Below are 53,898 nucleotides of genomic sequence, written 5' to 3' on the forward strand. Positions count from 1 at the left end.
AAAAAGCCCCCTCATGTGAGGGGGCTTTTTTTATGTGTGGGGTGTAAAAGAAAAAGAGTTAGCCATAGCAATGCTGGCAATAGCTGATCTATTTAAGCTACTTAAGAGTTTAATATTTTTTAACTAGCTGACTATCCTAAAAAATAAATTGTATGTTTTATAATAAAAGTATGCTATAAAAATTAAAAGAGGCATAAAAATTGCATTAATTTTATATGATAAAGTAAGGGTGGGATATTATGAAGTTGTCGGTTGGGCTTAAAGTTGCAAATAGTTTATCCCTTACCCCCCAATTACAACAAGCCATCCGTTTACTTCAGTTATCTAATTTGGAACTCGAACAAGAAATCCAGCTTCAGTTAGAAAGTAATCCTTTACTTGAACAAATAGATGATGAAAATTCAATTTCTACCCTATCAAATTCTAATAATACAGATATTCATGAGCTTGATCAGAGTCTAAATGCAGACCATTTACCTGAAGAGCTACCAGTAGATACTCATTGGGATGAAGTTTATATTCATCAGTCTACCGCACTTGAGACTCCTGAGTTTCAGGAACAAGAAGACAATAATCATAAATCTTTAAATTTAAAACAGCATTTACTTGAGCAAATTAACCTTTTACATTTTTCCCAGATTGATCAGTTAATTGCCTATTATTTAGTTGATTCTTTAGACCAACGGGGCTTTCTTGAAGCTGAAATTGAAGAAATTACTGCTTCTGTTCAAAACTTACTTGCAGAAATGGGTCATGAAGAAGAAGTAGAGGATGATGAGGTTTATGTGGTACTCAAGCATATTCAGCAGCTTGATCCTTTAGGTGCAGGTTCACGTAATCTGGCAGAATGTCTTAGGATTCAGCTTGAAGCTTTACCTTCTGTGCCAGTTATTCAGGATGCTTTGATATTGCTGGAGCATTATCATTTACTGATTGCTAATGATCTTGGCAAGCTATTAAAACAGACAGGGTTGAATACTGAACATTTAAAGTCAGCAATTAATATGCTTAAAACTTTAAAAGCTTATCCCGGTATAGAATTTGAGGATGAATCATCTAATTATCAAATTCCTGATGTAATTGTATCTAAGAAGGACCAGATTTGGCATGTTCAGCTAAATACCGATATTTTACCTAAACTGCGTATTAATTCTTTTTATGCTGGTATGATTCGGCGCGCTGATCAAAGTACCGATAATAATTATTTAAAAGATCAGTTATATGAGGCAAAAAATTTTATTAAAAGTATTGATGAGCGGCATAAAACTTTATTAAAAGTAGCCAGCTGTATTGTTGAACATCAGCGGACTTTTTTTGAAATTGGGGCAGAGGGTATGAAACCCCTCATTTTGAGAGAGGTCGCTGAAGAAGTACAGCTGCATGAGTCAACTGTATCCCGGGTCACAAGTAACAAATATATGCTGACTCCACGTGGCCTGTTTGAGCTTAAGTATTTCTTTTCAAGTCACGTAGGCACTACCTCAGGGGGCGAGGCTTCTTCAACTGCAATTCGTGCCATGATTAAAAAACTAGTCTCAAGTGAGAATCCCCGTAAACCCTTGTCTGATAATTCCATTACGAATTTACTTAAAGAAGAAGGGATTGATGTAGCACGCAGGACAGTAGCAAAATATCGTGAATCTTTAAATATTCCGTCGTCTTCTGACCGAAAGGTCTTGATCTAGTTTTTAGTCGAGCTATTCTAATAGTTCATTATGACAGCATAGTGAAACTTTCATTTTGATTTAGAGGAGCGGCAGGAATGGTTTGATATAATTTAACAGAATTCTATTTTCTGTCATTAGACTATCCCTGTTCTGACTTTAAAGCCTGAAACGAGGTGAGGAATAGAATTATGCAAATTACCATTCGTGGCCACCATTTAACGATTACCCCTGCAATAGAGCAGGATATCCGTTTCAAGTTTAATCAGCTGACTCAGCATCTTGACCAGGTAAATAGTATGCAGGTCAAGCTTAGTAAAGATCATGAAGTTACCAAGCGTTCAAAAAAAGGTAGTGCTAACCATAAGGCTGAAGCGATTATCCGTTTACCTGGAATTGAGCTATTTGCACAGGCTTGTGCAGATGATATGTATACTTCTATTAAAAAATTATCAGAAAAAATAAAAAGACAGCTTTATAAACATAGAAAGTTGCAGTGTAGTCATCAACCTTTAGGAATTTAACGAAACAGTTTAAAAAAGAGGTTTAATACCTCTTTTTTTTCATGTGTAAATTTTATAGGCCAACTGCATTATTCCTTTAGAGTTATAGTAATATATCTGGTTTTTACACCGTCAGTCTTACAAGAGGTTTTTACAATGAATAGTGAACAGCTCACTGAGATTCTACAAGCTGCTTTTCCAGAGGCAGAAGTTGCTGTGAGCGGACAGGCGGGAAAATTTGATCTTCGTATTGTTGATGATCAGTTTGAAGGTAAACGTACAATTGCTCGTCAGCAGGCAGTATATGCTCCTCTAAATTCCTATATCGCGAGCGGAGAAGTGCACGCGGTCACTATTCGCGCAATGACCAAAGAAGAGTGGCGCAAAGCAAGCCTGTTTGGAGCTTAAGACTTAAATGGATAAATTTGTAATTAATGGCGGTATCAAGCTCCAGGGTGAAGTACGTATTTCGGGTGCAAAGAATGCAGCTTTACCTTTACTTGCCGCCACTATTCTTGCCGAAACACCTATTACACTGACCAATGTTCCTAACTTAAAAGATGTAAATACGCTGGTAGAACTGATTGCCGGTCTAGGAATTAGCATCAGCTACAGTGGTGATACAGTCAAGGCAGATACCTCTACCTTAAATAATCAGTTTGCACCTTATGAGCTGGTTAAAACGATGCGTGCCTCTATTTTAGTGCTTGGGCCATTGGTAGCCCGTTATGGCAGTGCTCAGGTTTCCCTGCCAGGTGGCTGTGCAATCGGATCGCGTCCGGTTGACCAGCATCTCAAGGCACTCGAAGCCTTGGGCGCACATATTGAAGTTGAAAATGGCTATGTTAATGCCAAAGTAGATGGCCGTTTAAAAGGTGCAGATATTACCTTTGATATGGTCACAGTAGGCGGTACAGAAAATATTTTAATGGCAGCAGTACTGGCAGAAGGCGTGACTACACTGCGTAATGCTGCTTGTGAGCCAGAAATTACAGATTTGGCTAATATGCTCATTAAAATGGGAGCCAAGATTGAAGGTGTAGATACAGATACACTGGTGATTACAGGCGTAGAATCTTTGCTAGGCTGTGAATATGCTGTAGTAGCTGACCGTATTGAAACTGGTTCATATCTGGCTGCTGCCGCGATTACTGGTGGTAAGGTTAAGACGACCCATACAGACCCGACATTACTTGAGGCAGTGCTAGATAAGTTCGAGGAAATGGGTGCAGAAGTCACACGCGGAGATGACTGGATCGAACTGGATATGCAGGATAAACGTCCTAAAGCAGTAAGTTTCCGTACCTTACCTCATCCCGACTTCCCGACAGATATGCAAGCACAGCTTATGGCTGTTAATGCGATTGGACATGGTTTTGCAACTATTAGTGAAACAATTTTTGAAAATCGTTTTATGCATGTGCCTGAGCTTTCACGCATGGGAGCCAATATACAGGTGGAAGGTAACGATGCCGTCGTGACAGGAGTTGAAAAATTATCAGCAGCTCCGGTCATGGCTACAGATCTGAGGGCTTCATTCTCTCTGGTACTGGCAGCGCTGGCAGCTGAAGGGGAGTCCATCGTTGACCGTATTTATCATATTGACCGGGGCTATGAGAATATTGAGGCTAAACTTCAGAGTTTAGGTGCCCAGATTAAGCGAGTAAGTGCATGAGTGATGTAAGAAACGATGATCCAAATTTTGATGTAATGGGTAATTTTGATCATGGTTTAACCTTGGCTTTGAGTAAGGGACGTATTTTAAAAGAAACATTACCTTTACTTGAAACAGCAGGTATTAATCTGCTGGAAGATCCGGAAAAGTCTCGCAAGCTAATTTTTCCAACTACCCATAAGCAGGTACGTATTCTAATTTTACGTGCTTCAGATGTACCTACCTATGTTGAAAATGGTGCAGCAGATCTGGGCGTTGCTGGTAAAGATGTGTTGATGGAACATGGGGCTCAGCATGTTTATGAGCCACTTGATCTAAAAATTGCTAACTGCAAGTTAATGACAGCAGGCAAAATTGGTATGAAACGTCCACAAGGACGTTTAAAAATTGCCACTAAATATGTCAATCTGACTCGCCAGTACTATGCAAGTCTGGGGGAACAGGTAGATGTAATTAAACTTTATGGTTCAATGGAGCTTGCTCCCTTGGTCGGCTTGGGGGACTATATTGTTGATGTCGTAGATACCGGCAATACCTTGCGGGCTAATGGTTTGGAGCCACTCGAAGAAATCTGTAAAGTGTCTTCACGTCTCATTGTTAATAAAGCTAGCTTTAAACGTAAGCAGGCATTGCTCAATCCAATTATTGCGCAGCTGGAAAAAGCAGTAGAAGCACGCCAGCAAATGAGCCCATAAAGTATTTGTTATCTAAGACCGTCCGCAAGGACGGTTTTTTATACCTTAATTGGTTTTACCGCAGATTTGAAACTTCATCAATCTTAGCAAAAGTTATTTTCAATAAAAGTCCTTGAATACAAGAGCGATTCCTACCCACAAGTTCGTAGAAAACAGGTAAACTAAAGTTTTACATAGACCTTGTGGGTAAATTGATGCGACGTTTATCGACTCAAGATCAAAACTTCAAGCAAGCTTTTGCAGACTTGTTAGCTTTTGAGACAGTTAGTGACCCTGAACTTTTAAAAACTGTAGACCAGATCATTGCTGATGTGCGTCAACTTGGTGATGCTCACGTTCTTAAACTCACTCAACAGTTCGATCGACATCCAGCGCATCAGTTTTCTGAACTTGAACTGACTCAAGCACAGTTAAAAACAGCATTTGAAAATTTAGAGCCGCAGGTACGTGATGCTTTAGAGATGGCAGCGGATCGGATTCGTGCTTTTCATCAGGCACAGAAACAGGATGGCTGGTCTTATATAGATGAATTGGGCAATACCTTAGGCCAGAAAGTGACTCCATTAGATCGGGTCGGTATTTATGTTCCGGGTGGCTTGGCCTCTTATCCTTCCTCTGTTCTGATGAATGCGATTCCTGCACATGTAGCAGGAGTATCCGAAATAATTATGGTAGTACCGGCACCAGATGGTGAATTAAATCCTCTGGTACTTGCCGCTGCATTCCTTGCTGGGGTAAGCCGGGTATTTACTATTGGTGGAGCACAGGCAGTAGCTGCACTTGCTTATGGTACAGAAACTGTTCCGCGTGTTGACAAGATTACCGGACCGGGTAACCGTTTTGTTGCAGCAGCCAAGCGTGCCGTATTTGGGCAGGTGGGTATTGATATGATTGCAGGTCCTTCAGAGATTCTGGTTTATGCTGAGGGATTAAATAATGCTGACTGGCTAGCCATGGATGTGCTGTCTCAGGCAGAACATGATACTGTGGCTCAAGCTATTTTTATTACGCCAGATGAGCAGCTATTACAGGCTGTGGAAGAGGCGATTGAAAAACATTTAAGTCAGCTACCCAAAGCCGAGATTGCCCGTACTTCAATTGCCAATCGTGGTGCTTTAGTTCTGGTAAATAGCCGTAAAGAGGCAATAGAGCTGATTAATCAGGTTGCTCCAGAGCATTTAGAATTATGTCTTGATGAAGCTAAAGAGATGGCTACCTTGATTCGTCATGCAGGAGCTATTTTTATGGGCCGTTATACACCAGAGGCAATTGGTGATTATTGTGCAGGTCCGAACCATGTCTTGCCGACATCAGGCACAGCGCGTTTTTCTTCTCCGCTTGGTGTATATGATTTTCAGAAGCGGACCAGTCTCATCATGTGTTCTGAACAGGGCGTACAACCACTGGCACGCACTGCGGATATCCTGGCACAGCAAGAAAATCTGGATGCTCATGCTCGCTCAGCCCGCTATCGCTATTGAGAGGCTTTTATAAAGAATTCAGGGGCTGTCAGGAACAGCCCTTTTTGGAAAATGAATTTGAGAATCTTAAACATGGAACTAACTACCGAACAAATGCGTTTTTGGAGTCCTGAAGTACGTAAACTTGAACCGTATATTCCTGGTGAACAGCCTAAACTTCAAAATCTGTTAAAATTAAATACTAACGAAAATCCTTATCCGCCATCACCTTATGTTGTTGATGCAATACAGGCTGTGCTGGCTAATCAGGCTGATGTATTACGTCTTTATCCGGACCCCGATGCAACTGCATTAAAAGAAGCAATTGCCCAGCAGCAGGGTATTACAGCCAGTCAGGTATTTGTAGGCAACGGGTCTGATGAGGTACTTGCACATATTTTCAAAGCATTTTTTATTCAAGAGCATCCAATTTTATATCCAGATATAACCTACAGCTTTTATCCGGTATATAGCCAGTTTTTTGGAGTTAAAACTAAAATACTGCCACTAAACGCTGACTTCGAAATTGACATTGCTGATTATAGGCAACCCAATGGCGGTATTATTATTACTAATCCAAATGCGCCAACCAGCATTGCATTAGATCTGCTGTCAATTGAAGAAATTCTTCAGAATAATCCTGACTCTGTAGTGGTTATAGATGAAGCCTACGTAGATTTTGGTGCAGAATCTGCAGTAAGTTTGGTAAGTAAGTATGAGAATCTGGTGGTATGCCAGACGACCTCCAAATCACGTTCACTCGCAGGTTTACGCGTTGGTTTTGCAATTGCCCAGCCACATTTAATTGCTGCACTTGAGACTGTTAAAAACAGTTTTAATTCCTATCCAATGGACCGTTTAGCTATTGCTGCTGCGGTAGCTTCATTTCAGGATCAAGACTATTTTCAGGCTATGTGCCAGAAAGTAATTGATAGCCGTGAGCAGCTTGTAAATGGGCTAGAAGCTTTAGATTTCAAGGTATTACCTTCTAAAGCTAATTTTATTTTTGTTTCTTTAGCTCATAAAAATGCTGCTGACTTGGCTGCCGAGCTGCGTCAACATGGCATTATTGTACGTTATTTTAACAAACCCCGTATTAATCAGTATTTACGTATTACTGTCGGTACGGATGAACAAAATCAAAGACTTATTGATACATTGAGAAATCAGATTCTAGTCTGATTATGATTCACCTGTTCTCTGCCATGTATTGAGTAAGTCCAGCATGGCAGATATTTTATCGAAACATTCCTGATATTCTGCCTCCTGTTCTGAAGCAATAGTAATACCGCCGCCTGCCCAGATAGAAATATCATGATCATATTTTTGGATGGTCCGGATCAGGATATTCCAGCAGCCTGTTCCATCAAAATTAAAATAACCTAATGAACCGCAATAAGCACCCCGAGCAGCTTCTTCAAGTTCTGCAATAATTTCCATGGCACGTATTTTAGGCGCACCCGTAATTGAGCCGCCCGGCAAAGCAGATAACAAGACCTGAAACGGTGAAATATTTTTGTTTAATATAGCTTGTACTTCACTGACCATATGATGGACTTGATTAAAACTTTCAATTTCAAATAATTTTAGTGTTTTAACTGAACCCTTTTGGGCATAGAGACTGAAGTCATTACGCAGTAAATCAACGATCATAACATTCTCTGCCTGATCTTTTTTGGAGTTAATTAAAGTGTTTTTTGCTTTCTGGTCAAGTATCGGATCTGCATAACGCGGCATGGTCCCTTTAATCGGGCGTGTTATAATTTGCTGTTGTTCTTTAAAATCAATAAAAAGCTCAGGAGAGCAACTTAAGATTTCAAGATTATCTATTTTTAGGTAGCCCGCATAAGGCGCATTTGTCATAGCCCAAAATTTCGCTGCACAGTCTAGTAAATGACCATTACCTTGAGCTTTAAACTCTTGAGTTAAATTAATTTGGTAACAGTCACCTGCTGTAATATATTCCTGCACTTGCTTAAAGGCTGAAATATATTGCTGTTTAGTCCAGCGTGGCTGACAGGTCTGAACCAGCTGAAACACCTGAGTATCTGAATCATGATCTAAATGAAGAGCATCATAAATATTTTGATAAATGATTAATGCATCTTGACCTTCACTATAAAATATCCACTCTTCTGCTTCATACTTTAAATAATGATGATATTTGCCTAAATATAAACTTGGCTGTTTTTTATATTCTATATGAATTTTAAGATGTTGTTGGGCAGCAAAATCGTAGCTAATAAATCCAATATATCCACCGTTAAATCCTGCTTGAGAAGAACCCTTAAATTCAGGATCTAAACAAATAAAATCAAGTAAATCTATTTTATGATGAGTAATTGAATAAGAATAATCAGTATTTTTTTTATAAGCTGAAAATAAGCCGGACTGGTATTTAATATATTGATCTGGCAGAAATGCAATAATAGGCCGATGATTATCTTCTAAATAAACTAAACCAAAAAAATCCCTCAATTTATTTAAAATAGAAGCAGGATCATTATGATAAAAATCAAGCTTTTTTCTCAGCTTTGGCATAGTCTATAAGTGCATCTGATAAAACAGTGGCACATATTACTACATAATTAACTATGACCTAAATCCAGATACCGTTTATCGGTTTTGCTTTGATTATGATGGGCAGCAGTTGATCAATTAATCCTCTCAGGCTAACTTAAGCTTGCTAATCTAAAGTAGCTACTCAAGGACAGGATGTTTCTACTGCAGAAAATAAAAAAACAGTAGAAATTAAGAGTAGCTAGACAATCAAAAAAATAAAAACTCTTAGGAGAGTATGGAATGAAAATGTTTACTAAAATTGCTTTAGTTTCTTCTATGGCAATTAGTGCAAATGCAATGGCAATGCAAGCGATGGATGATGCTTCATTAAGTGCAACCACTGGCCAAGATGGTATTAATATCGGGATCGGTATTTCAAAGGTTGAAATTGAAAAATTATTTATTCATGATAATGATGGCCTAACAGGTGGAAGCACTGCTGGAAAGGCTGGTGCCATCGTAATTAAGGGTAACGGTAAAACAGGCGATATTAACGAAAAGCTGGGTGTAGTAGTCAAAGCCAATTATGATGATGCAGGCAAATATCTGCTAACAACTCGTAATCTTGCTGACCTGCGTATTGACTCTGATGCAGGCGACAAAGCAGCTGGTGGTGCATTTATTAATATTGCTGCTGATGTATCGGGTCTAGATATCAATATTGGCGAGATTGGGGTAACCGGTTCTAATGCTGTAGCAGATCCTGCAACTGCAACGAGTATTCGTCGTGGGGGGGATGATACAAACTATAATGCTATTCTCTCTGGCCTTTCATTAAAAACAGGTCCAATGTCAGCAAATATTCAATTAGGTGCAGCTCCACAGGGCGCCATGATTAAGCTAGATGCGAAAATGCTGGGCGGTCTTGAGATCAAGAACCTGGGTATTCTAGATAACTCAACTAAAACAGCTACACGTGCTGCTGGTGAAATTTTTGTCGATAGTATTAAAGTAGCTGATGCTAATGCTCGTGATCTATCAATTGATCAAAAAATTAGTGTGATCGGTAAAGAAGGTACTAATAATGGCTATATTCGTATGGTAAGTAACTCAGGTCCAATTGATAACTATGTTAAGGGTGTTCATTTAGGTAGCCGCGATGCTGCTTCAATTGGGGATGTAGAAATTCAGGGACTACAAACTTATTACAGTCCTGCAATGGGTCAATACAACCAAGGTTCTGTGATTACCATTTCTGGTCGATAATAAATTTCTATTTAAAAGCGCGTGACTTCACGCGCTTTTTTTTACAATAAAATATAATTTTTTTCAAAAATCCTAAAAAAAGCTGTTATTTTTAAAAAAAAAAGGTATCTTGAGTGGTACAAGGAAGTAGAGTTTATACTCTAGAAAAATAACGAATATCAGTATAATTACTGAAAACTAAAAAGTTAAAGATATGTTAGAGATCGCTTTAGGCTCGGCATTAATGTATTACTTTGCCACGGAAGCCTTTGAAATAAAAAAGAAACCGGAAGAAGCAGTTTATTATACAGAAACTTTAGATTCTCGAAATAACTCTTTTGTCCGAATGCATAGAGAACCTGTACTTATTAAACCCGCATTAGAAGACCAGTTCCGAGGTATTGTCCGTCAGGCTTACGATTATAGTTGTGGTTCAGCCGCACTTACTACACTTTTAAATGGGTATGTTGGCACTGATTTATCAGAACAGCAGACCATGAATGGACTTTTAAAGTTTGGTGAAACAGAACGTATTATTGAGCGACGCAGTTTTTCCCTGTTGGACATGAAGCGTTTTGTAGAAGCTTTAGGTTTAGAAAGTGGAGGGTATAAAGGAGAATTTTCAGATTTGGTCAAGCAGGGTCAGCCTGCAATTGTACCAATCAGTTACGCCGGTTTTAAGCATTTTGTGGTTTATAAAGCCTATAAGAATGGGCGCGTTTACGTCGCTGACCCGGCTTTGGGGAATATAAGTTTTGACGAGCAGCGTTTTAAGGAAATTTGGGAAAATAATACACTGTTCTTGATTAACGTAGCGCCTGAACAAAGAAAAAACCTGTTGGCTTTGCAAGATGCTGATATGCGTCATGTAGAAGATGCCACAGTAAACCGTTATGCCTTTGTGGATATTCAATATCCGCAATTTTATATGGAAAAAATTGCCGATAAAGCCTCAACTATACGTCTAGACCGAAATTTGAATAAGGAATCAGAAAGTTATGGGCAACCTACTTATAACTATCTGAGGCTCTATTACAAAAATAAATAGCAGCACAGAAATTTTTTGAAATTAAAAAAATAAAAAGGTGGGATGGAAAATGGACCGTAAGTGGATGAATAGAACAGTCTTGGCTTTAAGTATTCAGATGTTATTCGGGGTGGCTTATGCGGCTGAACAGCCGGGAGCGCTAGAGAAGGAAAAAACAGCAAATCGGCAGGATATTGAAGCCGCATCTCCTGAACAGCCTATTACATCAGAAACAGTGTCAGAGCAGCAAGATGCTTCAATGGCTCTGCAACAGCAGGCAGGTGATGCGACTAAAGAAACCAATTTACAGGAAGTGTTTACATCCAATGGGCGTCAGTATTCTTTAATCAAAAAGGGTGATATCTCTGCATATTATGATGTCGACTATACTTATTACAGAGATACACAGCTAGATTTAGAAATGGCTCAAGGGCAGCTATACCAATTACGGGTGCAGGAAAATGCCAGTCATACCCTAACCAATACCTTTACTGCTCAATATGGCGTGCTGGATAACTTAACGTTCACTGCTTCATTACCTTTGGTTGCAAAAACAGATCTGCTCAAAGATGCTTCTACTGCGGGTCTGGGGGATATTTCAGTAGGGGCGCGTTGGGAGCCTTTTCCCTTAAAAGCTGGACGCTTACCGCTGATTTTATTTGGTAATCTTTCCAGTAAAACTGGCGATAGTCCTTATGAGATTAATCCAACAACAGACCTTTCTACCGGTAAAGGATATTATTCGGCAGGTATAGGGGCGAGTACCCGTAAATATATTGATCCTGTTGTACTCTTCGCCTCAGTATCAGCCAACTACGGTTTTAAAGAAACTGGACTGAATCAGCGCCGTGGGTCACGAATCATTGATGAGTTTAATCCAGGTATAAGTGGTGGATTCGCTTTTGGTTTTGCCTATTCATTTAACTATGATGTTTCGATGACCATGTCTTATCAGCAAAGTTTCAATACTGATGCTGAATTCACATATACAAGTGGAGAAAGTTATTCGGTTGCAGATCAAACCAGTTCAACCTTTGCAATATCTCTAGGCGTACGGGTATCACCAGAGACTATTGTAAACGGTACACTGGGTATAGGGCTGACAGAAGATGCACCTGATGTGTCTTTGGGTCTTTCTTTCCCACTGGATATTTTGGGTTTTGGTAAAAAATTACGCTAAGAGGCTGGTCGTATGAAAATTAATCGACTTCGCCCGCTAGTGTCTGCAATTTTATTATCGGGCTGTTCCAGTGTTGCATTTGCTCAATTAGGGCAAAATTTATCTGTTGATATTCGGTCATTAACTATGGGAAATGCTGTAACAGCAGACCCTCCCGGGATTAGTGCAATCCATTTTAACCCGGCAGCATTGACCAAAATTGAAGGCTTACAAACCGACCTGCAAGGAATTGTGGCGAATTTTGATATCAAACGTGAATTTACCGTACCTGCTGGCTACAATGTATTTGGTTATTCTGATGACCCATTAGTATGTAATGACGGGCCAGAAGTTGATTCGGACTTGTGTACTGATTTTAAAGGTCCGGTCAGGGGTGATGTAGAGTACGTCAGCCTGTATATTCCGATTTTAAAAAAAATGGTCGATTTGGGCGAAGGGATGCCAATGGTCGCACCAACAGCGGGGATTGCATATAATCCGCCTGGATCTAAAACTACATTTGCTACCGCTATGTATGCACCTCTGGTAGCCGGTTTCGGTGCTGAAAATGGAAATCCTGGTAATTTTATGGGGCAACAGGTTGCCTTGGAGAGGATTACCTATCTATCGCCATCTTTTGCTTATGAAATGAATGATGAATTATCAATTGGCGCATCTATTGGCATGTCTTATCAAGCCATTGGTCTGAAAACAGATTTACGTTTTCCCAATGAATTGATTGGAATGTTACGTATGATTGATGAGGTTGTCTGTACACCTTTCAAGGAAAACCAGGACATTATTACTGATATCTTACTATTAGGTATTTGTAATGCTGAAGAAGGTATGAATCCTTTTAGCCGTTTTGGACAGATGCAAGTTGCTTTAGAACAATCTCTTAGTCCAAGTTATAACTTGGGTGTACTGTGGGAGCCAACGGATGACTTTAGCTTAGGCATGGTATATCAAAGTTCTGCAAAAATGCGGTTAAAAGGTAAATACCATATTGATAATGCCAAAGCTCCACAAGAACTCATCAATGGTCTCATGTCCTCACCGACTGGGCAGATTCTGGCTGCTATTTTAGGCTTTCCCCGTTCTATTCCAGGAAGTGAGTCAGGGCTGGTGGCTATGGATTTTGAATACCCAGCACACTTTCAGGCAGGAATAAAATATAAAATTTTACCTGATTTACAGCTTAACTTCGATATAGGCTGGACAGACTATAGGGCTTGGGACAAATTTAAATTTGAGTTCGACCGGGAAATTTCTGCGCTAAAAATTGCAAAACTTTTATCTGAAAATATTGGGGATGCCAATCTGGCCTTACCTCTAGAATTTACTTCGCCATGGAATTTTGGAATTGGCCTCGAATATTCAGCTACAGACCGTTTAAAGCTACGGGCAGGCTATGAACCACGGACCAGCGCTATTCCTGATCATAAACGTAATACCATGGTTCCAATCAATAACGCACAACTATTTGGTCTTGGATTAGGCTATCGTTTTGATGCAGATACAGATCTGGATTTATCAATTGGTTTCTTACAAAGCCGCGATAAAATTCCAGCAGGTGCCAGTAATTTAGGGAATTTGCCTGGGGTAAATAATATCTTGCTGAACCCGTTTGCGGGTTTAAATATGAAAACGGATACTAAAATTACAATCTTGGGTCTAAGTTATAGAACAAAGTGGTAGGCTTTGAAAAGAAAATGAAAAGGGACATCGTCATTAAAATGATATTCGCATTAAGTTTAATGCCAGTATCGTTTGTATCAGCTGGAGAGTTTCATACTATTATTGGTCCTGATGGGCGGCCTATGGTAGTACAACGCCCAGATAAAAGACCTGAAAAACTGGTTCAGCCTGAGGCTGAAACTACCAATTTTACTCATAAACTAAAAACATCTAGGGATGACAAAAGTCAGATAGATGTTGTGATTATGTCATCAAAAAATGTTCCATCTTCTTCAAATGGGATGGAGAAGAAAACAGCTCAAGATATAATTAATGCAGATAATCAGCCGTTGATTGTTGCCCCTAAAGAAATACAGGCTGTTACATCGATAGTTAAACCAGTAGAAAAGTTGCCAGAACATAGTTCTTCTATAAAGCAGCCGAAACGAGTTGTGACGCCACAAAAAAACATTATTATTCCAGAGACGCAAGCAACCCATCAAAAAGAGCAAAAAACTAATACAACAATCCTCACCGCACAGCAACAGGCTTTAACAGTAATTGACGGTGAACAATATATTAAAAGTGAATATCTGGAAGATAAAGAATTTAATATAGATGGAAAAAAACGTTTCTATACTATGCCAGAAGGGATTATTGATACACGTAATGGCTCCACGCGTTTACAGGTTATTGAAAGGGAAAAAGGGGTAGGCAAGTCCACTTTAGATCATCTGTTCAAAAAGGGTCCGATACAGGCAAATCAGGTAATTGTTTTAGCTCCTACTTACTATCGTATATCTCAGGCCGAAGCAGTAGAAAGTTTAGGACAACAGTGTTTTGAAAATAAAAAGATTAAAAAAGCTAAAAGGATGAATGCAGAGCAAGAAATTAATATCTGGCCGCGCGCTCCTTTAAAGGATCAGTTCGATTTTGAAGTGGTTGAACTATCTGACCAGATACAACATGTCCAGATTAACTCATATGCCTCCCAGCAAAACAGACCGACTTTTTATTGGCCTTTAGCCATATTTCTGGATGCAGAGGGTTGTGTGATTGAGGGGGCTGGAGGCTTTAAAAACCGTGATACTGATGCCTCAATGATTCATTTTAAAAAACTTGAAGGTATGATCCGTATACCAGTCCATACTCAGTACTTACTAATGACTCCCTTACTTTCAGCCCCGGATACGCCGAATTATGTACTGAGTAATCAGGGACAGTTAAAACTAATTGCACTACGTTAAACCGAAAAAAAAAGAGCATGAATAATGAAAAATAAATATCTACTACCATTTACGATGACTGCATTAATGGCTGCATTGAGTGGCTGCGGTGGTGAAAGTGCAAATATTATCCCCGAAAAAGATACGATGACGTATGTCAATGGAACATGTAAAGCAAATGATGAAGGGTGTACTGAATTTATTTTAGATTATCCCGTTGATGGTCTGAATTTTACCTGTAGTAGTGACGCCAATAATACGTTTATAACTTTAATGGATTTTGCCAACTCTGTAGTTACAGGAACTTGCCGTACAGGCGATAAGGCAAAATTCTTTATGATGGGCAGTGATGACAGAAAAATTAGTCTGGGTGAAGTAGACCTCAATAAAATTAGTTCATCCGATACAATTGGTACGGTTCCTCGTTTGACCTTGCTTGATCTTGCTGCTGGAATAACCGGGCAAGATGCTAAAATGCTTCAGCAGAGTGATCCTACCGTGAAAGTTGCCTTAGAGCTGGTTAAAATTATTCAGGCATTGGCACTCAAAGAACAAAGAATTGAAGTGCCTACGGATATCCAGGCACTTTATATTACAGATGCAGTAAGACAAAATCTGGAAAAAATTTCTACCTCAGTGACTGCCGAAGATATTGTCAGTAAAAGATATGTTGAATTGATTCGCCCATGGCTGGATGTTTCACAAATTACAGATCAAGATGCTTTTATTGCGCTAAATAAATTAGTCAATATTGCTAATTCTGCAGTTTACCAACCTGAATTTGCCGTCTTTCCAACGAATTTAATTGATCAAATAGCAAGTAATGCCGGCTCAGAAGGCATGGTAGGGTGTAATAAACCAGTTTGTGACTTAAATGATATTTCTATTAAACGTGCTTTAGGTCATTTTATGCTGATTACTGACCGGCAGGGCTACACTCTTGGGAGTGGCATTCAATGGAAGGGAGGTGTTACTAAAGCTACATCTGCAGTTATCGGTGCTAATCTGGAACTTATTACCTCTACCAGGCCAGTGAGAATCACTGCGGAACCACAGAACCACTGGATTAATCCACTTACTAAGAGAATAGATCAGCCTTTTACATTTAAAGTCAGTGAACAGAACTCTCAGGATTTACTGATTACTCAAGGTAAACTACTTAATAACAGTATTATGGCCGGGCAAGAAAAGTTCTATAAAAAAATTACCAGAAAAACAACGATTACAGAAGCAGATAAAAATGATTTAGGCCACTGGCAGCAGGAGGTAGCCGGTGAGTTATTTCAAGGACCTATGGACCTGTACAAAATCTACCATATTACTTATCTGGATAAAAAAGTCTTCAAGTCTATTAATAATAGCCGTGTAGGCGAAAATTATATTTTTCCACTTTATGCTGATCTGACCTTCAAGTTTAATGATACTTCGGTCAATAATATTAAACTCGGCATTGTAGTAGATGCCAATGGAGATATTCGAACTAATATCCGGCCAAATGCAACTGCATCAGATATGTCTACGGCTTTATGTAATTCAGATAGTATCAGCCCGGAATTAATAGATAATTATGGAGTGCAACAGTATCGTTTAGGAACCACGGCCCGCGTATTTACTAATGATAATTCTATTTCTGTACGCATGATTTTAGCCAATGATACTTTTAATAATATCAATGGTGCATTAGTGGGAATGAATGTCAAATTGCAGCTCGCAGAAAATGGTGAAATACTTTCTGTTGGGGGAGCAAGGATACAGCTTGGTGGACTATTAAACGGTAACAGGTCAATTCGCTTTACGGACTCTGCAGGAGAAGCTGTACAATGGGCCAATACATTAGCAAGCTTCCAGAATACCTTTAATAATGCAAACCAGAAAAAGACTGAAAATGATCCAACTAAAAAAGAAGTCACACAGGCTGATTTAAATCTGGCAAAGCTGGCGGGCGGAAAAATAGAAATGACTTTGCCAGACTGTTATCAGGTTAAAACTAAATAAAATTCTGACATCAAATGATTTGTATTTATATGAATCAAGTTCTATAAAAGACCAGAGTAATATTAATTTGCTCTGGTCTTTTTATTATATTTTATATTAGCCGGTATGATCTATACGCGTACCAATAGTTTCAAGATGGATAATAAAAGAATTATTTTTCCGGTCTTCAAAATAATGACGCAAAGTCCGCTCAACACTCGGAAAAGCTAATTCAGTCCAAGGAATTTCATGTTCATCAAAGAGACGACATTCAATACTTTCTTCACCCGCTCCAAATGTACCATCAATTAAGTTAGCTTTAAACAGCACATAGATCTGCCCGATTCGTGGAATATTATACATACAGTATAACTGTTCAATATGAATTTCAGCTTCAGCTTCTTCACGGGTTTCACGTGCTGCACCCTGTTCCATGGTTTCAAATAATTCCATATAGCCAGCTGGCAGTGTCCAGAGTCCGTAACGCGGTTCAATAGCGCGGCGACAAAGCAGGACTTTATCTTCCCAAAGTGCTAAAGCTCCACAAATTACCTTCGGATTCTCATAATGTATATTTCCACATTGAACACAGACACGACGAATTTGATGATCGCCTAAAGGAATTTTTTCAGTTGTCTCATGCCCACAAATGATGCAGAAATTCATATACATTAACGCCAGGAGAGGTGGCATTCAGCATAACCGAAATTTTATGCTTTCGCATCATTTGTATGTCAAGCCCGACAATTTCAGCTATGATGAAAATAGAATAAAAGAGCGAAGATAAGGTAATGGCATGGATGATCATTCACTCATACAACTTCTGCAACAACGCTTGCGGTTTTCAAGACGTATACAGCCTGCCCATGCCGCAGTCCTAATTGCTATTACCAATGAGCCTGATCCGAAAGTGCTGCTAACACGCCGTTCTGCCTATCTGAACAGTCATGCAGGTGAAGTCTCGTTTCCAGGCGGGAAACGGGATGCGACAGATACCAGCAATATTGTGATTGCACTACGGGAAGCTCAAGAAGAAACTGGCCTTAACCCGTTTGAAGTAGAGCTGATAGGCGATTTACCTATGCATCGTGCGCGTAATGGTATGTTGGTTAAACCGGTAGTTGGACTTATTCCGGCCGGGTTGGAACTCAATCCGCAGCCTTCTGAAATCGACCGGATTTTTTATGTTTCATTAGACGAACTGATGCATGCACCTCCTGTACCTTATGAGGTTCACTATGCGCATCAGTCATTATATTTTCCCAGTATGCGGATTAATAATGAAATTATTTGGGGCCTGACTGCCCGAATGTTAATTGCGCTGTTTAAATATGGCTTAAATTATAAAAAAGAATGGCCATTCTTGTTGAACTCGCCTACTTTTCAGGCTAGAAAATACTGACTAAAAAAACAGGGAATAGAAACATGTTATATAAATTTGAAGGGCACGCGCCTAAAGCTTTACAGCAGCCTTGGGATGGATGGGTAGCAGACAACGCCACAGTGATTGGTCAGGTTGAAATGGGGCAGCAGGTCAGCATCTGGTTTGGAGCGGTGATCCGTGCAGATAATTCTAAAATTCACCTTGGTGATTATACCAATGTGCAGGAAAATGCAGTATTACATACTGATGCCGGCATCGAGATGAATATCGGGCAATATGTTACGATTGGTCATCAAGCCATGCTGCATGGCTGTACCATTGGAGACAATACATTAATTGGAATTAATTCTGTAATTTTAAATAATGCAGTGATTGGTAAAAACTGTATTATTGGTGCTAACGCTTTGATCCCAGAAGGTAAAATTATTCCAGACAACTCAGTTGTCATGGGGTCGCCTGGAAAAGTCGTGAAACAGGTGGATGAGCAGGTTGCAGCACATATCCGTTTCAGCGCACTACATTATGCAGAACATTTTAAGCGGTTTACACACTTGGAAGAAGTTAAACTTTAACTGAATCTGAAAGACGAAAATTTAGCCAAGTATAGACTTGGCTTTTTTGTATTTGCTCTGTGAAATCCTCGCCACTGAAACATGAGTGGAGTATGATAGCCAACAATTTTTAACTGATTTTATTTAAGGTTGTGCATGAAATTGCTGGCATTGGAAACTGCCAACGAGCAGTGTTCCGTATCCATAGTAGATGACGCTCAGGAGCTGTTCTTTCAGCTGGATGAGCGTACTAAAGCACAGACACAAATGATACTACCTATGATTGAAAAGGGATTGCAGCAAACTTCACTGCAATTGGAGCAGTTATCCGCAATAGCGTTTAGCCGTGGACCAGGTTCATTCAGCGGCGTACGCATTAATGCTGCAGTCACCCAGGCACTGGCTTGGGCCAACGATTTGCCAGTCATTCCCGTATCAACCTTACAGGCACTGGCTCAGGCAGCCTATCGTCTGACGGGCTTCAAAGAAGTGAGTGCCGTACTGGATGCACGGATGCAGGAAGTTTATATAGGCAGTTTTCAGTTAGATGAGCAGCATATTATGCGGCCAGTTGCTGAGGAACAGCTACTTGATTATGAGACTGCCAGACAAGCTGTCCAGTTTCCACTGGTGGGTTCAGGTTCAGCCTTGGTTGATACAGCACAGGTAAAATACCAGCAGATTACGGCAACAGCCCAAGATATTGCAGCGATCGCACGAGTACAGGCATTAAAAGCCGAGTGGTTAAGTGCCGAGCAGGCTTTACCAGTCTACTTGCGTGACAATGCGTGGAAAAAAATACCAGAACAAGGTAAAGCATAATTAGGAATACGGTATGGATCTTTTACTGCTATTTAAAGCAGCCATCATGGGTATTGTTGAGGGAATCACTGAATTCCTTCCGATTTCAAGTACTGGACATTTGATTCTGGCCTCAGAGTTAATGGATTTCTGGACTAAAGAAAAAAGTGCAGTCTTTGTAATTGCCATCCAGATGGGGGCAATCGCGGCAGTGATTTATGAATACTGGTCGCGTCTATGGGGCGCTGCCACAGGTATGATCACGGGCGAAGAAAAAGGTCGCCGTCTGGGCTTTGGGCTGATTCTGGCCTCGATTCCAATTGTACTGGTGGGTCTGACGTTTGGTCAGCAGGTTAAAGAGCTTCTATTTAATGATGTGGCAGTAGCAATTGGTTTGATTATTGGTGGCCTGATTATTATATGGGTAGAAAAGAATCCACCTAAAGTCAATGCACCTGAAGTTGAGAATATCAGTATCAAGCAGGCAATCTGGATTGGTCTGATTCAGGTCTTGTCACTGATTCCGGGCACCTCGCGCTCAGGCGCAACAATTATTGGTGGCATGATGTTGGGTCTGTCACGTAAATCGGCAACCGAATTCTCTTTCTTTCTCGGTATTCCTGTCATTATCGGAGCCGGTCTTTTAGATCTGTATCAAAGTTATGATGTACTGGAAAGTAATTTTGACTGGTTGGTAATCGGCTGGGGGATTCTAGTTTCCTTTATTTCAGCACTGTTCCTGATTCGTGTTTTAGTCGCTTATGTGGCCAAGCGTGATTTCATGATCTTTGCCTGGTACCGGATCGCATCCGGATTACTGATCCTGCTATTTGCCTTTACTGGCTGGAGATTATGGTAAGCCATGCGCTTATTTTGTGAAGCTGAATATGAGGATCAAGCACAGCACTACGCTGCTGTGCTTGGTTCACGAGGTATAAATTTAGGTATAGAAACAGTTGAGAAAATCAATAGCCGTTTTTTACGCCTGAATCCAGAACTTGCTTTATGTACAGACGCGCAGGGTTTATGGCTATGTGCAAATGGCATGAAAATGCAACCAGACTGGAAAGCTGAAATTCCACGTTTAAAGCGCGCCAGTTTAAAGTCGGAAATGCTTGCCCGCGCCTGCCAACTGGGAGAAAAGCCGCAACTGATTGATGCCACTGCCGGTTTGGGGCATGACAGCTTGCTGATGGCCCATTTAGGTGCAGAAGTCACTTTAGTCGAGCGTCATCCCATTCTATTTACGCTGCTGGAAGAAAGTCTGGCTCAGGCACAAACTGATGCATTCCTGAACTCAGCCGCAGCAAGGATTAAACTGGTTTTTGCCGACTCTGCTGATTATTTGCGTCAGCAAACAGCTCGACAGCACAGGATAGACGTTGTTTATCTTGATCCGATGTTTCCACAGCGTGACCAGAACCAGCAGGACCATAAAAAACAGGCCCAAGTTAAAAAGCAGATGCAGCTTTTACATATGCTGTTGCCTGAACAGGGAGAGATGGACTTGGGAGATGGACTTTTATCTCTTGCACAGGCAGTTGCAAAACGGGTCATAGTAAAACGGCCACGTCATGCAGGATTTCTAGCCGAACAAATACCTGATCATCAATGGTTAGGCGACGCCTGCCGCTTCGATGCCTACTTTTATCTGCCTGATTAAAACTATTTGGTAACAGCTTCAATATTAAGCAAAGTTTTGTTATATAGTTAGAAAGTGGCATTGCTAAATTCTATCTCAGGCCTAAACTGTTTAGGCCTTTAAAAAAATATCATTTTCCCAGACATCCTATGATTAACCTCAAACCATCGATTAATTTTTGGCATGATTTTCAAAGCAATCAGATTGCCGGGATGTGGTTATTTTTAGGTTCTCGTCGCGCACTGGCTGCTGTGCGGCCTTCAATCCTTCAGTTTATTGTCTGGGGCGTACTGGGAGGGCTGGCCAATACTTTATTTAGCTGGCTGACTGCTGGTGAAACTGGCGAGTTTAATTCTCAAGGACTGGTGAGTTATGCCTTATGGCCTTTTCTGGCCTTAATTGTCGGCATATTCCTGTCACAGCGTACCAATAATCCACGATTAATGCTGGTGCCGACTATCTTATGGCTGATTCTGGATACGCATATTGCGCTATTGCAAAGCCTGATTCAGTATCTGGGGCAACTTGATTATTTACCTTATGCAATTTATGACTATTTGCCCATCCTGTTTATGGTGCTGTTTGTCTGGCAGAGTATGGCTGTGGTCTGGGTATTTGGTCGTGAACTAAAATGGCCGTGGTGGGAATTTGCCCTGATCATGCTGGCGACATTTATTACATTGGTCGTATGGCAGATGTCAGTTAAAGACCAGCCAATCTGGAAAGTAGAAAGTGTCCCGCCATCATTTTCTGAAGAGGCTTTCTATAAGCAGAGTCAAATACTGAATCGTACTCTGGAAGATGTGGAGTATGGTGAGTTTGCTCAAACGCACTGGTATTTCTTGGGTGTCGCTGGTGCTAGCTATCAGGATGTTTTTAAATCTGAAGTAAAACGGATTAGGGAACAGTTTGATACCCGTTTTGGAACATTCGGCCGTTCGGTAATGCTAATTAATAACCCACAAACCCGTACCGAAATACCTATTGCCTCTAGAACCAGTATTAATCTGGCGCTACGCCGTATCGGGCAGCAAATGAACCGTGAAAGTGATGTGCTATTTTTATATATGACTTCACACGGGCTGCAAAATCAGTTTGAAATTGAAAATGCGCCTTTAGAGCTGGATCAGGTTGATCCAAAATGGCTACGTGAAGCATTGGACCGTTCCGGTATCCGCTGGCGTGTAATTGTAATTTCTGCCTGCTATTCTGGCAGTTTTATACCGGCCTTGCAGTCTGCCAACACTTTAATTATCACAGCTTCTGCTGCTGACCGTGCTTCATTTGGCTGCTCCAATGAAGCTGACTATACTTATTTTGGGCGGGCTTTCTTTGATCAGGCTATGCGTGAACAGTCTTCCTTAAAAACGGCTTTTGAACAGGCACGCAGTACGGTAGCGACTTGGGAGAATGCTCAAGGTTTTGATCCTTCTGAGCCTCAGTGGGTCATCGGCAAAAATATGGAACTGATGTTGCCTCAACTGGAACAGCGCCTGTTCCCGGCTACCACAGCAAATCAGCCTAATTTATCATTAGCTGTATCCCAGTCTGCTCAGCTCGAAAGGGCAGGAAAATAAAAGGAATAAGAATATGGAACTATTGCAGACCAATCGTTGCTTTGATGGTGAACAGCGTATTTATCAGTGGACTTCAAAATATCTGAAGGGTGAGAGCCGTTTTAGTATTTTTTTGCCACCTCAGGCGCTGCTGGATGAACCCTGCACCACTTTATTTTATCTGGCAGGCTTAACCTGTACCGAAGAAACCTTTGCAATTAAAGCCCACGCCCAGCGACTTGCTGCCCAGCTCGGACTAATTCTGGTCTCTCCTGATACTTCGCCAAGAGGGGAAAATGTTGCCCAGGGAGACAGTTGGGACTTAGGCCAGGGCGCTGGCTTTTATATTAATGCCTGTGCAGAGCCATGGTCTGAACATTACCAGATGGAAAGTTATGTGACAGATGAGCTTTATCCGGCAATTCTGAAAAACTTTCCAGTGCAGACCGATAAAGTCGGGATATTCGGACATTCTATGGGTGGCCATGGTGCCTTGACGCTAGCATTTAAATATCCGGAAAAGTTTAAATCGGTATCCGCATTTGCACCAATCTGCGCACCGAGTCAGTGTCCGTGGGGAGAAAAAGCATTTCGACATTACTTGGGTGAAGACCGCCAGCAGTGGACTAAACACGACGCTGTACAGTTGATGACACAAAAAGGTACCTTATTTCCTGAAATCCTGATTGATCAGGGGCTGGATGACCAATTCTATGACCAGCTCCATCCTGAACTGTTTGCACAGGCCTGCAAACAGGCAAGCCAGCCACTACGCTTGCGCCAGCATACTGGCTATGATCATGGTTACTATTTTATTCAAAGCTTTATGGATGACCACTTACAGTTTCATGCCATCCAGCTGGAAGAGAAATAAGCTTGAATGATACAGAGCATACTTCTAGTATGCTCGCCATTTTGCCTGAAATTCCTGTTGTGCCATGCGATTCAGATGATCAATAACGACTTTTTCCAGACGTTGATGCTCATCTTCGGCACGTTGACTTTCTACCTGAACAGCTAACTGTTCAGTTTCAGGGGTTAAAATGACTTTTGCATCTGGCATAACAATTGTAAAAGCTGTGCCATGCTCTTCAATTTCAAACTTGTGTTTCCAGTGATTTACCAGACGTTTAGCTATACGACCAGCATCTTGAGTATCAATTTCTGTGCGACTATTCATGTTGCTTCTCATTCTCAATAACAAGCATACTGTAGCAGAGTTTTACTCAAAGTACTTCCTCAAAATTTTAATATCTATTTCAATAGGGATCGCATTTATGCTTTAGTGCCCAGTAATCAGGAGCTTTTTGCTATAATAATACAATAGTCAATTTCTCAAGCCAGGTCCTCCGATGTCCAAGCCCTATCTAATTGCACCTTCAATTTTATCTGCAGATTTTGCCCGTCTCGGTGAAGATGTGGAAAAAGTATTGGCAGCCGGTGCTGATGTAGTTCATTTCGATGTAATGGATAATCATTATGTGCCTAATCTTACTTTTGGGGCTGGTGTATGCAAGGCGCTCAAAAAATATGGTATTCAGGCACCCATTGATGTACATCTGATGGTTTCACCAGTTGATCGCATAATTGGTGACTTTCTGGACGCAGGGGCGGACATTATTACCTTTCATCCAGAAGCATCTGACCATATTGACCGTTCTTTACAACTGATCAAATCTGGCGGAGCGCAAGCTGGGCTGGTGTTTAACCCGGCAACTCCATTGCATTATCTGGACTATGTATTGGATAAGGTAGACCAGATTCTGTTGATGAGTGTAAACCCAGGGTTCGGCGGCCAGAAATTTATTCCAATGACTTTAGAAAAACTACGTCAGGTACGCAAGATTATTGACGCAAGTGGCCGTGATATCCGTTTAGAGGTAGATGGTGGCGTAGGACCTGCCAATATTCGTGAAATTGCTGAAGCAGGTGCAGATATGTTTGTAGCAGGTTCAGCCATTTTTGGAAAACCAGATTATAAAAATGTCATTGATGAGATGCGGGCTGAACTGAATAAAGTAGGCAGTGTAGAAGTTTAAGCTATTTTAAATAACTCGATAAGGTCTGTGGATAACTTTGTTTATAACTCTATGGATATCCTTGTTGATAACGCTAGGGATAACTTGGGTGAACTATAAACAATTAACTATCAATTGCTTATTAATTAGACAAAAAAAGTATAAAAAGGATTCAACTGAATCCTTTTTTATTGACTTAATCACTCCAAAAGCAAGTATTTTTATTAGCCAGTGTCTAAAATTTGAACTGTCTAATTTATAGCTACAGCCTGTAGAACAAGGCTTTTTTAAAGCTATATACTTATCTGGAAGTGAAGTTTGGCTTTTGTGCATAACTTTATAAATTTTTCCCCATCTGCTGTAACACTATTTTTAGGGTTTACTTAAAGCTCAAGAGATTTTAAATTTAAATGAATGGAATCTGAGCAAAAGATACCTTTGTATTGAGCTACTGTTTATCTGGAAAAGCTCAGTTAAAATAATCAAAGTTTCAGGAGGAACGGCCTCCCCATAGTGGAAAAATTGTCAGGACGGCCTGACGAGAAAGGAAAAGACCGGATGGCATGGTTACTATTACTCTTAGCAGGTCTTTTTGAAGTAGTTTGGGCTTACTCAATGAAGCTTTCAGAAGGCTTTACTCGCTTAGGCCCAAGCGTAATTACGATTGTTTTTATGATACTGAGTGTAGTGCTGCTCTCTATTTCGATGCGGACTTTACCTCTAGGTACAGCTTATACTGTCTGGACAGGAATAGGCGCAATCGGTTCTTTTTTACTGGGGATTTTTATTTTAAATGAACCGGCAGGAGCAATGCGAATGCTGGCAGCAGTACTGATTGTATCTGGATTGGTTCTGATGAAATTATCTTCAAGCAATTAGAGGCAGGTAAAAAAATATGAAACTTGCAATGCAGTATATGGATTCTCCAGTGGGCCGTTTAAGGCTGATCGCAAACGAGAAAGCACTGGTAGCCGTTCTTTGGGAAAATGAGCAACCTAAACGTATTCAGCTGGCAGAACTGGTGGTTGAGCCGGAGCATCCGGTTTTGCTTCAGGTACGCCAGCAGCTTGAAGAATACTTTGAGGGAAACCGGCAGCGATTTGACATACCGCTAGACTTTGCCGGAACAGAGTTTCAGAAACTGGTCTGGACCGAACTGTTAAAAATTCCTTATGGACAGACCCGTAGTTATGGGCAGATTGCTCAAGCGATTGGTCGACCTAAGGCGATGCGCGCCGTAGGTGCTGCAAATGGTCGTAATCCGATTTCAATAATTGCACCTTGTCATCGGGTAATAGGAGCTAGTGGTGCATTAACTGGTTTTGCGGGTGGACTGGATAATAAAACAATTCTGCTGAACCTGGAAAAGAATATCCAGCTTTAAGGCGTTGATTTGCTGAGTTAGCCAAGCGGACGGTTCATCTTTAACTGCTGACCCTGTATTAGCCTAAACAGCTCTGCCTGATATAAAGCATCATCTAGAGCATTGTGATTTTTACTTAGCTTTGGATGTAATAGCCGGTCCATATGCCGTGAACTGGTTTCTGACCATTTACAGTGCTGGGCAGCCATAAAATAAGACTTAATATCCAGCGCGCTGATTCCAAATGGGTTATGCCCTAAAAATGCCCAGAAATAATAGTTAATAAACGACCAGTCAAATCCGGCATTTAAACCTACAAAGACCAGTCGTTGATCTCTTACAAGTGAGCTAAGCCACTGATCAAACATTTGCATAGCCTGAACTGGTTCCAGACCGGTTTGCTGTAAGCTCTCTAATGAAAGTCCACAGACATTTAATGCTTCCGGTATTGCATTTCTATTTAATGGCTTGATTTCACATTGAAAGTTCTGTTCAGGATGATCAATATTACATGCGCCAATGGAAAGCAGGCTATAAATACCAGGTATAGGGCCAGACGCTTCAATATCGACTGAAATATAAAGTTCTGATCTCTGAGCCAATATAATTTATTTCCTTGAACACTGCATATTAAATCATAATAGCGCTGAATGAGTTTGAAAAGCTTGATAGAACCTTGAATTCTACTTCATAACATATTTATAGCTAAACAACTGGGGATAAGGAAAATGTTATTTAATTTTATAATTATAGTGGCTGTAATCGGCCTGATTGCTTGGGTTTCCTCTCCTAAATTTAAAGGTAAACTGGGCGAATTCACAGTGAAGGTACATGCTAAAAAATACTTGAGTGAAGAGTATATTATGCTAAATGACTGTACGCTACCTGATGAGCAGACCGGTACTACTCAAATTGATCATATTCTATTAAGTCCCTATGGTATATTTATTATAGAAACTAAAAATTATCAAGGATGGATCTTTGGCGGAGAACGCCAGAAATACTGGACACAGAAAATATATAAAAAATCTTTTAAGTTTCAAAATCCGTTATATCAGAACTACAAGCACATTAAGGTATTGGAGTCAGTGCTTAAAGATGTAGTTGAGCCTGAGTATTTGCATTCAATTATAGTTTTTACCCCCCAGAGTACTTTCAAAACACCCATGCCAGCTAATGTATTACAGGGAAAAGCATGGACAGATTACGTCAAACAGTTTCAGCAGGTTGTGATTCCGGCAATGAAACTCAAACGCATTAAATATCGTCTAGAAAAAGAAATACTAGAAAAAGGCTGGAAAACTGACCGGCTGCATATCGAAAATCTTAAGCAAAAATAGGAAGAGCAGAACTGAACCTGTGCAAAAATAAATAACTGATAAAAATAGTCAAACACTGGATTGAGTAAAATTATAGAAATTAAAATCTGATGAATCTTTTATAAATTTGTACCGCTTTCTAATAGGAAAAAGAAGCTAATAATTTGTTTAAATTAAATTTTTAGAAATGATTTTAATATCTGAACAATTATATTTAAATTCTAAAAATAAGATAATGATGATAAAAATGATAATTAGTATCATTCAGGTATACTTCATGTTAAGATTCTGCCGCGATTGAATTGATATACCTTGCTTTAAAAAATTGACTTTAGTGGACTTTGAAAGAAGAACCGTACTATGCAAGGCTAAGGCGAGTTGCAGCCAGCGCCCTATAAAAGTCTAACCTCAATAAAAAGATGAGGGAGACTATATCAATTCATTAAGGGAATTATTGACGACAACTATTTTTGGCTTAACTCGTATGTCTAGACCATTAAACTCTACGCCTAAACCTTTATTTTTGGCAGTACGGATTATTCTGTTTGCTTCCACTGCTTTACTGATACAAACTACCTTTGCAGCAGAAACGGATCAGAAAAATGAAACAAGTCATTCTGATAATGTACAGCAGCTTCAAACCATTACTTTAACAGCAGAGCAGCCACAGGCAGTCACAGAAAACTCCGGAAGCTATACGGCTAAAAGTGCAAGTACAGCGACCAAGCTGGATCTATCTTTACGAGACACGCCACAGACAGTTAAGGTCTATACACGGGCCTATCTGGATGACCGGAATATTGAGTCTTTTCAGGAACTCATGAGCCATATTACGGGGGTAACAGCTTCACGTACCGATGAACGCCAGAGTTATTATGCACGTGGTTTCCAGGTCGATTATTATCTGGTCGATGGCTTGCCAAGTACCTTAACACTGGCTGAAGGTGATCCGGATTTAAGTATTTATGACCGGGTAGAGGTAGTTAAAGGGGCAAATGGTTTAATGACGGGAGCTGGAAATCCGGCAATCGGGCTTAATCTGATCCGCAAACATGCTAATGCAAAAGAACTGACAGGTAACCTGACTGCATCAGCCGGTTCATGGGATAGCTACTCTAGCTCGGCAGATTTTTCAAATGCTTTAAATGAAGATGGTTCATTACGCGGTCGGGTCTTTGTGAAACATTTACAAGAAAATTCCTTTATGGATTTTTATTCAAAAGAGCGCAATATTGCTTATGGAGCACTGGGCTACGATCTGTCCGATCGGACCAGTTTATCGTTTGCCGCCATGTACCAGCAATTAGAACGTGATGGAATTCGCTGGGGAGGGCTACCGGCCTTTTATAATGATGGTACCCGAACCAAATTTGACCGCTCCCTAACCGTCAGTTCAGACTGGACCTATTGGGATGTCGACTCAAAGGCCATATTTGCCTCACTCCAACATAACCTGTTTAATGATGTCGATTTACATATAGGTTATTCTTATCGTCGGGATGACAAAGATACAGCTCTGCTTTATGTCGATGGTAATGTAGATAAAAACATTCATAAAAGTTTGGGGGCTATTTCTGTTTATTCTTCTGAACAGAGAAATGATGAAAATAATGTCGATATTTATATTACTGCGCCGTTTACCTGGGCTGGACGCCAGCAGGAAATTGTAACTGGTGCTTCATGGAACCAGAATGAGCTTCTTACCAATAAATATGGAACGATTCAGGGAAAAAAAGAAGGTACAAATGATCTGGACATCAATACCCCTAATGAGCTGGATTTTTCCAATATGAATACGGAGTTGCTGACTCCGATTACTAACCCGAAAAGACTGGCATTAAACAAGACTACTCAAAGCGGTGTTTATATTGCTGGTAAATTTCATGTGCTTGACCCTCTTAAAGTTGTGACAGGGGTACGGCTGTCAAACTGGGAATTTGAATCAAGTGATGGCAAGGGAACGCGTAAATTCGACAATCAGGTTACTCCTTATGTCGGAGTCATATATGACTTTGCAGCAGATCATTCCTGGTATGCCAGTTATACCGATATTTTTAAATCGGAAAACCGTCGTGATATAGATGGTGGTTATTTAGACCCGGCTGTTGGTAAAAACTATGAAACGGGTATTAAAAGTGAATTTTTTGATGGCCGTTTAAATACAGCTTTATCTGTCTTTAGAATAGAGCAAGATAACTTTGCCGAGAAAATTACGGATGGATATGTAATTGTTGATGGCGTTAAGACCTCTGAACAGGCTTACCGAAGTATTGATGGAGTCGTCAGTAAAGGGGTAGAGCTAGAGGTTGATGGCGAAATTAATGATCAATGGAGTCTTAACTTTGGTATCGCCAACTTTGAAGCACGAGATGCTAAAGGTGAGAAGGTAAATCCCAATAATTCCCGTACTACCTCAAATCTGTTTGTTAAATATAGCCAAGATAAATGGAGTGCTGGAGCAGGAGTGGATTATCGAAGTAAAACTTATTCATTAACAAAAAAGGATAACTGGCGAATTGACCAAGGTAATATCTGGTTGGCGAGTCTTATGCTGGGTTATCAGGTTGACCCGAATATCAAGGTTCAGCTCAATATCGATAACTTATTTGATAAAGTTTATTATGAAGGGATCGGCGAGAGCAGTATGAATTATGGTGCGCCACGTAATGCAACACTAAGCTTGCGTTATAAATTCTAACCAGACTTTTGTCTGAAGATTAAAAATATTCAAAAGACAAGTAAAAAGGGGCAAATAGCCCTTTTTTATGGTGTATATAATAGATAGATATTTAATACTCATAAATAAGAGTTTCCTTTTAAAGTAAAATATTAGAAGAACTAGCTATATTTAAATTTTAATTTAAAGTTCAGAGATGTTTTAAAAAAATAATAGAATAAATGAAATTTTACCCTAATATAAAGGTTTTAATTTGGTTTTTAATAATTAGATAAAACTAAGCTTGATTTAAATATAATTTAATATTGAATTAAATATTAAAATTTGAAGGGATGTTAAATAAAATAATTTACTAATATTATATAAAATAAAAATTAATCGGTTAATAAATCTATAGTCTCTAAAGCTGATTTGGAAATGTTTTTAGTGTACTTATCATAAGACTGGGCTGCTAGACATATAGCTATTATAGTCATAAATAAGATAATTTTTTTATTAATAATCATGTTAAATTTAACCCTATTCAATTCTGTTAAAGAAAAGATATATTAATTTAATGATCTAATCTAATATAGAAATATTACTCATCTATCTATTTTTGAGATATGTTAACTTTTAAACAATGTAATTATCTGATCAGTATTGTTGAAGAAGGCAGCTTTAATGCTGCTTCCGAAAAACTTTTTATTGCTCAGTCAGCTTTAAGCAGACAAATAAAAAATCTGGAAGATGAAATAGGTTTTTGTGTTTTTGATAGATCCGAAAAAAAAATTAAATTGACCCCTGCTGGATTAGTTCTTTATAAAAGTTTAAAGAATCATCTTGAGAATTTTAATAATTCAATTGAACTGGCAAAGAGAATTAGCGAGGGAGAAGACAGAAGTATAAAAATCAGCCACTCTAGCAGCATTATCTTTGATCAAAAAAAGTTGCAGATTTTAGATGAGTTATGCGGAAAATATAAAATTAATATAGAAATTAATACTATTTCATCTGAGGATCAAATTAAAGCAATTCTTAGCGGTAATATTGATATCGGTTTTATTCGACCGCCTGTTCATCATAATTTAGATGAAATAGCTTCTATAAGTTTATATGAAGCCCCTTTATATGTAGCAGTTTCTGCTTCTAATCAGAATTTTAGAGACAAAACCAGTGTTTATATCAGAGATTTAAAGGAATTAGAGTTTGTTTCTACCCCCCATTCTGAACGAGGAGGACTGAGCTACTTAGCCTCTAATCTTTGCTTAAGCAATGGTTTTTCTCAAAAAAAATCAAGAATAACTTCACGAAAGTTGTCCCAACTGGATTTAGTTGCAAAGGATTTTGGGATTTGTATTGTCCCTGAGGAGTTTGCTAGCGTTCTTCCACAGAATGTAAAGTTGCTTTCTATAAACGATAAGAATAATCAATCTGAAGTTAAATTAATTTGGAAAAAGGGGAGTGATGTCATTATTAAAAACTGTATTGAAGCTATTCAGGATTCTTATATTTCGGATTTTAAATCATCTGAAAACTGCTAAATGAAAGTTTATATTAGATATTAGAAATATTTAAAAATAAGGTTTAAACTGATTTAATAACTTTTATAAAATATAATTTTTATTTATAAGCTGGTTGCTTTTACTACTTAAACTAAGTTAGATATTAATTTTTCAAATATAAATAATCTTTAAAAATATTAAATAAATCTTTATTTTAAATTTTTATTACTAATTTGATAGAGTTGATATAGAGATAGAGCCCTAAAGCTCTATCTTTACTAATAAAATATATATAATGAAAATAACATCTGATATGTTGTTTTACATTAAGCTACTTTTACCAGCTTAATGCGCCACCCGTCTGATAATCAGTTACGCGTGTTTCAAAGAAGTTCTTTTCTTTACGCAAGTCCATCATCTCAGACATCCACTGGAATGGATTATTTACACCAGCAAACTGCTCAGGCAGGCCCAACTGGTTTAAACGGCGATTACAGATAAATTTGAGATACTCTTCCATCATTGCTGCATTCATACCAAGTACTCCACGTGGCATGGTATCCCGTGCATACTCAATCTCAAGCATAGTGCCTTCTAAAATCATCTGAATGATTTCTTGCTGGAACTCCGCAGTCCATAGGTGTGGATTTTCGATTTTGATCTGGTTGATCATATCGATCCCGAAATTCAAATGCATTGACTCATCACGCAAGATGTACTGGAACTGTTCAGCTACACCATTCATTTTATTACGGCGGCCCATTGATAAAATCTGGGTAAAGCCACAGTAAAAGAAAATACCTTCAAGAACACAATAAAAGGCAATCAGGTTACGTAGCAGAATCTGGTCATTTTCCGGAGTGCCCGTTTTAAAAGTCGGATCACTTAAAGACTGGGTATATTTCAGTCCCCACGCCGCCTTACGTGCTACTGACGGTACTTCACGGTACATATTGAAGACTTCGCCTTCATCCATTCCCAACGACTCGATACAATACTGGTAAGCATGGGTATGAATTGCCTCTTCAAATGCCTGACGCAGAATATATTGACGGCATTCCGGGTTGGTAATATGACGGTAAATTGCCAGTACCAGGTTATTTGCGACCAGTGAATCGGCAGTCGAGAAGAAACCGAGTGAACGCATGACAATAGTACGCTCATCTTCAGTCAAGCCGTTTTCAGACTTCCAGAGCGCAATATCATGATTCATGTTAACTTCTTGCGGCATCCAGTGGTTGGCACATCCATCCAGATACTTTTGCCATGCCCACTCATATTTGAATGGAACAAGCTGGTTTAAATCAGCACGACAGTTGATCATGGCTTTATCATCAACCTGTACACGCTGCGCACCCATTTCCAGCTCTTCAAGCCCAGGCGCAACATCCAAATGATTTAAGGATTCAGATGCTCGAGCCAGCGTATCGGTTGAATCTGCTGGTCGCAGCTGACCGGTTCCAGCGGATTGTCCATAAGCCGCATTCTGCGGTGATGGCTTTGCATCAGATACCACTTGCGTATGAGCCGCTTTTTGCGGTTCGACGGGCGCAGGCTGCTGTGCTGGAGCAGCCGGTTTTTGCGAATCATCTTCGAAATCGTCCCAACTTAGGATAGACATAATAGTTCTCTCTTCGTTGCTTATATCTTTATCTGACATCTCACATACGAAGATGTCACTACTATACGCTCATTCTGTGTAAGCAAAATTAAGTTTTACCAATTGCTGCTCTATTTTTAGTCATTAAGCTGCATTGATCTTACTTATTTTGGTTACGCTGTTGTGCCCGGATTTTAATAAAGGCATATACCATCGGTACGTAGAAAAAAATAAAGGAAAAAACCAGAACCGCGAGTCCTAACACATAGTTATGAGTCATATGAGGCATGATCATTTCCTTTACTTTACAAATTTATTTTTGGCTCTCCATCCTTATCCTTAAACATATTATTACTTCCAGGATAAGGACAAAGGCCTTAGCTCATCAATTACTGACAAGCTTCACAGTCAGGATTATCAATCGAACATGCCATAGGCACCGGCGCAGCTTGAGCAAAACCGTCTTCTTCAGCTACAGTTTCCGGTTTGGTTTCTACCACAGGAGCTGCAGCTACTGGAGCCGCTGCTGTGGCTTTAACAGCATTTAATGCACCAGTGTTGATAGTTGATTTCTCGGCTGAAGTAGCACCAAGCGCTCGCAGATAATAGGTTGTTTTCAGGCCACGCAACCATGCCATTTTATAGGTTAGATCAAGTTTCTTGCCATTGGCACCTGCAATATACAGGTTCAGGGACTGGGCCTGATCGATCCATTTCTGGCGTCGTGAAGCAGCATCTACAATCCAGCGTGGCTCAACTTCAAATGCTGTAGCAAAAATAGCTTTTAACTCATCTGGAATACGGGCAATCTTCTGTGCAGAACCTTCAAAGTGTTTCAGGTCATTTACCATTACCGAATCCCACAGGCCGCGTTCTTTCAGGGCACGTACCAGATACGGGTTAATCACTGTAAACTCACCAGACAGGTTTGATTTCACATACAGGTTCTGGAAGGTTGGCTCAATTGATTGCGAAACACCACAAATATTAGAAATGGTTGCAGTCGGTGCAATCGCCATTACATTCGAGTTGCGCATACCGTCTTTCTGCACTTTAGTACGTAGAGTATTCCAGTCCAGACGTTGGGTACGGTCCACTTCAAACATACGGTCCGGGCGGGATTTTGCTACAATTTCCAGAGAGTCAATTGGTAAGATTCCTTGATCCCATAGCGACCCTTTGAAGGTTGAATAAGCACCACGCTCAACTGCAAGATCACTTGAAGTCTGAATGGCGTAGTAACTGATCACTTCCATAGATTCATCAGCAAATTCAACTGCTGCATCTGAACCGTAAGCCATGCCAAGTTCATACAGGGCATCCTGGAAGCCCATGATACCCATACCAACCGGACGGTGTTTCAGGTTAGAGTTTTTGGCTTGTGGTACAGCATAGTAGTTAATATCGATAACGTTATCGAGCATACGTACAGCTGTTTTTACGGTACGTGCCAGTTTCTCGCGGTCAAGCTTACCGCCTTGTACATGCTGTACCAGGTTAATAGAACCGAGGTTACATACTGCAATTTCATCCTGATTGGTATTCAGGGTAATTTCAGTACACAGGTTGGAAGAGTGAACCACACCCACATGCTGCTGAGGTGAGCGCAGGTTACATACATCTTTGAAAGTAATCCAAGGATGACCTGTTTCAAACAGCATAGACAGCATTTTACGCCATAAGTCTTTTGCACGGATTTTCTTGTGCAACATGTTCTGTTCTTTGGCAACAGACTCATAATAAGCATAACGCTCCGCAAATGCTGAACCTGTCAGGTCATGCAGATCAGGCGTTTCAGAAGGAGTAAACAGGGTCCATTCACCATCTTCGAAGACACGCTGCATAAACAGGTCAGGTACCCAGTTGGCCGTGTTCATGTCATGGGTACGACGACGGTCATCACCTGTATTTTTACGTAGTTCCAGAAACTCTTCAATATCAAGATGCCAGGTTTCAAGATAGGCACATACTGCACCTTTACGCTTGCCACCCTGGTTAACTGCAACTGCAGTGTCATTTGCAACTTTAAGGAATGGAACTACACCTTGAGATTTGCCATTAGTCCCTTTGATATATGAGTTCAGCGCACGAACCGGGGTCCAGTCATTGCCCAGGCCACCAGCCCATTTTGACAGCATGGCATTATCACGCATTGCGCCATAGATATTGTAAAGATCATCTGAAATAGTGGTCAGGTAACAGCTGGAAAGCTGTGGACGCAGGGTGCCTGAATTAAATAGTGTTGGCGTAGATGCCATATAGTCAAAACTGGACAGCAGATTATAAAATTCGATTGCACGGGCTTCTCGATCATCTTCCTGAACAGCAAGTCCCATAGAAACGCGCATAAAGAATAGTTGCGGCAGTTCGAAGCGTATCCCATTAGAATGGATGAAATAACGGTCAAATAAGGTTTGTAGGCCTAAATAGGTAAACTGGTTTGAACGTTCTGGCTGAATTGCTGCTGCCAGCTTTTTCAGGTCAAATTTCAGCAACTCGGCATCAAGCAGTTCAAGCTCGACCCCTTTTTTCAAGAAAGCTTCAAGCGCTTCACTTTCCGGTGTATCTTCAGACAGTCCCAAAAATGCCAGACCGGTTGCCACCAGTTCATCACGTAACAGGCGGGCCGTAACATAAGTATAGTTAGGCTCCTGTTCGATACGGGTACGTGTTGCCATCATCATGGTGGTGGCAATATCAGATGCTTTAACGCCGTTGTAGAGGTTTTTTACAGTTTCATCAATAATTGCCTGTACATCAATACCTTCCAGACCTTCACTAGCTTTTTCCAGTGTGGTTTGAAGTTTGCTCATGTCCAGTGGCTGAAGCTGTCCTTTACTGTCAGTAATCTGCAGTGTTGGATGGTGATGAGCGCCAGTTTGCTGGCGAGCTTGGTTACGCTGTTCACGATAAATAACATAAGCACGGGCAACTTTCTGCTCGCCAGTGCGCATAAGTGCCAGTTCAACCTGATCCTGAATTTCTTCAATATGAATCGTCCCGCCAGAAGGCAAGCGACGCTTGAAGGTATTCATGACCATTTCAGTTAATTGGGTAATCCGGTCATGGACGCGACTAGAGTCAGCACTTTGCTGGCCTTCTACCGCCAAAAATGCTTTACCAATCGCAACAGAGATTTTTTCTGCATCGAAAGCGGCAACTTCACCGGTGCGTTTAATCACCTGAAGTTGACCTGGGGTTGAAGTGATTGCGCTCATCTCAGTCGCTCTCCATTGTCATCTATTGTTATGTTTAATAAGCCTGATTCATCTGTTTGCAAAACAGGACAGCTGATCAGGATAAACACAAGACTTAGTGGTTTATATTTGAATTGGACACAAGATACGGGAATTTTTAGGGTATATCAATATTGACATTTTAGTAAAAATTTTTCTTGGAAAAGGCCTTTGCTTCGCAGCAAATTTTCCCATTTTCTGTCATTCAGCTATAAGCCTTATTGGCTAAGGTATAGCATAACAAAGCTGGTTCAGCATGCTTATAGATAACTATGTGGATAACTAAAAAAGTGACGAATCAATTACTCAGTTTCTGAACAATGCAATCTTTTGTATATAAAAATACATTTTATCGGTTAAAAAAAAGCTAAAATCCGGGACAAATACTAGAATCTATATAAAAGCCTAGTGATATCAAGCATTAAAAGAATATTACAAAACAATGCTGACATGTATCAGTTTGGTGAACAGCTACTTGTTTACAATGTAAACGTGTGTATATTGCGAATTATTAATGACGTATCACTGAGTTTCGATTCATTAAAGATACCAACAAACATATACATAGAGGCATATTTCATGAGCCAAGAAGAAAAGTTACCAAAAATTTTAATCGTTGAAGATGATGAGCGTCTTGCTCGTCTGACCCAGGAATACTTAATTCGTAACGGGTTGGAAGTGGGGGTGGAAACGGATGGTAACCGTGCAATCCGCCGTATCATCAGTGAACAGCCAGATATGGTCGTACTTGATGTAATGTTGCCAGGAGCAGACGGATTAACCGTTTGTCGTGAAGTGCGTCCACATTACCATCAACCGATTCTGATGCTTACAGCACGTACTGAAGACATGGATCAGGTACTGGGTCTGGAAATGGGCGCTGATGATTACGTGCCGAAACCAGTTCAGCCACGAGTACTATTGGCGCGTATCCGTGCACTGCTGCGTCGTACAGATAAAACTGTAGAAGATGAAGTAGCACAGCGTATTGAGTTTGATGATCTGGTTATTGACAATGGCGGTCGCTCGGTCACTCTCAATGGTGAGCTGGTTGATTTCACCAGTGCTGAGTATGATTTGCTGTGGTTACTGGCTTCGAACGCGGGCCGTATCTTATCACGTGAAGATATCTTTGAGCGTCTGCGCGGTATTGAATATGATGGTCAGGACCGTTCAATCGATGTACGTATCTCACGTATTCGTCCAAAAATCGGTGATGATCCAGAAAATCCAAAACGTATTAAAACTGTACGAAGCAAGGGATATCTGTTTGTCAAAGAAACCAATGGTCTATAAGATATAGCGGTTTTTTTGCTTCTAAACAAATTCATCTCCTTACAAGGTTGGTCGAGTGTTCAAACACAGTATATTCCTGCGTATATACGCAGGACTTGTAGTTCTGGTTGCTTTAGTTGCTGTATTTGGCTACCTGCTGGTCCAAATCATTAACTATCAACGGGCGCAGGAATATCGGGAATCACTCACAGATGGTATCTCTTATGTGATCAGTGAGGGGGTTTCCCGGCAGCCAAGTGAACAGCAAAAGCTGGACTGGATTGCGGATGCCTCTGATCTTCTGGAACTTTCAATCTATTATGTTGATGCCAGTAAAGTAGAGCTGTCACGTGCGGAACGCAAACGAATCAATAATTTGCAGGCAGTAGTACGTTATGATGCCAAGAATACAACTGCGTATATTATTCTTGGGCTAAAAGATGATCCTAAACATTATCTCTATGTCAAAGTAGACAAGATTGGCGAGCGTCAAATGAAGGCCTTGCCAATTTTTATTTTAGATTATCTGATTTATTACCCGGGTCAGGAGCGCGAGTATCTGGCCAAGATTCAAAAATACTTTACTTATCCAATTTCTATTCAAAACCTGCATGAGCTCCAGCTCGATTCTGAACAGATCGGGCAGCTGCGTCAGGATCAGAGCATTATGCTCTATAAAGACAGCGCGACCATGCGTGGTACCAATATTACGATTATTTCACCAATGCCAAGCAATCCGTCTGAAGTGCTGGTGATTGGTCCTGTGCCGGTCTTTAACTGGATGCCGTTCCAGCTGGCTGGTGGCATTACCTTGCTGAGCCTGTTTTTATTAAGCTTGGGAGTTTACGGTTTAATTGTACCGCTAGAGCGCAAGATCCGTCAGGTACGTTATGCTTTAAACCGTATGAAATCTGGTGATCTGTCATTACGTGTACCTATTGAAGGTAATGATGAAATGGCTAATCTGGCAGCCAGTTACAACAATATGTCAGATCATATCCAGCGCCTTATTGAAGCACAACGTGAGTTGATGCGCGCCGTTTCACATGAGCTAAGAACACCAGTGGCCCGGATTCGCTTCGGTATGGAAATGCTGGCAGAAGAAGATGATTATGAATATCGTCTGCAACAGATTGAAATGATCGATAAGGATATTGAAGCACTGAATACCCTGATTGATGAAATTATGACTTATGCCAAACTGGAACAGGGGACACCTTCGCTTGAGTTTGAAGAACTTCCGCTGGTAGAAGTGCTGAGTCAGGTAGCAACCGAAACAGAAGCTTTAAAGACCCAAAAGGAAATTGAGTTGTTAGCACCAGCCCCTGATCTCCGGGTAGATGCTGAACGCCGCTACCTTCATCGTGTAGTACAAAATCTGGTGGGTAATGCAGTTCGTTATTGTGACCATAAGGTGCGAATTTCGGGTGGTATCGATAAAGATGGGAAAGCTTTTGTCAGTGTTGAAGATGATGGAGCAGGTATTCCAGAAATAGACCGTGCCCGTATTTTTGAAGCCTTTGCTCGTCTAGATGACAGCAGAACCCGTGCTTCAGGTGGTTATGGACTGGGCCTTTCTATTGTCAGTCGTATTGCATACTGGTTTGGTGGAACCATACAGGTTGATCAGAGCCCGGACTTGGGAGGGGCACGTTTCATTATGACTTGGCCTGCTCAGCGTTTTAAACATGAAGCCAGAAAAAATCGTATCGATAAAAAAAGCACCTGACAGGTGCTTTTTTATATTAGTCTTATTGCTGGATAGTGGGGTCAGGTGCAATCAGTGGATTGCCTTGGCGTAAACCTTCTAAAGCTGCCTGATTAAAATCAACCAGAAGTTTATGATTTTCGACATCGATACGATGGTTAAGAATTACTTTACAGTCCCCATTGATAGTTTCAACTGTATATTCGTCCGCAATATTTAAAATGCCAGCCAGATTAACGGTAGTAGAAGCATAATCTTCAGTGAAAAGCTTATAAATATCGTTTAAGTCAAAAATAGCATTATTAACTTCTGGATATTTACGTACATACCCCTGTATATATTTAATCAGTAAATCTGCATATAAAAAATAATTAGGTTTATGGGTGAATTTTAAACTCATGTTATTGCTCCTTATTCTTTGATTTTAAGCATAACCTGTAGTGAAAATTAGCAGTGTATTAAGTTCATTAAAGCATGTAACTGAATTATCAAAAAATTATTGAGTGATCACAACACGGTCCCGTCCTGAGCGTTTAGCTTCGTAGAGAGCTAAATCAGCTTTATGCAGTAGTGCTTCTATATTGTGTGGGACTGCCGGATTAAATAAAGTCAGACCGATACTGATCCGGATAGAAAATTGAGTCTCTGCATCTAGCTGGATGATATGTGTTTTTAAAGTTTCTCTTATCCTTTCAGCAATTTCAAATGCCTCAGCAGGACCAACATCAAGCAGCACTATAGCAAACTCTTCACCACCTAACCGGCCAAAAAGATCATAGCTGCGCAAGCTGCGCCGAATAACTGCAGCACAGGTCCTTAATGCCTCATCTCCAGCCTGATGCCCATATTTGTCATTGATCCGTTTAAAATGATCAATATCAAGCATAAGTACTGCAAGTGACTGACTTTCCTGAGTGCGCTGTCTAAGAAGTAAATGGGCAGAGCGCATAAATTGGCGCCGGGTTAAGCTGGCAGTCAGCTCATCATGTGCTACATGATGTTGAAGTTCCCGGATTAGTTGGGAACGGATGCGGTTAATACTTGAAACAGTTAAGGGGGCAATTGCCATGGTAATAATACCAAAGCGGAGTGAAATCATTTCCAGATAGTACTGTTCAGGATAAAGCGTCAGGTATTTATCTGACATGAAAAAAGCAATATAGAAGCAGCTAATTGATGTAATCAGTGCCACAGTAAAATGCCGGTAATTCAGGGCACACCAGATTAATGCTGCAATCGGATAAAGAATGGCGCCTGGGCCTGAATCATAGTAACTGAGTGATAACGAAAATAACAGTACAAAAATGGGTAAGATATGCAGAAAGCTATATGGTCCATCTGCTGGGCGAAAGATCTGATGAATTCCTTTTTGATAAGGCAAGTTTAAAATAAGAGACAAAATTAAAATCGCATTCTGTAACTCGGCACTAAACCAGTAGCCAAAAATAGTCCAGAATGAGCCGTGAATAAGTTTGGTATCTAATTGAGGAAATAGACTGGCAATAAAGAGTGAGCTAACCAAACTGCCTATACAGCAGAATAAAAGCAGAAACAAATAAAAATAGCCCTGGTGCAGTAGACGAAAATAAGGGCGAAATTTTATATAAAAGGCAAAGGCAATAATTACATAGAGCAAATTGGCAGTAGTGAAACCAAGGGCAATACTCCATGAGTGAAATGACAGAAGGTCTGAAACTACATAACCAGTAAAAGCACCTGCTAAAGTATAGGCATTTCGGGTGGCCGGAAAGCGTGCCAAGCAACCCAAGAGAATGGAGTTAGCTGGCCAGAAAGCTGCCAGATGATTAAAAGGACGGGTTGCAATACCCCACATGCAGCAAGCGAAAATCATTATTGCGAAGATGAAGAAGTATTGCCATGCCTGAACCTTTAGTATTCTTCCTTGAAAATAGGGCATGAGCTAAGCCTTGCAAGATATATAATTACAGTCTCATAAAAAGTTAATAAAGCATTGTTGTTTAAATGTTGATCATAGTTGAGTAATATTTATAAATACAGTCATGTTTTAAAGCAAGATCAAGAAAAATGTAAACTGAAAGAATAGGGATGTTAGAAAAGAATATTAATATGAAAAAACAATAGAGCTTAAGAATATTATTTTTTTAACCGATTTTATGGCTGTAAAAGTACAAGACTTGTCTATATAGGTTTAAAAACGAATAAAAAATCATCCAAAAGACTAAGTGCCTTTAACTAGCAAGTCAAATCATAAATCAGGTACAATTGGCGGGATTAATTTTATGTTTGGTATATTTAAACGGCCAATACATACATTCTTTGTTAATATAGGCCTGCCAGGAGTTATCCCCGCATGAGTGCCATTACTCCATACGATTGGGCAATTATTGCTTTCGTGATCGGCGTTACATTTCTTTGTGTTTTTATGCTGACAGTTCCCTTACTCCTTGGGGGTAAATCATGGGGGCGTGCCAAGCAGGAACAGTTTGAATCAGGTGTAGTGAGTGCCGGTGGTGCACGTATTCGCTTGTCTGCAAAGTTCTATCTTGTTGCTATTTTCTTCGTGGTATTTGACCTTGAAGCTCTCTATCTTTATGCATGGGCATCTTCTGTGCGCGAAGTGGGCTGGATCGGTTTTGCAACAGCCGCTGTATTTATTTTAGTTTTACTCGTTGGTTTGATTTACGAAATGTCGACAGGTGCACTGAACTGGGCACCTTCAGATAAGCGTAAAGCAGCAGGGATTAAACCTAAAGTAGGCTCACCTAATATGGATCTTGCAGAAATTACCCGCTTCAACTCTATCGACGAGCTGGTGATGGACCCAACGGGTCAGATTCCAGCTCAATCCTCAGGTCGTATGAAACAAAAAACATCGACTGTTTTGACATCTGAACAGGAGTAACTCGGGATGAAATATACCTTAACCCGTGCGAATCCAGATGCTGAGCAATATCCGCTTCAAGAGCGTCAAATCGTAACTGATCCGCTTGAGAGTGAAGTGAATAAAAATGTGTTCATGACCCGTTTAGAGGACGTGCTGCACACAGCTGTAAACTGGGGCCGTAAAAATTCTATCTGGCCTTTTAACTTTGGTACATCTTGCTGTTATGTAGAGTATGCAACGACCTTAACAGGCGTTCATGATATGTCACGCTTTGGTGCCGAGGTTATCCGTGCTTCACCGCGTCAGGCTGATCTGATGATCGTTGCCGGAACCTGTTTTACCAAAATGGCACCGGTAATTCAGCGTCTGTATGAACAGATGCTTGAGCCAAAATGGGTTATTTCCATGGGTGCCTGCGCCAACTCGGGCGGTATGTATGACATTTACTCTGTAGTCCAGGGTGTAGATAAAATTATTCCTGTAGATGTATATGTACCAGGCTGTCCGCCGCGTCCTGAAGCTCTGCTCCAGGCATTGATGCTGTTACAAGACCAGATTCAATTAGAGCGCCGTCCGCTTTCTACAATAATCGGTGATGATCTTCAGCCAGTATATAAGCCAAAGATGATGCCGGAACGGGACCGTAAACAGGCTCAGCGTATTGCTGTGACTAATTTGCGCTCTATGGATGAAATTGAATAATTTTAGCGACTGAATTTTTAAATGCACCCGTATGGGTGTAATTGTCGTTAGGGTTGACCAAATTTGTATTGAATAGGAAGCCAAGCCAATGGCTGAAACTGACATTGCTATGCCAGAATCAACGCCAGTTGATTCACGCCCAGCATTTGCAATTGTAGAAGAACTCAAAACCAAGTTTGGTGAGAACTTCTACGTGCAACCGACTTGTGAAAATTTTCCGACGGTCTGGGTCGAACGCGCACGTGTACAAGAAGTGCTGATGTTCTTGCGTACGGTAAGTAAGCCGTATGTGATGCTATTTGACTTGTCTGCGATGGATGAGCGTTTACGCCAGCATCGTGATGGTTTGCCTGCATCAGACTTTACTGTGTTCTATCATTTGTTATCGCTTGAGCGCAATACCGATATCCGGATTAAAGTGGCGCTGAATGAGCATGACCTGAACCTGGGTACCATTACCAATATCTGGCCAAATGCCAACTGGTATGAACGCGAAGCTTATGACATGTTCGGGATTAACTTCGAAGGTCATCCGATGCTTCGTCGTATTCTCTTGCCAACTTACTGGGAAGGTCATCCGCTTCGTAAAGAGTACTCTGCGCGTGCAACTGAATATACGCCATATATGCAGGACAAGGCCAAGCAGGACTATGAACAGGAGCATCTGCGTTTTGTACCAGAAGACTGGGGTCTAAAACGCGGCAATGCCGATGAAGACTTTATGTTCCTGAACCTTGGTCCTAACCACCCGTCTGCGCATGGTGCATTCCGTGTCATCTTGCAGCTAGATGGTGAAGAGATTAAGGACTGTGTACCGGACATTGGTTATCACCATCGTGGTGCCGAAAAGATGGGTGAACGCCAGACTTGGCATTCATACATTCCTTATACTGACCGCGTAGACTATCTGGGCGGCTGTTCTCAGAACATGCCTTATCTGATGTCGATTGAACAGTTGGCTGGTATTACTGTGCCAGATCGTGCACAGTGTATTCGTGTCATGATGTCAGAGCTGTTTCGCATCAATAACCATCTGTTATATATCGGTACTGCGATTCAGGATGCCGGCGGTATGACTCCGGTGTTCTACATGTTCGCCGATCGCCAGAAAATTTATGATGCAATTGAAGCAATTACCGGTTTCCGTATGCATCCGGCCTGGTTCCGTATTGGTGGTACTGCACATGATCTGCCAAATAACTGGCAGAAACTTATCCGTGAAATCCTTGAGTGGATGCCGAAACGGATGAATGAATACTATACGGCTGCACTTCGCAACTCGGTGTTTATGGGCCGTACCAAAAACGTAGCACAGTATGATGCTAAAGCAGCATTGGCTTGGGGCGTGACGGGTACAGGTTTGCGTGCGACGGGTATTGATTTTGATGTGCGTAAATACCGTCCATATAGCGGTTATGAAAACTACGACTTTGAAGTGCCAGTAGAGTATGAAGGTGATGCTTACGCGCGTGTCATGGTTCACTTCCATGAAATTAACGAAGCACTGAAAATTATCAAGCAATGCTTGGATAATATGCCTTCTGGTGCTTATAAGGCAGACCATCCACTGGCTGTACCACCACCAAAAGATAAAACTTTAAAAGATATTGAAACCCTGATTACCCACTTCTTGAGTGTGTCTTGGGGACCTGTGATGCCAGCAGGTGAATCCGCAGTGATGGCAGAGGTGGTTAAAGGCGCGTCAACTTATTATTTAACTTCAGACAAGTCAACGATGAGCTATCGTACCCGTATCCGTACACCGACCTTTACGCACTTGCAGCAAATTCCTTCTGTGATTAATGGCAGCCTTGTGTCTGACTTGATCATTTATTTAGCGACTATTGATGTCGTAATGGCAGACGTGGATCGCTAAGGGGTAACGCATTATGATGATTTTGACTGACAAAAAACCACGTGTGAATGTCGAAGGGATTTTAACTTCTGAAGAAATCCATGAAATTCAGCATCACATTGGTCATTATCCCTATGCACGTGCGGCTTCACTGGACGCACTAAAATGTGTGCAGCGCCGTAACGGCTGGGTAGATGATGCCCAGCTTAATGCGATTGCCCAGCTGCTTTCAATCAGTACTGCTGATCTGGAAGGTGTTGCAACGTTTTACAATCGTATTTATCGCCAGCCTGTAGGGCGTCATGTGATCCTGTTGTGTGATTCGATTGCATGCTTCCTGATGGGTGCAGAAACTTTGGCAGAAGCATTTCAGCGTGAGCTTGGCATTCAGTTTGGACAAACGACTGCTGATGGCCGTTTTACCTTGCTACCAATCTGCTGCCTGGGTAACTGTGACAAAGGCCCAACGTTAATGATTGATGGAGATACTCACGGTCTGGTTGAAGTGACCTCTATCCAACAGTTATTGGAGAAGTATGTATGAATACCGAACCAAAACCAATTTACGGCGACGGTAACCCGGAAACTCATCCATTAACTTGGCGTCTAAGTAAACAAGAGCATGTACGTAGTGCTGATGACTATGAAACGCTTGAAGGTTATGAAGGCTTTAAAAAAGCGCTAGGTATGCCGCCAAAAGATGTACTGGAAATTGTCAAAGCTGCAACCGTTAAAGGGCGTGGTGGTGCAGGCTTCCCGGCGGGTATCAAATGGTCGCTGATGGCGCCAAATGATAATTCAGGACCACGTTACCTTATCTGTAACGCCGATGAGATGGAGCCAGGTACGTTCAAAGACCGTTTGCTGATGGAGCGTTTACCGCATCAGCTGATCGAAGGTATGTTGATTGCAGGTTATACCTTGGAAGCGACTCACGGTTATATCTTCATCCGTGGCGAGTATATCGAAGCTGCACAGTATTTAAATGAAGCTTTGGAACAGATCCGTGCCAAAGGTTATTTGGGTGAAAATATCCTGGATACTGGCTGGAACTTTGAAATGTACGTGCACACTGGTGCAGGACGTTATATCTGTGGCGAAGAAACTGCACTGATCAACTCGCTGGAAGGTCGCCGTGCCAATCCGCGTACCAAACCGCCATTTCCACAGGTCGCAGGTGCTTGGGGACGTCCTACAATTGTCAACAACGTAGAGACTTACAACAATCTGCCAGCGATTATGCTGCGTGGTCCGGAATGGTATATCGGTCTGTCTGCAGGCAAGTCTAAAGATCCAGGTACCAAAATTTATGGTGCATCAGGCAAGGTGAAATTTCCGGGGCTATGGGAGCTGCCATTTGGTACTACGGCACGTGAAGTCATTGAAGAGCATGCCGGTGGTATGCGTGATGGACTGAAACTAAAAGCCTGGCTGCCAGGTGGTGCATCAACAGACTTTCTGACCGCCGATCATATTGATCTGCCAATGGACTCTGACAGTATCATGAAAGCTGGCTCTCGTCTGGGAACCTGCTTGCTAATGGTGTTTGATGAGAACCAGTGCATGGTTTCAGCGACCCGTAATTTAGAAGAATTCTTTGCGCGTGAATCTTGTGGCTGGTGTACACCGTGCCGTGATGGTTTGCCATGGAGTGTGAAAGCACTGCGTTCAATTGAAAATGGTGAAGGCAAGATGGAGGATATCCAGCATCTTCAGGAACTCACCAAGAAATTGTGGATTGGCAAAACATTCTGTGCCCACGCACCAGGTGCGATGGAACCGCTACAGAGCGCATTAAAATATTGGCGTCATGAGTTCGAAGCGAAGATCAAAGATCATGCTCCAGCTCGTGAAGCAGAACAAGCTTAAGGAATTCGACTATGGCTACAATTCATGTCGATGGAAAATCATACGAAGTTGACGGCTCAGAAAACCTGCTACAGGCCTGTCTGTCACTGGGTATCGATATTCCGTATTTTTGTTGGCATCCATCCTTAGGCTCTGTAGGTTCCTGCCGTCAATGTGCAGTAACCCAGTATGCAAATCCTGAGGATACGCGCGGTCGTCTGGTTATGTCATGTATGACCCCCGCGGCTGACAATACCTATATTTCGATTGAAGATAAGGAAGCGGTAGATTTTCGTGAGTCTGTCATTGAATTCTTGATGACAAACCACCCGCATGACTGTCCGGTATGCGAAGAGGGCGGCCACTGTCACTTGCAGGATATGACTGTGATGACCGGTCATGACCGCCGTCGTTACCGCTTTACCAAGCGGACGCATTACAATCAGGAACTGGGTTCATTTATTGCGCATGAAATGAACCGTTGTATCGCATGTTACCGCTGTGTACGTTATTACAATGACTATGCCGGCGGTACTGACCTGGGCGTATATGCCAACGCGTCACGTGTGTATTTCGGTCGTCCGGAATCAGGTGCCTTGGAATCTGAATTCTCTGGAAATCTGACAGAAATCTGTCCAACTGGCGTGTTCACTGATAAAACCCACTCAGAGCGTTATAACCGTAAATGGGATATGCAGTATGCGCCGAGCGTATGCCAAGGCTGTTCTTCAGGTTGTAATATCTCTCCGGGCGAGCGTTATGGTGAGCTGCGCCGTGTTGAAAACCGGTTTAACGGAGAAGTAAACCAGTACTTCCTGTGTGACAAGGGTCGTTTTGGTACCGGTTATGTCAACCGTGCCGACCGTCCACGTCAACCGCAGTTCCGTTCAGGTACCACAGTGACTACCGCAACTGTAGATGAAGCGCTGGATCAAACTATTACCAAGTTAAAAGGTAAAAAAATTCTGGGAATTGGTTCGCCACGTGCCAGCCTTGAGTCTAACTTTGCACTACGCGAACTGGTTGGGCAGGAAAACTACTCAACAGGTATGAACCAGAAAGAGCAGTCACTGGTCGAGCTAGCCGCAGCTATCATGCAGACTGAGGGAATTTATAACCCGAGCATGCGTGAAATTGAAAGCTATGATGCCGTTCTGATTTTAGGTGAAGATCTGACCCAGACCGCACCACGTATGGCCTTGTCTGTACGTCAGGCTGCAAAAAATAAAGCCAAAGAAATGGCTGCAGAGCGCCGTACTCAAGAATGGCTGGCTGAACCGGTCAAGCGTATTGCTCAAGATGCAAAATCTCCGATTTATATCTTGGCTGCAACCCAGACCCGACTGGCAGATGTCGCTACAGGTGAAGTAGTTGCTTCTCCAAACGATATCGCGCGTTTAGGTTTTGCGGTCGCACAAGCAGTAGCGGGTGAAACTATTACTGGTCTGGATGACAGTGCATCTGCATTTGCACAGACTATTGCTGATACCCTGAAAGCTGCGAAAAAACCTTTGATCATTTCAGGCACCAGCTTGCAAGATGCTGCCATTATAGAAGCTGCTGCACAGGTCGCACAAAATCTGGGTGCTCATGCCGGTTTAAGTCTGACTGTTCCTGAAGTGAACTCAATGGGGCTGGCTCTGCTTGGTGGCTTAAGTCTCGAACAGGCGTTTGCACAGGATTATGATGCAGTAATTGTGGTTGAAAACGATTTGTATCGTCGTCTGCCGGCTACCCGTATTGATGCCGCACTGGCTAAAGCGGCTGAGGTTATTGTATTGGATCATTCTGATACAGCGACTGTTGCTCAAGCATCGATTGTATTGTCTGCTGCAAGCTTTGCTGAAGGAGATGGTACGGTAGTTAGTCAGGAAGGTCGCGCACAGCGTTACTATCAGGTTTATGATCCGTCATACTATAACCCGGCTTATGCGATCAAGGAATCTTGGCGCTGGCTGCATGCTTTACAGACCGGTCTTGAAGACAAGAACATTAGCTGGACTGTACTGGATGATGTCATTGAAAGTGTCGCTAAAAATGTACCTGTACTTGAAGCGATCCAAGACGTTGCTCCGGACGCAGGCTATCGTATCCATGGTCTGAAAATTGCGCGTGAACCACGTCGCTATTCTGGTCGTACTGCAATGCGTGCGCCACTTTCTGTACATGAGCCAAAACAGCCGACAGATATTGACTCTGCATTAACCTTTTCTATGGAAGGTTATGTGGGTCCGCAAAAAGCATCATCTCTGGTACCATTTGCCTGGGCTGCGGGTTGGAACTCGCCACAAGCCTGGAATAAATATCAAGATGAAGTCGGTGGCCATTTAAAAGGTGGAGACTCCGGCGTGCGTCTGTTTGACCGTCTCGCTAAACGCCCGGCACGTAGCTATGTGGCACCTGCTGCAGTTCTGGCAAATGCAGAAAGCTTCCGCCTGGTTCCAATGCATCACATCTTTGCTTCTGGTGAGTTCACTGTTAAAACACCAGCGATGGAAACCCGTATTCCTGAAGCGATGTTTGCTGTAGGTGAACAGGATGCCAGCCGCCTCAATGTACAAGATGGTCAGCGTATTACTGTTAAAACAGGGGATACCACCATCAGCCTTCCTGTACAAGTGATTGAATATTTACCGACAGGTTACATCGGTTATCCGGTAGGACTAGCACCTACGGTTTCCTTGGCTGAGCCTGTATCAGTTGCGGTAGGAGTGTAATCATGAACGAAACCTTACGCGTACTACCGCAATGGGCAACCGGCTGGGAAACTACCTTTATGGTAGTACAGGCCATTATCGTACTGCTGGTGGTGGTATTAATGGCAGCGCTGATGTCTTTTATTGAGCGTCGCCTGCTGGCTGTCTGGCAGGACCGTTATGGTCCGAACCGTGTAGGTCCAGGCGGTATGTTCCAGATTGTAGCTGACATGCTTAAAATCATGTTCAAGGAAGACTGGACACCAAAATTCTCTGACAAACTGACATTCCGTCTGGCACCTGCGGTTGCGATGGCAACTGCAGTACTCTCATTTATGGTGATACCTGTATCACCATCTCTGGGCGTAGCCGATATGAGTATCGGCCTGCTGTTCTTTATGGCAATGGCTGGTATTGCAGTTTATGCCGTATTATTTGGCGGCTGGTCTTCAAACAACAAGTACGCATTACTGGGTGGCCTGCGTTCTGCAGCCCAAACGATTTCTTATGAAGTCTTCCTGGGTATTTCACTGATGGGTGTAGTTGCAATTGCAGGTTCTTTCAACCTGCGTGAAATTGTAGAAGCCCAGCGTGACATGTGGTTTATCATTCCGCAGTTCCTTGGTTTTATGATCTTCGTAGTCGCAGGCGTAGCGGTGACTCACCGTCATCCATTTGACCAGCCGGAAGCCGAACAGGAACTTGCAGAAGGTTACCATGTTGAATATGGTGGTATGAAATGGGGGATGTTTTTCGTTGCTGAATACGTCAATATCATCCTGATTTCTGCCCTGATTGTAACTCTATTCTTTGGTGGATGGCTTGCACCATTCAATCTTGAAATTCCGTTCTTGCCACCAGCATTCTGGTTCATTATTAAAACTGCTTTCTTTGTCATGATGTTTGTATTGGCTCGTGGTTCACTTATGCGTCCACGATATGACCAAGTGATGAATTTTGGCTGGAAAGTGTGTCTGCCATTGGCGTTAGTAAACCTATTGGTAACTGGCGCTGTTATTCTGATGAATGCGGCCTAGGACAGCAGGGAGTTAAAAATGTATAAAATTCTAGCTGGAGTTGGGTCAATTGTTCGTACGCTATGGATGGTCTTCACCCATGTCGGACGTAAACGTGACACCATTTTATATCCGGAAGTACCTGCTGAGCAGATCGTACCGCCACGTTATCGTGGACGGATTATTCTGACACGTGATCCGGATGGTGAAGAGCGTTGTGTTGCCTGCAACCTATGTGCTGTCGCCTGTCCGGTAGGCTGTATTTCACTGCAAAAAGCAGAGAAAGAAGATGGTCGCTGGTATCCGGAATTTTTCCGTATCAACTTTTCACGTTGTATCTTCTGCGGTATGTGTGAAGAAGCATGCCCAACCACAGCCATTCAGCTGACACCTGACTTTGAACTTGGTGAATATGTTCGTCAGGATCTGGTTTATGAAAAAGAACATCTGCTAATTTCTGGTCCTGGCAAATATCCTGACTACAATTTCTATCGTGTAGCAGGTATGGCAATCGAAGGCAAAGACAAAGGTCAGGCACAAAAAGAAAGTGCACCTATTGATGTACGGAGTCTATTACCATGATGTGGCCATTTTATCTAATGGCTCTTGTGGCCATTATCTCGACGATTCGTGTGGTAACCAACACCAATCCGGTACACGCTTTACTCAGCCTGATTGTTTCACTTCTGGCAGTGGCAGGTATTTTTCTGATCGTAGGTGCGCCGTTTGCTGGTGCACTTGAAGTGATCGTTTATGCAGGCGCTATTATGGTGCTGTTCGTGTTTGTGGTTATGATGCTGAATCTGGGGCAGCAAACCATGGAGCAGGAGCGTAAATGGTTAAACTCATCTGCCTGGGCCTACCCGGCACTGATGTCATTCCTGATGGGGCTGATTTTAGTGTGGATGCTCGGTGGTGAATACACTACTGCAGGTGCTACGCTCGGCCGTGAAATTATCGGACCCAAGGCTGTAGGTCAGTCACTCTTTACACATTATTTATTATTGGTTGAGGTTGCCGCAATGCTGCTTCTGGCTTCGCTGGTTGCTGCATTCCATATTGGTCGACGTGAACCGGGTGCAGAAGAGGAAAACAATAATGGGTAACATCCCTCTAGAACATGGTTTGATTGTCGCAACCATTCTTTTTGCACTGGGCTTTTATGGTGTAATGGTACGACGTAACCTTTTGTTTATGTTAATGAGCCTTGAAGTCATGATGAATGCAGCAGCATTGGCATTTGTATTGGCGGGTAGTGCCTGGGCACAGCCGGATGGACAGATTATGTTTATCCTGATTCTGACCTTGGCAGCAGCAGAGGCTTGTATCGGTCTCGCGATCGTCCTTCAGTTTTATCATCGCTTCCATCATCTGGATGTGGATGCTGCTAGTGAGATGCGCGGATGAGCTATTTATATTTAACAGTATTATTCCCGCTAATCGGTTTTCTCTTGTTGGCGGCAGGACGCGATAAGCTTTCTGAAAATATCTCTGCAGTAATCGGTGCAGGCTCAGTAGGACTGTCTGCTCTGATCGCACTGATTGCCGGTATGGAATTTGTCGGTAATGGTTCAGTGGCTCAGGTTCAGCATTTGTGGACCTGGTTCAGTGTTGGTACATTTGCTCCTGGCATTAGTCTACATCTGGATGGTCTATCTTTATTGATGACCGGTATGATTACTGGGGTAGGCTTTCTGATCCATATCTTTGCTTCGTGGTATATGCGTGGTGAAGAAGGTTATGCACGCTTTTTCTCTTACTTCAACCTGTTTGTAGCAAGCATGTTGTTGTTAGTACTTGGCGATAACCTGGCACTTTTATTCTTGGGCTGGGAAGGCGTCGGCCTGTGTTCATATCTGCTGATCGGTTTTTATTATTCGAATCCTGCTAATGGCTGGGCGGCAATTAAAGCCTTTACCGTGACTCGTGTAGGTGACGTATTCCTGCTGATTGCATTATTCCTGCTTTATCAACAGTTCGGAACATTAAATATCCAGTATATCGTGGCAAATGCGGCTCAGGTCATGACTCTAAGCTCGTCACTATCTATCTGGACTGCTTTAATGTTATTCCTTGGAGCAGCCGGTAAATCTGCACAGATACCACTGCAGACCTGGCTTGCAGATGCAATGGCAGGTCCAACACCTGTTTCTGCACTGATCCATGCCGCTACTATGGTAACTGCAGGTGTCTACCTGACCTGCCGTATGTTTGCTGTAATGGAAATGGCGCCAGAAGTGATGCAGTTTATCTCTATTACTGGTGCGGTTACTTTGCTGGTTGCTGGTTTTGCTGCCTTGGTACAGACCGATATCAAACGTATTCTGGCTTACTCAACCATGAGTCAGCTGGGTTACATGTTTATGGCGGTTGGTGCAGAAGCTTATCAAGCAGGGCTGTTCCACATGCTGGCACATGCTTTCTTTAAAGCATTACTGTTCCTGTCTTCAGGTGCAGTGATTCTGGCTTGTCATCATGAACAGAACATTTTCAAAATGGGTGGTTTACGCAAGAAAATTCCATTTGTGTTCTGGTGCTTTGTTATTGGTGGTGGTGCACTGGCAGCGTTACCAATCGTGACCGTTGGCTTCTTCTCTAAAGATGCGATCCTTGGTGCAGTTTATGCACAGTCAGCCATGTCCAACCTGCCACTTTATAATACATTGTACTGGGTAGGGGTAGTGGGTGCTTTCCTCACTTCAATTTATACATTCCGCTTGATCTGGGTAGTATTCTTTGGTGAAGAGAAGACTCATGCGCATGAAATTAAGGGAGTAACCTATTGGGGTCCGCTGGCAATCCTTGCAGCGTTGTCAACCGGTTTGGGTTACTTCTTGCAAGGTCCAGTAAATAAGCTTCTGGCTACAGCTATTCCTGCATTTAGTATTCCTGAAACACTGGAAGATGCGGTTGCACATGCCGAGCATCTAGCAAGCGGTGTTGCAATTGCTGGTCTGATTGTGGGAATTATCCTGTTTGCTTTTGCTTATAATGTCGTAAAAAGCATTGCCCATACATCGTTTGGTACAGGTATTGCCAATATCTGGCGTAATGCTTTTGGCTTCGATGCCCTTTATCATCTTGTTTTTGTAAAACCATATTTGCTCATCGCGAAGATCATGGGTCGTGATCCGATTGACAGTCTGTGGCTGGTTCTGCCTGCGCTAGTTAAAAGCGGCAACAGCTTTACAAGTTCTCGTCAAACCGGTTTGCTACGTGAATACGCATCTAGCATGTCACTCGGGGTAGTGGTGTTGCTGATGATCCTGATCGTGATTCAGGTAGTGGGGAAATAAAATGGAAAACAATTTAATTTTACCCGCGCTGATCCTTGTTCCGTTCATTGCAGGTTTTATTTGCTGGCTGGTCGACAAGCTCGACCAACATCTACCACGCTGGATTGCTTTAATTGGCATGCTCGTTACTTTGGGCCTGACCATTGCTCTTTGGCAGACTGGTACTTATGACTATAGCTTGGGCCAGAAGGTTCCAAC

At 41.7% G+C, this 53,898-nt stretch carries 48 protein-coding genes and 1 pseudogene; 40 read left to right on the plus strand and 9 right to left on the minus strand.

The features are described from left to right. Positions 1 to 239 precede the first annotated feature (239 nt). From B3R63_RS08655 to hisC, 7 genes are all read left to right on the plus strand, one after another. On the plus strand, positions 240 to 1,685 hold the full coding sequence (locus tag B3R63_RS08655) for an RNA polymerase factor sigma-54 (RefSeq protein ID WP_075040960.1): 1,446 nt from the start codon (positions 240 to 242) through the stop codon (positions 1,683 to 1,685). Between the two features lie 170 nt (positions 1,686 to 1,855). After that, on the plus strand, positions 1,856 to 2,188 hold the full coding sequence (gene hpf, locus B3R63_RS08660) for a ribosome hibernation-promoting factor, HPF/YfiA family (protein WP_034686074.1): 333 nt from the start codon (positions 1,856 to 1,858) through the stop codon (positions 2,186 to 2,188). Positions 2,189 to 2,323: 135 nt separating this feature from the next. Then, positions 2,324 to 2,575 carry a BolA family iron metabolism protein IbaG gene (gene ibaG / locus B3R63_RS08665; RefSeq protein ID WP_005018558.1) on the plus strand — a complete coding sequence of 84 codons (252 nt, stop codon included), beginning with the start codon at positions 2,324 to 2,326 and terminating at the stop codon, positions 2,573 to 2,575. Between the two features lie 7 nt (positions 2,576 to 2,582). Beyond that, positions 2,583 to 3,842 carry a UDP-N-acetylglucosamine 1-carboxyvinyltransferase gene (gene murA / locus B3R63_RS08670; protein ID WP_119879572.1) on the plus strand — a complete coding sequence of 420 codons (1,260 nt, stop codon included), beginning with the start codon at positions 2,583 to 2,585 and terminating at the stop codon, positions 3,840 to 3,842. After that, complete coding sequence (gene hisG / locus B3R63_RS08675) at positions 3,839 to 4,537, plus strand: ATP phosphoribosyltransferase (RefSeq protein ID WP_005406781.1); 699 nt, start codon at positions 3,839 to 3,841, stop codon at positions 4,535 to 4,537. Before murA ends, hisG begins: the two co-directional genes overlap by 4 nt. Before the next feature lie 182 nt (positions 4,538 to 4,719). Continuing rightward, the gene (gene hisD, locus B3R63_RS08680; protein ID WP_286729817.1) at positions 4,720 to 6,018 is read left to right on the plus strand and encodes a histidinol dehydrogenase; all 1,299 of its coding nucleotides are present in this window, start codon (positions 4,720 to 4,722) and stop codon (positions 6,016 to 6,018) included. Positions 6,019 to 6,090: 72 nt separating this feature from the next. After that, a complete protein-coding gene (hisC, locus tag B3R63_RS08685; RefSeq protein ID WP_005406861.1) occupies positions 6,091 to 7,179 on the plus strand; it encodes a histidinol-phosphate transaminase in 1,089 nt (362 codons plus the stop codon). Here the strand turns inward: hisC and B3R63_RS08690 are convergent, their stop codons facing one another. Then, the gene (locus B3R63_RS08690) at positions 7,180 to 8,538 is read right to left on the minus strand and encodes an anthranilate synthase component I family protein (protein ID WP_005027725.1); all 1,359 of its coding nucleotides are present in this window, start codon (positions 8,536 to 8,538) and stop codon (positions 7,180 to 7,182) included. It abuts the gene before it with no gap. A 261-nt stretch (positions 8,539 to 8,799) separates the two neighbouring features. Between B3R63_RS08690 and B3R63_RS08695 the strand changes: the two genes are divergently transcribed. From B3R63_RS08695 to B3R63_RS08720, 6 genes are all read left to right on the plus strand, one after another. Further along, positions 8,800 to 9,765: a DUF6160 family protein gene (locus tag B3R63_RS08695; protein WP_005027722.1), complete on the plus strand. Its 966-nt coding sequence runs from the start codon at positions 8,800 to 8,802 to the stop codon at positions 9,763 to 9,765. 193 nt (positions 9,766 to 9,958) lie between these two features. Then, on the plus strand, positions 9,959 to 10,792 hold the full coding sequence (locus tag B3R63_RS08700) for a C39 family peptidase (protein WP_005018574.1): 834 nt from the start codon (positions 9,959 to 9,961) through the stop codon (positions 10,790 to 10,792). Between the two features lie 49 nt (positions 10,793 to 10,841). Next, complete coding sequence (locus B3R63_RS08705; protein WP_286729822.1) at positions 10,842 to 11,951, plus strand: hypothetical protein; 1,110 nt, start codon at positions 10,842 to 10,844, stop codon at positions 11,949 to 11,951. 12 nt (positions 11,952 to 11,963) lie between these two features. Further along, a complete protein-coding gene (locus B3R63_RS08710; RefSeq protein ID WP_286729824.1) occupies positions 11,964 to 13,628 on the plus strand; it encodes an OmpP1/FadL family transporter in 1,665 nt (554 codons plus the stop codon). A 14-nt stretch (positions 13,629 to 13,642) separates the two neighbouring features. Continuing rightward, positions 13,643 to 14,854: a putative pilus assembly protein FilE gene (gene filE, locus B3R63_RS08715; protein ID WP_286729825.1), complete on the plus strand. Its 1,212-nt coding sequence runs from the start codon at positions 13,643 to 13,645 to the stop codon at positions 14,852 to 14,854. 24 nt (positions 14,855 to 14,878) lie between these two features. Then, on the plus strand, positions 14,879 to 16,828 hold the full coding sequence (locus tag B3R63_RS08720) for a hypothetical protein (protein WP_286729827.1): 1,950 nt from the start codon (positions 14,879 to 14,881) through the stop codon (positions 16,826 to 16,828). A 96-nt stretch (positions 16,829 to 16,924) separates the two neighbouring features. Here the strand turns inward: B3R63_RS08720 and B3R63_RS08725 are convergent, their stop codons facing one another. Further along, entirely contained in the window at positions 16,925 to 17,473 is a 549-nt protein-coding gene (locus tag B3R63_RS08725) for an NUDIX hydrolase (RefSeq protein WP_119879565.1), read from the minus strand. 130 nt (positions 17,474 to 17,603) lie between these two features. On the opposite strand from B3R63_RS08725, the gene B3R63_RS08730 reads away from it, so the two are divergent. From B3R63_RS08730 to fghA, 7 genes are all read left to right on the plus strand, one after another. Further along, on the plus strand, positions 17,604 to 18,209 hold the full coding sequence (locus B3R63_RS08730) for a CoA pyrophosphatase (protein WP_005018581.1): 606 nt from the start codon (positions 17,604 to 17,606) through the stop codon (positions 18,207 to 18,209). Positions 18,210 to 18,232: 23 nt separating this feature from the next. Next, positions 18,233 to 18,763, plus strand: coding sequence for a gamma carbonic anhydrase family protein (locus tag B3R63_RS08735; protein ID WP_017400939.1), 531 nt, complete (start codon positions 18,233 to 18,235; stop codon positions 18,761 to 18,763). 135 nt (positions 18,764 to 18,898) lie between these two features. Next, entirely contained in the window at positions 18,899 to 19,564 is a 666-nt protein-coding gene (tsaB, locus tag B3R63_RS08740) for a tRNA (adenosine(37)-N6)-threonylcarbamoyltransferase complex dimerization subunit type 1 TsaB (protein WP_286729831.1), read from the plus strand. A 13-nt stretch (positions 19,565 to 19,577) separates the two neighbouring features. Beyond that, positions 19,578 to 20,402 carry an undecaprenyl-diphosphate phosphatase gene (locus B3R63_RS08745; protein WP_286729833.1) on the plus strand — a complete coding sequence of 275 codons (825 nt, stop codon included), beginning with the start codon at positions 19,578 to 19,580 and terminating at the stop codon, positions 20,400 to 20,402. Between the two features lie 3 nt (positions 20,403 to 20,405). Then, complete coding sequence (locus B3R63_RS08750) at positions 20,406 to 21,206, plus strand: class I SAM-dependent methyltransferase (protein ID WP_286729835.1); 801 nt, start codon at positions 20,406 to 20,408, stop codon at positions 21,204 to 21,206. A gap of 128 nt (positions 21,207 to 21,334) precedes the next feature. Then, a complete protein-coding gene (locus B3R63_RS08755) occupies positions 21,335 to 22,762 on the plus strand; it encodes a C13 family peptidase (protein WP_005404877.1) in 1,428 nt (475 codons plus the stop codon). A 13-nt stretch (positions 22,763 to 22,775) separates the two neighbouring features. Then, entirely contained in the window at positions 22,776 to 23,615 is an 840-nt protein-coding gene (fghA, locus tag B3R63_RS08760) for an S-formylglutathione hydrolase (RefSeq protein WP_005406862.1), read from the plus strand. A gap of 24 nt (positions 23,616 to 23,639) precedes the next feature. Here fghA and B3R63_RS08765 read toward each other — a convergent pair whose 3' ends face one another. After that, entirely contained in the window at positions 23,640 to 23,921 is a 282-nt protein-coding gene (locus B3R63_RS08765) for a DUF2218 domain-containing protein (RefSeq protein WP_151828888.1), read from the minus strand. A 172-nt stretch (positions 23,922 to 24,093) separates the two neighbouring features. Here B3R63_RS08765 and rpe point away from each other — a divergent pair, with 172 nt between their 5' ends. From rpe to B3R63_RS08780, 3 genes are all read left to right on the plus strand, one after another. Beyond that, on the plus strand, positions 24,094 to 24,780 hold the full coding sequence (gene rpe / locus B3R63_RS08770; protein WP_005406768.1) for a ribulose-phosphate 3-epimerase: 687 nt from the start codon (positions 24,094 to 24,096) through the stop codon (positions 24,778 to 24,780). A gap of 537 nt (positions 24,781 to 25,317) precedes the next feature. Beyond that, positions 25,318 to 25,638 (plus strand): DMT family transporter, encoded by a 321-nt coding sequence (locus B3R63_RS08775; RefSeq protein ID WP_005018603.1) that lies wholly within the window; start codon positions 25,318 to 25,320, stop codon positions 25,636 to 25,638. A 16-nt stretch (positions 25,639 to 25,654) separates the two neighbouring features. After that, the gene (locus B3R63_RS08780; protein WP_005018605.1) at positions 25,655 to 26,143 is read left to right on the plus strand and encodes a methylated-DNA--[protein]-cysteine S-methyltransferase; all 489 of its coding nucleotides are present in this window, start codon (positions 25,655 to 25,657) and stop codon (positions 26,141 to 26,143) included. Between the two features lie 17 nt (positions 26,144 to 26,160). Here B3R63_RS08780 and B3R63_RS08785 read toward each other — a convergent pair whose 3' ends face one another. After that, on the minus strand, positions 26,161 to 26,724 hold the full coding sequence (locus tag B3R63_RS08785; protein ID WP_286729842.1) for a 3'-5' exonuclease: 564 nt from the start codon (positions 26,722 to 26,724) through the stop codon (positions 26,161 to 26,163). 126 nt (positions 26,725 to 26,850) lie between these two features. Here B3R63_RS08785 and B3R63_RS08790 point away from each other — a divergent pair, with 126 nt between their 5' ends. From B3R63_RS08790 to B3R63_RS08800, 3 genes are all read left to right on the plus strand, one after another. Then, positions 26,851 to 27,462, plus strand: a complete 612-nt coding sequence (locus tag B3R63_RS08790; RefSeq protein WP_286729844.1) for a nuclease-related domain-containing protein — start codon at positions 26,851 to 26,853, stop codon at positions 27,460 to 27,462. A 463-nt stretch (positions 27,463 to 27,925) separates the two neighbouring features. Further along, the gene (locus B3R63_RS08795; RefSeq protein ID WP_286729846.1) at positions 27,926 to 30,139 is read left to right on the plus strand and encodes a TonB-dependent siderophore receptor; all 2,214 of its coding nucleotides are present in this window, start codon (positions 27,926 to 27,928) and stop codon (positions 30,137 to 30,139) included. A gap of 584 nt (positions 30,140 to 30,723) precedes the next feature. Further along, positions 30,724 to 31,641 carry a LysR family transcriptional regulator gene (locus B3R63_RS08800; RefSeq protein ID WP_005018609.1) on the plus strand — a complete coding sequence of 306 codons (918 nt, stop codon included), beginning with the start codon at positions 30,724 to 30,726 and terminating at the stop codon, positions 31,639 to 31,641. Positions 31,642 to 31,939: 298 nt separating this feature from the next. Here B3R63_RS08800 and B3R63_RS08805 read toward each other — a convergent pair whose 3' ends face one another. From B3R63_RS08805 to B3R63_RS08815, 3 genes are all read right to left on the minus strand, one after another. Next, the gene (locus B3R63_RS08805; protein WP_005027688.1) at positions 31,940 to 33,223 is read right to left on the minus strand and encodes a ribonucleotide-diphosphate reductase subunit beta; all 1,284 of its coding nucleotides are present in this window, start codon (positions 33,221 to 33,223) and stop codon (positions 31,940 to 31,942) included. A 139-nt stretch (positions 33,224 to 33,362) separates the two neighbouring features. Then, the gene (locus B3R63_RS08810) at positions 33,363 to 33,491 is read right to left on the minus strand and encodes a hypothetical protein (protein ID WP_005018611.1); all 129 of its coding nucleotides are present in this window, start codon (positions 33,489 to 33,491) and stop codon (positions 33,363 to 33,365) included. A 100-nt stretch (positions 33,492 to 33,591) separates the two neighbouring features. Then, a complete protein-coding gene (locus B3R63_RS08815) occupies positions 33,592 to 36,420 on the minus strand; it encodes a ribonucleoside-diphosphate reductase subunit alpha (protein WP_286729849.1) in 2,829 nt (942 codons plus the stop codon). 597 nt (positions 36,421 to 37,017) lie between these two features. On the opposite strand from B3R63_RS08815, the gene bfmR reads away from it, so the two are divergent. Together bfmR and bfmS are read left to right on the plus strand one after the other, a co-directional pair. After that, on the plus strand, positions 37,018 to 37,734 hold the full coding sequence (gene bfmR / locus B3R63_RS08820; protein ID WP_005018641.1) for a response regulator transcription factor BfmR: 717 nt from the start codon (positions 37,018 to 37,020) through the stop codon (positions 37,732 to 37,734). A 55-nt stretch (positions 37,735 to 37,789) separates the two neighbouring features. Beyond that, complete coding sequence (gene bfmS / locus B3R63_RS08825) at positions 37,790 to 39,442, plus strand: sensor histidine kinase BfmS (RefSeq protein ID WP_034685885.1); 1,653 nt, start codon at positions 37,790 to 37,792, stop codon at positions 39,440 to 39,442. Positions 39,443 to 39,464: 22 nt separating this feature from the next. On the opposite strand, the gene B3R63_RS08830 is transcribed toward bfmS, so the two are convergent. Together B3R63_RS08830 and B3R63_RS08835 are read right to left on the minus strand one after the other, a co-directional pair. After that, positions 39,465 to 39,821: a hypothetical protein gene (locus tag B3R63_RS08830; protein WP_005018643.1), complete on the minus strand. Its 357-nt coding sequence runs from the start codon at positions 39,819 to 39,821 to the stop codon at positions 39,465 to 39,467. Between the two features lie 96 nt (positions 39,822 to 39,917). After that, complete coding sequence (locus B3R63_RS08835) at positions 39,918 to 41,339, minus strand: GGDEF domain-containing protein (RefSeq protein ID WP_286729853.1); 1,422 nt, start codon at positions 41,337 to 41,339, stop codon at positions 39,918 to 39,920. Between the two features lie 414 nt (positions 41,340 to 41,753). Here B3R63_RS08835 and B3R63_RS08840 point away from each other — a divergent pair, with 414 nt between their 5' ends. From B3R63_RS08840 to B3R63_RS08895, 12 genes and pseudogenes are all read left to right on the plus strand, one after another. After that, complete coding sequence (locus B3R63_RS08840) at positions 41,754 to 42,305, plus strand: NADH-quinone oxidoreductase subunit A (RefSeq protein ID WP_005018657.1); 552 nt, start codon at positions 41,754 to 41,756, stop codon at positions 42,303 to 42,305. A gap of 6 nt (positions 42,306 to 42,311) precedes the next feature. After that, a complete protein-coding gene (locus tag B3R63_RS08845; protein WP_005018660.1) occupies positions 42,312 to 42,989 on the plus strand; it encodes a NuoB/complex I 20 kDa subunit family protein in 678 nt (225 codons plus the stop codon). 88 nt (positions 42,990 to 43,077) lie between these two features. Continuing rightward, on the plus strand, positions 43,078 to 44,865 hold the full coding sequence (nuoC, locus tag B3R63_RS08850; RefSeq protein ID WP_005018663.1) for an NADH-quinone oxidoreductase subunit C/D: 1,788 nt from the start codon (positions 43,078 to 43,080) through the stop codon (positions 44,863 to 44,865). 13 nt (positions 44,866 to 44,878) lie between these two features. Next, the gene (nuoE, locus tag B3R63_RS08855) at positions 44,879 to 45,388 is read left to right on the plus strand and encodes an NADH-quinone oxidoreductase subunit NuoE (protein ID WP_005018664.1); all 510 of its coding nucleotides are present in this window, start codon (positions 44,879 to 44,881) and stop codon (positions 45,386 to 45,388) included. After that, entirely contained in the window at positions 45,385 to 46,713 is a 1,329-nt protein-coding gene (gene nuoF, locus B3R63_RS08860; protein WP_005018667.1) for an NADH-quinone oxidoreductase subunit NuoF, read from the plus strand. Before nuoE ends, nuoF begins: the two co-directional genes overlap by 4 nt. 11 nt (positions 46,714 to 46,724) lie before the next feature. Next, positions 46,725 to 49,409: an NADH-quinone oxidoreductase subunit NuoG gene (gene nuoG, locus B3R63_RS08865; protein ID WP_286729857.1), complete on the plus strand. Its 2,685-nt coding sequence runs from the start codon at positions 46,725 to 46,727 to the stop codon at positions 49,407 to 49,409. Positions 49,410 to 49,411: 2 nt separating this feature from the next. Next, a complete protein-coding gene (nuoH, locus tag B3R63_RS08870) occupies positions 49,412 to 50,425 on the plus strand; it encodes an NADH-quinone oxidoreductase subunit NuoH (protein ID WP_286729859.1) in 1,014 nt (337 codons plus the stop codon). A gap of 66 nt (positions 50,426 to 50,491) precedes the next feature. Beyond that, entirely contained in the window at positions 50,492 to 50,986 is a 495-nt protein-coding gene (gene nuoI, locus B3R63_RS08875) for an NADH-quinone oxidoreductase subunit NuoI (protein WP_420045050.1), read from the plus strand. Further along, positions 50,986 to 51,510, plus strand: coding sequence for an NADH-quinone oxidoreductase subunit J (nuoJ, locus tag B3R63_RS08880; protein ID WP_171053883.1), 525 nt, complete (start codon positions 50,986 to 50,988; stop codon positions 51,508 to 51,510). Before nuoI ends, nuoJ begins: the two co-directional genes overlap by 1 nt. Next, a complete protein-coding gene (nuoK, locus tag B3R63_RS08885) occupies positions 51,503 to 51,811 on the plus strand; it encodes an NADH-quinone oxidoreductase subunit NuoK (RefSeq protein ID WP_005018679.1) in 309 nt (102 codons plus the stop codon). The genes nuoJ and nuoK overlap by 8 nt, the downstream gene beginning before the upstream one ends. After that, positions 51,808 to 53,700 carry an NADH-quinone oxidoreductase subunit L gene (gene nuoL, locus B3R63_RS08890; RefSeq protein ID WP_286729863.1) on the plus strand — a complete coding sequence of 631 codons (1,893 nt, stop codon included), beginning with the start codon at positions 51,808 to 51,810 and terminating at the stop codon, positions 53,698 to 53,700. The genes nuoK and nuoL overlap by 4 nt, the downstream gene beginning before the upstream one ends. Position 53,701: 1 nt before the next feature. Then, positions 53,702 to 53,898, plus strand: a pseudogene (locus B3R63_RS08895) (NADH-quinone oxidoreductase subunit M); the annotation flags it as partial.

The organism is Acinetobacter sp. UBA1297 (genome assembly GCF_002307755.1).
Lineage (GTDB): Bacteria > Pseudomonadota > Gammaproteobacteria > Pseudomonadales > Moraxellaceae > Acinetobacter > Acinetobacter radioresistens.

Bases quoted from the DNA above. Each gene is read 5' to 3' on its own strand.
- B3R63_RS08755 (WP_005404877.1), top strand. From the start codon at position 21,335: ATGATTAACCTCAAACCATCGATTAATTTTTGGCATGATTTTCAAAGC.
- filE (WP_286729825.1), top strand. From the start codon at position 13,643: ATGAAAAGGGACATCGTCATTAAAATGATATTCGCATTAAGTTTAATG.
- B3R63_RS08735 (WP_017400939.1), top strand. From the start codon at position 18,233: ATGTTATATAAATTTGAAGGGCACGCGCCTAAAGCTTTACAGCAGCCT.
- nuoG (WP_286729857.1), top strand. From the start codon at position 46,725: ATGGCTACAATTCATGTCGATGGAAAATCATACGAAGTTGACGGCTCA.
- B3R63_RS08840 (WP_005018657.1), top strand. From the start codon at position 41,754: ATGAGTGCCATTACTCCATACGATTGGGCAATTATTGCTTTCGTGATC.
- B3R63_RS08845 (WP_005018660.1), top strand. From the start codon at position 42,312: ATGAAATATACCTTAACCCGTGCGAATCCAGATGCTGAGCAATATCCG.
- B3R63_RS08725 (WP_119879565.1), bottom strand. From the start codon at position 17,473: ATGAATTTCTGCATCATTTGTGGGCATGAGACAACTGAAAAAATTCCT.
- ibaG (WP_005018558.1), top strand. From the start codon at position 2,324: ATGAATAGTGAACAGCTCACTGAGATTCTACAAGCTGCTTTTCCAGAG.
- nuoK (WP_005018679.1), top strand. From the start codon at position 51,503: ATGGGTAACATCCCTCTAGAACATGGTTTGATTGTCGCAACCATTCTT.
- B3R63_RS08730 (WP_005018581.1), top strand. From the start codon at position 17,604: ATGGATGATCATTCACTCATACAACTTCTGCAACAACGCTTGCGGTTT.
- nuoF (WP_005018667.1), top strand. From the start codon at position 45,385: ATGAATACCGAACCAAAACCAATTTACGGCGACGGTAACCCGGAAACT.
- B3R63_RS08775 (WP_005018603.1), top strand. From the start codon at position 25,318: ATGGCATGGTTACTATTACTCTTAGCAGGTCTTTTTGAAGTAGTTTGG.
- B3R63_RS08720 (WP_286729827.1), top strand. From the start codon at position 14,879: ATGAAAAATAAATATCTACTACCATTTACGATGACTGCATTAATGGCT.
- B3R63_RS08705 (WP_286729822.1), top strand. From the start codon at position 10,842: ATGGACCGTAAGTGGATGAATAGAACAGTCTTGGCTTTAAGTATTCAG.
- hpf (WP_034686074.1), top strand. From the start codon at position 1,856: ATGCAAATTACCATTCGTGGCCACCATTTAACGATTACCCCTGCAATA.
- B3R63_RS08800 (WP_005018609.1), top strand. From the start codon at position 30,724: ATGTTAACTTTTAAACAATGTAATTATCTGATCAGTATTGTTGAAGAA.
- B3R63_RS08780 (WP_005018605.1), top strand. From the start codon at position 25,655: ATGAAACTTGCAATGCAGTATATGGATTCTCCAGTGGGCCGTTTAAGG.
- hisG (WP_005406781.1), top strand. From the start codon at position 3,839: ATGAGTGATGTAAGAAACGATGATCCAAATTTTGATGTAATGGGTAAT.
- B3R63_RS08815 (WP_286729849.1), bottom strand. From the start codon at position 36,420: ATGAGCGCAATCACTTCAACCCCAGGTCAACTTCAGGTGATTAAACGC.
- B3R63_RS08790 (WP_286729844.1), top strand. From the start codon at position 26,851: ATGTTATTTAATTTTATAATTATAGTGGCTGTAATCGGCCTGATTGCT.
- murA (WP_119879572.1), top strand. From the start codon at position 2,583: ATGGATAAATTTGTAATTAATGGCGGTATCAAGCTCCAGGGTGAAGTA.
- nuoE (WP_005018664.1), top strand. From the start codon at position 44,879: ATGATGATTTTGACTGACAAAAAACCACGTGTGAATGTCGAAGGGATT.
- rpe (WP_005406768.1), top strand. From the start codon at position 24,094: ATGTCCAAGCCCTATCTAATTGCACCTTCAATTTTATCTGCAGATTTT.
- B3R63_RS08655 (WP_075040960.1), top strand. From the start codon at position 240: ATGAAGTTGTCGGTTGGGCTTAAAGTTGCAAATAGTTTATCCCTTACC.
- nuoI (WP_420045050.1), top strand. From the start codon at position 50,492: ATGGTCTTCACCCATGTCGGACGTAAACGTGACACCATTTTATATCCG.
- hisC (WP_005406861.1), top strand. From the start codon at position 6,091: ATGGAACTAACTACCGAACAAATGCGTTTTTGGAGTCCTGAAGTACGT.
- B3R63_RS08710 (WP_286729824.1), top strand. From the start codon at position 11,964: ATGAAAATTAATCGACTTCGCCCGCTAGTGTCTGCAATTTTATTATCG.
- nuoL (WP_286729863.1), top strand. From the start codon at position 51,808: ATGAGCTATTTATATTTAACAGTATTATTCCCGCTAATCGGTTTTCTC.
- B3R63_RS08690 (WP_005027725.1), bottom strand. From the start codon at position 8,538: ATGCCAAAGCTGAGAAAAAAGCTTGATTTTTATCATAATGATCCTGCT.
- B3R63_RS08810 (WP_005018611.1), bottom strand. From the start codon at position 33,491: ATGCCTCATATGACTCATAACTATGTGTTAGGACTCGCGGTTCTGGTT.
- B3R63_RS08745 (WP_286729833.1), top strand. From the start codon at position 19,578: ATGGATCTTTTACTGCTATTTAAAGCAGCCATCATGGGTATTGTTGAG.
- B3R63_RS08830 (WP_005018643.1), bottom strand. From the start codon at position 39,821: ATGAGTTTAAAATTCACCCATAAACCTAATTATTTTTTATATGCAGAT.
- bfmR (WP_005018641.1), top strand. From the start codon at position 37,018: ATGAGCCAAGAAGAAAAGTTACCAAAAATTTTAATCGTTGAAGATGAT.
- B3R63_RS08765 (WP_151828888.1), bottom strand. From the start codon at position 23,921: ATGAATAGTCGCACAGAAATTGATACTCAAGATGCTGGTCGTATAGCT.
- fghA (WP_005406862.1), top strand. From the start codon at position 22,776: ATGGAACTATTGCAGACCAATCGTTGCTTTGATGGTGAACAGCGTATT.
- nuoC (WP_005018663.1), top strand. From the start codon at position 43,078: ATGGCTGAAACTGACATTGCTATGCCAGAATCAACGCCAGTTGATTCA.
- B3R63_RS08750 (WP_286729835.1), top strand. From the start codon at position 20,406: ATGCGCTTATTTTGTGAAGCTGAATATGAGGATCAAGCACAGCACTAC.
- B3R63_RS08695 (WP_005027722.1), top strand. From the start codon at position 8,800: ATGAAAATGTTTACTAAAATTGCTTTAGTTTCTTCTATGGCAATTAGT.
- nuoH (WP_286729859.1), top strand. From the start codon at position 49,412: ATGAACGAAACCTTACGCGTACTACCGCAATGGGCAACCGGCTGGGAA.
- B3R63_RS08700 (WP_005018574.1), top strand. From the start codon at position 9,959: ATGTTAGAGATCGCTTTAGGCTCGGCATTAATGTATTACTTTGCCACG.
- tsaB (WP_286729831.1), top strand. From the start codon at position 18,899: ATGAAATTGCTGGCATTGGAAACTGCCAACGAGCAGTGTTCCGTATCC.
- nuoJ (WP_171053883.1), top strand. From the start codon at position 50,986: ATGTGGCCATTTTATCTAATGGCTCTTGTGGCCATTATCTCGACGATT.
- B3R63_RS08795 (WP_286729846.1), top strand. From the start codon at position 27,926: ATGTCTAGACCATTAAACTCTACGCCTAAACCTTTATTTTTGGCAGTA.
- B3R63_RS08805 (WP_005027688.1), bottom strand. From the start codon at position 33,223: ATGTCTATCCTAAGTTGGGACGATTTCGAAGATGATTCGCAAAAACCG.
- B3R63_RS08835 (WP_286729853.1), bottom strand. From the start codon at position 41,339: ATGCCCTATTTTCAAGGAAGAATACTAAAGGTTCAGGCATGGCAATAC.